This window comes from Thioclava sp. (assembly GCF_048263065.1).
Classification (GTDB): domain Bacteria; phylum Pseudomonadota; class Alphaproteobacteria; order Rhodobacterales; family Rhodobacteraceae; genus Thioclava.
Map to the genome: position 1 here is coordinate 223,657 of NZ_JBLXEM010000001.1, position 53,817 is coordinate 277,473.

General features: G+C 59.5%; 61 protein-coding genes and 1 tRNA gene (2 of these 62 cut by a window edge). 21 read left to right on the plus strand and 41 right to left on the minus strand.

Annotated features, from left to right (window positions below):
* The 3 genes in view from ACN0SD_RS01145 to ACN0SD_RS01155 are tightly spaced (each overlapping or abutting the next) and all read right to left on the minus strand, a layout consistent with a single transcriptional unit that may run on beyond the window.
* Positions 1-1,093, minus strand: partial view of a class I SAM-dependent methyltransferase gene (locus tag ACN0SD_RS01145; RefSeq protein WP_417806749.1) — the 5' portion only. It extends 71 nt beyond the left edge of the window; 1,093 of the gene's 1,164 nt are visible here — the first part of the coding sequence; it begins with the start codon at positions 1,091-1,093; the stop codon falls past the left edge of the window.
* A complete protein-coding gene (locus ACN0SD_RS01150) occupies positions 1,093-1,845 on the minus strand; it encodes a DUF1365 domain-containing protein (protein WP_417806379.1) in 753 nt (250 codons plus the stop codon). The genes ACN0SD_RS01145 and ACN0SD_RS01150 overlap by 1 nt, the downstream gene beginning before the upstream one ends.
* A complete protein-coding gene (locus tag ACN0SD_RS01155) occupies positions 1,842-3,152 on the minus strand; it encodes an NAD(P)/FAD-dependent oxidoreductase (protein WP_417806380.1) in 1,311 nt (436 codons plus the stop codon). Before ACN0SD_RS01155 ends, ACN0SD_RS01150 begins: the two co-directional genes overlap by 4 nt.
* A 189-nt stretch (positions 3,153-3,341) precedes the next feature.
* Here ACN0SD_RS01155 and ACN0SD_RS01160 point away from each other — a divergent pair, with 189 nt between their 5' ends.
* The 9 genes from ACN0SD_RS01160 to ACN0SD_RS01200 all read left to right on the plus strand — a co-directional run bounded on the left by ACN0SD_RS01160 (position 3,342) and on the right by ACN0SD_RS01200 (position 9,518).
* Entirely contained in the window at positions 3,342-3,929 is a 588-nt protein-coding gene (locus ACN0SD_RS01160; RefSeq protein WP_417806381.1) for a sigma-70 family RNA polymerase sigma factor, read from the plus strand.
* Positions 3,926-4,564 (plus strand): ChrR family anti-sigma-E factor, encoded by a 639-nt coding sequence (locus tag ACN0SD_RS01165; protein ID WP_417806382.1) that lies wholly within the window; start codon positions 3,926-3,928, stop codon positions 4,562-4,564. The genes ACN0SD_RS01160 and ACN0SD_RS01165 overlap by 4 nt, the downstream gene beginning before the upstream one ends.
* A 183-nt stretch (positions 4,565-4,747) precedes the next feature.
* Complete coding sequence (locus ACN0SD_RS01170) at positions 4,748-5,362, plus strand: ribonuclease D (RefSeq protein ID WP_417806383.1); 615 nt, start codon at positions 4,748-4,750, stop codon at positions 5,360-5,362.
* A complete protein-coding gene (locus ACN0SD_RS01175) occupies positions 5,343-6,299 on the plus strand; it encodes a KpsF/GutQ family sugar-phosphate isomerase (protein WP_417806384.1) in 957 nt (318 codons plus the stop codon). The genes ACN0SD_RS01170 and ACN0SD_RS01175 overlap by 20 nt, the downstream gene beginning before the upstream one ends.
* Positions 6,299-6,901, plus strand: coding sequence for a hypothetical protein (locus ACN0SD_RS01180; protein WP_417806385.1), 603 nt, complete (start codon positions 6,299-6,301; stop codon positions 6,899-6,901). The genes ACN0SD_RS01175 and ACN0SD_RS01180 overlap by 1 nt, the downstream gene beginning before the upstream one ends.
* Before the next feature lie 7 nt (positions 6,902-6,908).
* A complete protein-coding gene (lptA, locus tag ACN0SD_RS01185) occupies positions 6,909-7,397 on the plus strand; it encodes a lipopolysaccharide transport periplasmic protein LptA (protein WP_417806386.1) in 489 nt (162 codons plus the stop codon).
* Positions 7,397-8,173: an LPS export ABC transporter ATP-binding protein gene (gene lptB, locus ACN0SD_RS01190; protein ID WP_417806387.1), complete on the plus strand. Its 777-nt coding sequence runs from the start codon at positions 7,397-7,399 to the stop codon at positions 8,171-8,173. The genes lptA and lptB overlap by 1 nt, the downstream gene beginning before the upstream one ends.
* A gap of 266 nt (positions 8,174-8,439) precedes the next feature.
* Positions 8,440-9,015, plus strand: a complete 576-nt coding sequence (gene hpf, locus ACN0SD_RS01195; protein WP_417806388.1) for a ribosome hibernation-promoting factor, HPF/YfiA family — start codon at positions 8,440-8,442, stop codon at positions 9,013-9,015.
* A gap of 38 nt (positions 9,016-9,053) precedes the next feature.
* Complete coding sequence (locus ACN0SD_RS01200) at positions 9,054-9,518, plus strand: PTS sugar transporter subunit IIA (RefSeq protein ID WP_417806750.1); 465 nt, start codon at positions 9,054-9,056, stop codon at positions 9,516-9,518.
* A 48-nt stretch (positions 9,519-9,566) separates the two neighbouring features.
* Here ACN0SD_RS01200 and ACN0SD_RS01205 read toward each other — a convergent pair whose 3' ends face one another.
* From ACN0SD_RS01205 to cysQ, 8 genes are all read right to left on the minus strand, one after another.
* Positions 9,567-10,967 (minus strand): nodulation protein NodH, encoded by a 1,401-nt coding sequence (locus ACN0SD_RS01205; protein ID WP_417806389.1) that lies wholly within the window; start codon positions 10,965-10,967, stop codon positions 9,567-9,569.
* Positions 10,968-10,971: 4 nt separating this feature from the next.
* Positions 10,972-12,669 (minus strand): beta-1,6-N-acetylglucosaminyltransferase, encoded by a 1,698-nt coding sequence (locus ACN0SD_RS01210; protein WP_417806390.1) that lies wholly within the window; start codon positions 12,667-12,669, stop codon positions 10,972-10,974.
* 12 nt (positions 12,670-12,681) lie between these two features.
* Positions 12,682-13,659, minus strand: a complete 978-nt coding sequence (locus ACN0SD_RS01215) for a glycosyltransferase family 2 protein (protein ID WP_417806751.1) — start codon at positions 13,657-13,659, stop codon at positions 12,682-12,684.
* A gap of 174 nt (positions 13,660-13,833) precedes the next feature.
* Positions 13,834-14,853 carry a glycosyltransferase family 2 protein gene (locus ACN0SD_RS01220; RefSeq protein ID WP_417806391.1) on the minus strand — a complete coding sequence of 340 codons (1,020 nt, stop codon included), beginning with the start codon at positions 14,851-14,853 and terminating at the stop codon, positions 13,834-13,836.
* A gap of 19 nt (positions 14,854-14,872) precedes the next feature.
* Positions 14,873-15,859, minus strand: a complete 987-nt coding sequence (galE, locus tag ACN0SD_RS01225; protein WP_417806392.1) for a UDP-glucose 4-epimerase GalE — start codon at positions 15,857-15,859, stop codon at positions 14,873-14,875.
* A 2-nt stretch (positions 15,860-15,861) separates the two neighbouring features.
* Positions 15,862-16,755, minus strand: coding sequence for a UTP--glucose-1-phosphate uridylyltransferase GalU (gene galU, locus ACN0SD_RS01230; RefSeq protein ID WP_417806393.1), 894 nt, complete (start codon positions 16,753-16,755; stop codon positions 15,862-15,864).
* Positions 16,756-16,948: 193 nt separating this feature from the next.
* Positions 16,949-17,749 (minus strand): 3-deoxy-manno-octulosonate cytidylyltransferase family protein, encoded by an 801-nt coding sequence (locus ACN0SD_RS01235; RefSeq protein WP_417806394.1) that lies wholly within the window; start codon positions 17,747-17,749, stop codon positions 16,949-16,951.
* A complete protein-coding gene (cysQ, locus tag ACN0SD_RS01240) occupies positions 17,749-18,546 on the minus strand; it encodes a 3'(2'),5'-bisphosphate nucleotidase CysQ (RefSeq protein WP_417806395.1) in 798 nt (265 codons plus the stop codon). The genes ACN0SD_RS01235 and cysQ overlap by 1 nt, the downstream gene beginning before the upstream one ends.
* 128 nt (positions 18,547-18,674) lie before the next feature.
* Here cysQ and ACN0SD_RS01245 point away from each other — a divergent pair, with 128 nt between their 5' ends.
* Positions 18,675-19,496, plus strand: a complete 822-nt coding sequence (locus ACN0SD_RS01245; RefSeq protein WP_417806396.1) for an ABC transporter permease — start codon at positions 18,675-18,677, stop codon at positions 19,494-19,496.
* Between the two features lie 37 nt (positions 19,497-19,533).
* On the opposite strand, the gene ACN0SD_RS01250 is transcribed toward ACN0SD_RS01245, so the two are convergent.
* Complete coding sequence (locus tag ACN0SD_RS01250; RefSeq protein ID WP_417806397.1) at positions 19,534-20,562, minus strand: LacI family DNA-binding transcriptional regulator; 1,029 nt, start codon at positions 20,560-20,562, stop codon at positions 19,534-19,536.
* A gap of 261 nt (positions 20,563-20,823) precedes the next feature.
* Here ACN0SD_RS01250 and ACN0SD_RS01255 point away from each other — a divergent pair.
* Positions 20,824-20,900 (plus strand) — tRNA-Arg (locus tag ACN0SD_RS01255).
* A 58-nt stretch (positions 20,901-20,958) separates the two neighbouring features.
* On the opposite strand, the gene ACN0SD_RS01260 is transcribed toward ACN0SD_RS01255, so the two are convergent.
* The 4 genes from ACN0SD_RS01260 to ACN0SD_RS01275 form a co-directional block, all read right to left on the minus strand.
* The gene (locus ACN0SD_RS01260; protein ID WP_417806398.1) at positions 20,959-22,206 is read right to left on the minus strand and encodes a saccharopine dehydrogenase family protein; all 1,248 of its coding nucleotides are present in this window, start codon (positions 22,204-22,206) and stop codon (positions 20,959-20,961) included.
* 48 nt (positions 22,207-22,254) lie between these two features.
* On the minus strand, positions 22,255-23,349 hold the full coding sequence (nspC, locus tag ACN0SD_RS01265) for a carboxynorspermidine decarboxylase (RefSeq protein WP_417806399.1): 1,095 nt from the start codon (positions 23,347-23,349) through the stop codon (positions 22,255-22,257).
* A gap of 63 nt (positions 23,350-23,412) precedes the next feature.
* Positions 23,413-24,117, minus strand: a complete 705-nt coding sequence (locus ACN0SD_RS01270; protein ID WP_417806400.1) for a hypothetical protein — start codon at positions 24,115-24,117, stop codon at positions 23,413-23,415.
* Entirely contained in the window at positions 24,089-24,370 is a 282-nt protein-coding gene (locus tag ACN0SD_RS01275) for a hypothetical protein (protein WP_417806401.1), read from the minus strand. The genes ACN0SD_RS01270 and ACN0SD_RS01275 overlap by 29 nt, the downstream gene beginning before the upstream one ends.
* On the opposite strand from ACN0SD_RS01275, the gene ACN0SD_RS01280 reads away from it, so the two are divergent.
* The 4 genes from ACN0SD_RS01280 (at position 24,369) to ACN0SD_RS01295 (ending at position 26,864) form a co-directional block, all read left to right on the plus strand.
* Positions 24,369-24,512 (plus strand): hypothetical protein, encoded by a 144-nt coding sequence (locus ACN0SD_RS01280; protein WP_417806402.1) that lies wholly within the window; start codon positions 24,369-24,371, stop codon positions 24,510-24,512. The genes ACN0SD_RS01275 and ACN0SD_RS01280 overlap by 2 nt on opposite strands.
* 28 nt (positions 24,513-24,540) lie before the next feature.
* Positions 24,541-24,918 carry a hypothetical protein gene (locus ACN0SD_RS01285; protein ID WP_417806403.1) on the plus strand — a complete coding sequence of 126 codons (378 nt, stop codon included), beginning with the start codon at positions 24,541-24,543 and terminating at the stop codon, positions 24,916-24,918.
* Positions 24,919-25,024: 106 nt separating this feature from the next.
* Positions 25,025-25,660: a ribonuclease HII gene (locus ACN0SD_RS01290; protein ID WP_417806752.1), complete on the plus strand. Its 636-nt coding sequence runs from the start codon at positions 25,025-25,027 to the stop codon at positions 25,658-25,660.
* A 100-nt stretch (positions 25,661-25,760) separates the two neighbouring features.
* Positions 25,761-26,864 (plus strand): site-specific DNA-methyltransferase, encoded by a 1,104-nt coding sequence (locus ACN0SD_RS01295; protein ID WP_417806404.1) that lies wholly within the window; start codon positions 25,761-25,763, stop codon positions 26,862-26,864.
* 355 nt (positions 26,865-27,219) lie between these two features.
* Here ACN0SD_RS01295 and ACN0SD_RS01300 read toward each other — a convergent pair whose 3' ends face one another.
* From ACN0SD_RS01300 to ACN0SD_RS01315, 4 genes are read right to left on the minus strand one after another with little or no spacing between them, the layout of a single operon-like run.
* On the minus strand, positions 27,220-27,660 hold the full coding sequence (locus tag ACN0SD_RS01300) for a MarR family winged helix-turn-helix transcriptional regulator (RefSeq protein WP_417806405.1): 441 nt from the start codon (positions 27,658-27,660) through the stop codon (positions 27,220-27,222).
* The gene (locus ACN0SD_RS01305) at positions 27,657-28,487 is read right to left on the minus strand and encodes a carbon-nitrogen hydrolase family protein (RefSeq protein ID WP_417806406.1); all 831 of its coding nucleotides are present in this window, start codon (positions 28,485-28,487) and stop codon (positions 27,657-27,659) included. Before ACN0SD_RS01305 ends, ACN0SD_RS01300 begins: the two co-directional genes overlap by 4 nt.
* A 4-nt stretch (positions 28,488-28,491) precedes the next feature.
* On the minus strand, positions 28,492-28,749 hold the full coding sequence (grxC, locus tag ACN0SD_RS01310) for a glutaredoxin 3 (RefSeq protein ID WP_417806407.1): 258 nt from the start codon (positions 28,747-28,749) through the stop codon (positions 28,492-28,494).
* A 37-nt stretch (positions 28,750-28,786) separates the two neighbouring features.
* Entirely contained in the window at positions 28,787-29,551 is a 765-nt protein-coding gene (locus ACN0SD_RS01315) for a ComF family protein (RefSeq protein WP_417806408.1), read from the minus strand.
* Between ACN0SD_RS01315 and ACN0SD_RS01320 the strand changes: the two genes are divergently transcribed.
* A complete protein-coding gene (locus tag ACN0SD_RS01320) occupies positions 29,550-30,383 on the plus strand; it encodes an SAM-dependent methyltransferase (protein ID WP_417806409.1) in 834 nt (277 codons plus the stop codon). The genes ACN0SD_RS01315 and ACN0SD_RS01320 overlap by 2 nt on opposite strands.
* Before the next feature lie 15 nt (positions 30,384-30,398).
* Here the strand turns inward: ACN0SD_RS01320 and ACN0SD_RS01325 are convergent, their stop codons facing one another.
* Positions 30,399-31,745: an alpha,alpha-trehalose-phosphate synthase (UDP-forming) gene (locus ACN0SD_RS01325; protein WP_417806410.1), complete on the minus strand. Its 1,347-nt coding sequence runs from the start codon at positions 31,743-31,745 to the stop codon at positions 30,399-30,401.
* 2 nt (positions 31,746-31,747) lie between these two features.
* Positions 31,748-32,494 (minus strand): trehalose-phosphatase, encoded by a 747-nt coding sequence (otsB, locus tag ACN0SD_RS01330; RefSeq protein ID WP_417806411.1) that lies wholly within the window; start codon positions 32,492-32,494, stop codon positions 31,748-31,750.
* Between the two features lie 110 nt (positions 32,495-32,604).
* On the opposite strand from otsB, the gene hemH reads away from it, so the two are divergent.
* Complete coding sequence (gene hemH, locus ACN0SD_RS01335; protein WP_417806412.1) at positions 32,605-33,660, plus strand: ferrochelatase; 1,056 nt, start codon at positions 32,605-32,607, stop codon at positions 33,658-33,660.
* Between the two features lie 18 nt (positions 33,661-33,678).
* Here the strand turns inward: hemH and ACN0SD_RS01340 are convergent, their stop codons facing one another.
* From ACN0SD_RS01340 to ACN0SD_RS01350, 3 genes are read right to left on the minus strand one after another with little or no spacing between them, the layout of a single operon-like run.
* Positions 33,679-34,329 (minus strand): HAD family hydrolase, encoded by a 651-nt coding sequence (locus ACN0SD_RS01340; RefSeq protein WP_417806413.1) that lies wholly within the window; start codon positions 34,327-34,329, stop codon positions 33,679-33,681.
* The gene (rsmD, locus tag ACN0SD_RS01345) at positions 34,326-34,889 is read right to left on the minus strand and encodes a 16S rRNA (guanine(966)-N(2))-methyltransferase RsmD (protein ID WP_417806414.1); all 564 of its coding nucleotides are present in this window, start codon (positions 34,887-34,889) and stop codon (positions 34,326-34,328) included. Before rsmD ends, ACN0SD_RS01340 begins: the two co-directional genes overlap by 4 nt.
* Positions 34,886-36,088, minus strand: a complete 1,203-nt coding sequence (locus ACN0SD_RS01350; protein WP_417806415.1) for an NAD(P)/FAD-dependent oxidoreductase — start codon at positions 36,086-36,088, stop codon at positions 34,886-34,888. The genes rsmD and ACN0SD_RS01350 overlap by 4 nt, the downstream gene beginning before the upstream one ends.
* An 82-nt stretch (positions 36,089-36,170) precedes the next feature.
* Here ACN0SD_RS01350 and ACN0SD_RS01355 point away from each other — a divergent pair, with 82 nt between their 5' ends.
* Entirely contained in the window at positions 36,171-36,659 is a 489-nt protein-coding gene (locus ACN0SD_RS01355; RefSeq protein ID WP_417806416.1) for a peroxiredoxin, read from the plus strand.
* Between the two features lie 41 nt (positions 36,660-36,700).
* On the opposite strand, the gene ACN0SD_RS01360 is transcribed toward ACN0SD_RS01355, so the two are convergent.
* From ACN0SD_RS01360 to ACN0SD_RS01420, 13 genes are all read right to left on the minus strand, one after another.
* Complete coding sequence (locus ACN0SD_RS01360) at positions 36,701-37,063, minus strand: 4a-hydroxytetrahydrobiopterin dehydratase (RefSeq protein WP_417806417.1); 363 nt, start codon at positions 37,061-37,063, stop codon at positions 36,701-36,703.
* A gap of 56 nt (positions 37,064-37,119) precedes the next feature.
* Positions 37,120-38,001: a mechanosensitive ion channel family protein gene (locus tag ACN0SD_RS01365; RefSeq protein WP_417806418.1), complete on the minus strand. Its 882-nt coding sequence runs from the start codon at positions 37,999-38,001 to the stop codon at positions 37,120-37,122.
* Positions 38,002-38,044: 43 nt separating this feature from the next.
* Positions 38,045-39,217 (minus strand): GNAT family N-acetyltransferase, encoded by a 1,173-nt coding sequence (locus ACN0SD_RS01370; RefSeq protein ID WP_417806419.1) that lies wholly within the window; start codon positions 39,215-39,217, stop codon positions 38,045-38,047.
* Between the two features lie 57 nt (positions 39,218-39,274).
* The gene (locus ACN0SD_RS01375) at positions 39,275-40,042 is read right to left on the minus strand and encodes a glycerophosphodiester phosphodiesterase family protein (RefSeq protein WP_417806420.1); all 768 of its coding nucleotides are present in this window, start codon (positions 40,040-40,042) and stop codon (positions 39,275-39,277) included.
* Positions 40,039-40,497, minus strand: a complete 459-nt coding sequence (locus ACN0SD_RS01380; RefSeq protein ID WP_417806421.1) for a RidA family protein — start codon at positions 40,495-40,497, stop codon at positions 40,039-40,041. The genes ACN0SD_RS01375 and ACN0SD_RS01380 overlap by 4 nt, the downstream gene beginning before the upstream one ends.
* A 76-nt stretch (positions 40,498-40,573) precedes the next feature.
* Positions 40,574-40,924 carry a hypothetical protein gene (locus tag ACN0SD_RS01385; RefSeq protein ID WP_417806422.1) on the minus strand — a complete coding sequence of 117 codons (351 nt, stop codon included), beginning with the start codon at positions 40,922-40,924 and terminating at the stop codon, positions 40,574-40,576.
* Positions 40,925-40,934: 10 nt separating this feature from the next.
* Positions 40,935-41,711, minus strand: a complete 777-nt coding sequence (locus tag ACN0SD_RS01390) for a DUF6478 family protein (RefSeq protein WP_417806423.1) — start codon at positions 41,709-41,711, stop codon at positions 40,935-40,937.
* 147 nt (positions 41,712-41,858) lie between these two features.
* Positions 41,859-42,518 (minus strand): hypothetical protein, encoded by a 660-nt coding sequence (locus tag ACN0SD_RS01395; RefSeq protein ID WP_417806424.1) that lies wholly within the window; start codon positions 42,516-42,518, stop codon positions 41,859-41,861.
* Between the two features lie 50 nt (positions 42,519-42,568).
* Positions 42,569-43,207 (minus strand): ATP-binding cassette domain-containing protein, encoded by a 639-nt coding sequence (locus tag ACN0SD_RS01400; protein ID WP_417806425.1) that lies wholly within the window; start codon positions 43,205-43,207, stop codon positions 42,569-42,571.
* A complete protein-coding gene (locus ACN0SD_RS01405) occupies positions 43,204-44,859 on the minus strand; it encodes an ABC transporter permease (protein WP_417806426.1) in 1,656 nt (551 codons plus the stop codon). The genes ACN0SD_RS01400 and ACN0SD_RS01405 overlap by 4 nt, the downstream gene beginning before the upstream one ends.
* Entirely contained in the window at positions 44,856-46,049 is a 1,194-nt protein-coding gene (locus ACN0SD_RS01410) for an ABC transporter substrate-binding protein (protein WP_417806427.1), read from the minus strand. Before ACN0SD_RS01410 ends, ACN0SD_RS01405 begins: the two co-directional genes overlap by 4 nt.
* A gap of 2 nt (positions 46,050-46,051) precedes the next feature.
* Positions 46,052-46,666 (minus strand): CDP-alcohol phosphatidyltransferase family protein, encoded by a 615-nt coding sequence (locus ACN0SD_RS01415; protein WP_417806428.1) that lies wholly within the window; start codon positions 46,664-46,666, stop codon positions 46,052-46,054.
* Entirely contained in the window at positions 46,663-48,777 is a 2,115-nt protein-coding gene (locus tag ACN0SD_RS01420) for an FAD-dependent oxidoreductase (protein WP_417806429.1), read from the minus strand. The genes ACN0SD_RS01415 and ACN0SD_RS01420 overlap by 4 nt, the downstream gene beginning before the upstream one ends.
* 133 nt (positions 48,778-48,910) lie before the next feature.
* Between ACN0SD_RS01420 and ACN0SD_RS01425 the strand changes: the two genes are divergently transcribed.
* Positions 48,911-49,723 carry a BadF/BadG/BcrA/BcrD ATPase family protein gene (locus tag ACN0SD_RS01425; protein ID WP_417806430.1) on the plus strand — a complete coding sequence of 271 codons (813 nt, stop codon included), beginning with the start codon at positions 48,911-48,913 and terminating at the stop codon, positions 49,721-49,723.
* Positions 49,720-50,862: an N-acetylglucosamine-6-phosphate deacetylase gene (nagA, locus tag ACN0SD_RS01430; protein WP_417806431.1), complete on the plus strand. Its 1,143-nt coding sequence runs from the start codon at positions 49,720-49,722 to the stop codon at positions 50,860-50,862. The genes ACN0SD_RS01425 and nagA overlap by 4 nt, the downstream gene beginning before the upstream one ends.
* Here the strand turns inward: nagA and serB are convergent.
* The 3 genes from serB to ACN0SD_RS01445 form a co-directional block, all read right to left on the minus strand.
* Entirely contained in the window at positions 50,838-51,710 is an 873-nt protein-coding gene (gene serB, locus ACN0SD_RS01435) for a phosphoserine phosphatase SerB (protein WP_417806432.1), read from the minus strand. The two genes, nagA and serB, sit on opposite strands and share 25 nt — an antisense overlap.
* Positions 51,711-51,812: 102 nt before the next feature.
* Positions 51,813-52,556, minus strand: coding sequence for a hypothetical protein (locus ACN0SD_RS01440; RefSeq protein ID WP_417806433.1), 744 nt, complete (start codon positions 52,554-52,556; stop codon positions 51,813-51,815).
* 27 nt (positions 52,557-52,583) lie between these two features.
* Positions 52,584-52,766 (minus strand): hypothetical protein, encoded by a 183-nt coding sequence (locus ACN0SD_RS01445; protein ID WP_417806434.1) that lies wholly within the window; start codon positions 52,764-52,766, stop codon positions 52,584-52,586.
* A 435-nt stretch (positions 52,767-53,201) separates the two neighbouring features.
* Here ACN0SD_RS01445 and ACN0SD_RS01450 point away from each other — a divergent pair, with 435 nt between their 5' ends.
* Positions 53,202-53,817, plus strand: partial view of a phosphoserine transaminase gene (locus ACN0SD_RS01450; RefSeq protein WP_417806435.1) — the 5' portion only. It continues 530 nt past the right edge of the window; 616 of the gene's 1,146 nt are visible here — the first part of the coding sequence; its start codon is at positions 53,202-53,204; its stop codon lies beyond the right edge, outside the window.

Genomic DNA, 53,817 nt, shown 5'->3' on the forward strand with positions numbered 1-53,817 from the left:
CCTCGAGATAGTAAAGCCAGCCGCGCAGAAAATCGGGACCATAGCCCATCTGCGCGGCCCGTCCGGCGCGCTCTTTCAAACGGGTCGCCCATTGGCGGCAGGTTTCGGCGTAATCCTGACCAAAGCCGAAGCTTTCTTTCACCATAAGACCTGCCCGCGCCGCCTGATCGCGGATCACCTCATCTGACAGCAACATGCCGCCGGGGAAGGTGTATTGGCGGATAAAGTCAGAGGTCTCGCGATAGGTCGGAAAGTAAGAATCAGACACTGTTATGGCCTGAATCACCGCAGATCCGCCTTCGGAGAGGCGGTCTTTAAGGGTTGCGAAATAGGTCGGCCAATAGCGCTCACCGACCGCTTCGATCATCTCGATCGACACGATATGGTCAAATTTTCCGGGCGTGCGGCGATAATCTTGCAGCCGGATATCCGCACGGCCATCAAGGCGCGCATCGGCATAGCCCTTTTGGCTGGGCGAGATCGTGATTCCGGTGACATCGCGCCCCTGCTCGGCGGCGCGCTCGGCAAAATGGCCCCAGCCGCAGCCGATTTCCAGCACACGTTCGCCATCGCCCAGCGAGTCGAGAATACGGTCTAACTTGCGGTTTTGCGCCCTGTGCAAATCTTGATCGCCCGGTGCAAACAGGGCGGAAGAATAACTCATCCCCTCATCAAGCCAGATCTGGTAAAACTCATTTCCAACGTCGTAATGCGCGCGGATGTTGCGCGATGAGCCGCGCAGAGAATTCGCGCGCATCAACCGGTCAACGATTTTGAAACGCAGGTTCGACCAGAACCCCGCATAGGCGTAACTGTCTGCGATGGATAGGTTTTTCAGTGCAATCGTTAGTAATCCCTCAATCGAGGGCGTGTCCCACATTCCGGCAACATAGGCCTCGCCCAGACCGACATCACCGCGCGCAGCCATCATCACGACCGCTTGCCAGTCGCGAATGACCATTTCAGCATGCGGTGCGCCGCGACCGAAATGACGGATCTCGCCATCGGGCAGATGCAAGCTGAGCGTCCCGTGCTCGATCTTCTCGCAGGTATCCAGAAACTCTTTGCGAATCCGGTTGGTGAAAAAGGGCATCATCGCGAGATCTCCTCGTGCGGTGGGGCGGGGTGCGGACGGTAAGCGGCCCCTTTGAGTTTCAGTCGAAGCGCTTGCCAATAGATCAGCAAAATCGTGCGGATCGGGGTGAGCGGACGGCGCAAGGCCACGGTGATCAAATCGCGCGAGCGTAACGGACGGCGCGTTGTGACGAGCGTCGCAGTTACCCCTTCCTCGCCGTTTTCATGCGCGATACGGATGGCGATTTTCGTGTCTGTAATCGCAAAGCGGAACTGATAGTCGCCTGCGATATCCTGAAACGGCGAGACGTGAAAGATTTTCCGACTTTGAGTTACTGTTTGCGCCGTAATAGGGTCGAAATTTGTGGTTGCGCATAAGTAGGAATGTCGATCGCCAAAAGTGTTGTTTACCTCGGCAATCACAGCGCGCAGATTGCTTTCCGCGTCAAAAGACAGCCAGAAATTCACCGGATTAAACCCCCCACCTAAGATGCGCGGTTGGGTGAGCAGGCGCAGCGAATGGGGGAGCGGCGCTCCAGCCTCGACGAGCTTACATCGCGCCCATTTCGCGCCATCGCCCTGCCCACACACGCCACCGTAATCGCGATCCCGCAGCACGGCCAGATTTCGACCCTTGCGCGAAAACAAGCGCGGCCAAGGCCCCTTGGATTCAGGGTCAATCAGCACATAGTCGACATGGTATCGGAACCCGTGGGTAATCGCGCCGCGCCGCGCGTGACCAGTGGTTCCGGGGCAAAACTCGGCGTTCATGCGGACACCAGATCAAGAATGGGTTGGATTTGGGCGTTTTGGTTGATCGCACGCGCCACCCGTATTGCCGAGGCAAACCCGTCTTCGTGAAAGCCATGCCGCAACCACGCGCCGGCATACCACGTACGATTTAGACCCTGAATCGCCGCGATATCGCCCTGCGCCTGCAAAGCGGCACGATCAAAAACCGGATGCCAGAACTCCTCATGATCGTAGATCGACTCTTGCGCGATCTCGGCCTTGGGGTTGAGCGTGACAAAAAGCGGGTCGTTTTGCGGGATGTTTTGCAGCTTGTTCATCCAATAGGTCACCCCCAAACGGGTCTCGTTCTGGCTTTGCGAGGCCTGATAGGTCCAGCTTGACCAACAGGCGCGCCGGTGCGGCATCTGCTTGTCGTCTCGGTGCAGATAAACATCGTTGGGCTGGTAGCGGATCGCCCCAAGCGCGGCCGTTTCCCGCGAAGTTGGCTGGGCCAGCAGGCGCAGCGCTTGATCGGAATGGGTCGCGATGATCACCTGATCAAACGTGTCGGGAAGTGCATTTTTGGCCGAAATAGTGACGTTTCGAGCGCCGCGCCGCACTGAAGTAACCGGCGTGCCAACGCGGAATTCAACGCCGCGCAGACGCAGAGCAGCTTCCAACCGTTTGACGTATTCGATCGAACCGCCCGAGACGGTCCACCATTGATGCTGTCCGGTAGCGGACAGCAGCGCGTGGTTTTCAAAGAACCGCATCAAGCTGCGGGCCGGAAACGCGCCGATCTCTGCCGCTGGAGTCGACCAAATCGCCCCGCAGATCGGCAGAAGATAGTAGCGGCGAAACCAATCGCCCATTTGGAGTGCGTCCATCAACGCGTCGATGGTCATGTCATCGTTTTGCGCCATCTCTACGGCGCGCGCATTGAATTTCGCGATATCGGCGACCATCCGGTAGAAACCGGGTCGCGCGAAGTTGCGCTTTTGCGCCACCAGTCCGCGTAGGTCGCGCAGCGCATACTCGATCCGACCCTGATCAATGCTGACGCCAAAGCTCATGTCCGACCTTTCGACTGGCACGTCAAGCTCGGCAAACATCCGCGTCAGATGCGGGTAGTTGGCGTAGTTGAACACGATAAAGCCCGTATCAACAGGTTGATCGCCTTGGCGTCCGGCGAGGATCGTGCGGGAATGACCGCCCAATCGGCTTTCCGCCTCATAGATCGTGACGCGGTTATGCGGTGCAAGCTGCCAAGCCGCGGCCAGCCCGGAAATGCCCGACCCGATGATGGCAATGCGTTGCGCGCTCGGATGCGGTGCGTCGAAGGACATAACATTACTCCCAATCACTTGAACCGATAACGCTGGGTGCTAAGGTTTGGATCAGAAGTTTTTTCACTGCCGGGTGATCCGGGTGATAAGACGACGCGTAATCTGGTTATGTTGAGCACCATGACCAGAGCACTCGAAACAAAAACGCCACTGCCGCGAGGTCTGCGGTTGGGCAATTCTGGAACTCAGATGAACGGTAATGGCGCACCAACGGATCAGCCTAATCAAGGTTGCGAACAGACCGTCTGGTTGGTGGCCGTGCGCGATCATCGCGACAAGGCGGCTTTCGGGCGGCTTTACGACCACTTCACCCCGCGCCTCAAAGGTATGTTGATTCGATCTGGCATGTCGGGTGCTGCGGCAGAAGACGTGGTGCAGGACGTGATGCTGACGATTTGGCGCAAGGCGGATCTGTATGACGAGGGACGCGCGCGGGCCTCGGCATGGATCTACCGGATCGCGCGCAATCGCCAGATTGATGTGATTCGCCGCCGTCCGCGCCCTGTGCCCGATGAGATGATTGCCGAGGCCGAAAGCCGCGAGGCCCGTGATGCGGATGCGACCGTCAGCCTAGCGCAAGAAGCCGTGCAACTGCACGAAGCCCTAGCGATGCTGCCAGAATCGCAGCGGGAGATTATCGAGCGCGCCTATGTCGGCGAGTTGACGCAGGCAGAAATACGAGAGGCCACGGGCCTTGCCTTGGGAACGATTAAGTCGCGAATTCGGCTGGCTTTGGAGAAGTTACGGCACGAATTGAAAGATCTGAGGAACGAATGAAAGAGATTACGCATCATCTGCCAGAGTGGTTGATCCGGTCTTATGCCGCCGGAAGCCTTGGTCATGCGTTTTCGCTGGTTGTGGCGGCGCATGTCACCCAATGCGACGAATGCCGCGCGCGGCTTGAAGCCGAGGAGGCAGCGGGTGGCGTCGTTCTGGAGGGGCTTGAGGCCGTGGACACGTCTGACGATCTGCGCGCGCGGGTGTTTGCCGGGCTTGATGAAGACGTCGCCCCCGAAGCCCCTGCGCCTAAGCAAACTGGCATTTACCCCGGTGCTTTGATTGCCGAGATGGGTGCAGATCAGCCGCGTTGGCGGTCTTTGGGTGGCGGCATTCGCCAAGCCATCTTGAGCGAGGACAAACAGGGTTCGGCGCGGTTGCTGTATATCCCGCCGGGAATGGCCGTGCCCGATCACACGCATGGCGGCTTGGAGTTGACCTTGGTGTTGCAAGGCTCGTTCCATGACGAGACGGGCGAATTTGGCGTCGGCGATGTCGAGGTGGCCGAGGACGATCTGGATCACACCCCGACTGCGGGCATGGGAGAGGCCTGTATTTGTCTTGCTGCGACCGACGCGCCGCTGAAATTCAAGGGAATGCTGCCGCGACTGTTGCAGCCGATCTTCCGCATCTAGCGCGGCTGCGCAAACCTGCAGTTTTCAAGGCCTGCCGTGCGTGACAGTTATGGCGGGTCTTTGCATTTTCTCCCTCGTTTTCCCGCTCAGACAAAGGGTGCGCCTACGCAGATCATCTCGCGCGTTGGCAAGGGGGACACAAAGCGCTTATATGCCTGTCAGGACGACCAAAAAGGACACGCCGTGGCGATCCATCTGCATGAGAACGACTTGCCGGACGGGCTTAATCTGGGGCCGGTCGTGGCTATTGATACCGAAACGATGGGTCTTGATCCGCGCCGTGACCGGTTGTGTCTGGTGCAGCTATCCTCGGGTGATGGCAATGCCCATCTGATCAAGATCGCCAAGGGGCAGACCGAGGCACCGCGCCTGTGTGCGATGCTGGCCGATCCCCACACGGAAAAGCTGTTTCATTTCGCGCGCTTTGATCTGGCCGCGCTATACAATGCGTTTGGCGTTGTAACGCAGCCGGTGTTTTGCACCAAGATCGCCTCGAAAATGGTGCGCACGTTCACGGATCGTCATGGTCTAAAAGTGCTACTGCAAGAAATCGTGGGAGTTGATATTTCTAAGCAGCAACAAAGCTCGGATTGGGGGGCGGCCAAGTTGAGCGCCGCGCAAAAAGACTACGCAGCAAGCGATGTGCTGTATCTTCATAAGTTGCGCGATGAGCTGGAGCGCCGCCTTATCCGCGAAGACCGCCGTGCTTTGGCGCAGTCTTGTTTCGATTTTCTGCCCGCGCGTGCGCAGCTTGATTTACTAGGATGGGGAGAGCCCAATGACATCTTCCACCACTGATTACAGCGCAACGGCGCGCCGCGTGATCGCGATTGAAATTGCGGGCATGAGTGCGTTGGCCGACAGTCTGAATGGCGAGTTTTCCCGCGCGGTCGAGATGATCTTGGCCACCAAGGGCCGGGTGATCGTCTCGGGTATGGGGAAGTCGGGCCATATCGGGCGCAAGATTGCTGCGACCTTGGCCTCGACCGGGACGCCCGCGCATTTCGTCCATCCTGCTGAGGCAAGCCATGGCGATCTGGGCATGATCACGCAGACCGATTTGGCGCTGGTGTTGTCCAATTCCGGCGAAACGCCCGAACTGGCCGATCTGATCGCGCACACGCGGCGGTTTTCGATCCCGATGATTGGCGTGGCAAGCCGGCCAGAGTCGACGCTGCTGAAACAGGCCGATCTGGCGCTGGTGCTGCCGCAAGCCGAGGAAGCCTGCGGAACGGGTGTAGTGCCCACGACCTCGACGACGATGACGCTGGCGCTGGGCGATGCGCTGGCCGTGGCGCTGATGGAGCACCGCCACTTCACCGCCGAGCATTTCCGCACCTTCCACCCCGGTGGCAAGCTGGGGGCGCGTCTGGCCAAGGTCTCGGATCTGATGCATACTGATCTGCCGCTGGTGCCCGAACCGACACCGATGTCCGAAGCCTTGCTGGTGATGAGCCAAAAGGGCTTTGGCGTGATCGGCGCGATGGATGCGCGGGGCCACCTGACCGGCATCGTCACCGATGGCGATTTGCGCCGCCATATGAACGGGCTGCTCGAACACACCGTCGCCGAGGTGATGACCGCCGCGCCGCGCACAATCACCCCCGATCAACTGGCCGAAGCCGCCGTGGCGCAGATGAACGAACGCAAGATCACTAGTCTTTTCGTCGTCGAAAACGCGCGCCCCGTGGGCTTTATCCAGATTCACGATTGCCTGCGCGCCGGGATCGTTTAATGGACTATGACAACAGCCATTCGCAACTGGTGAGCTGGGCGAAAATTGCCCTGCCGCTGAGCGCGCTTGTGCTGTTATCGACGTTGTTTTTGTTTTCCAACCGGATCGACCCAAGCGCGGCCATTCCCTATGCGCAAGTCGATGTCGAAAAGCTGGCGCGTGAATCGGCGCTGACCCGACCCGAATTTTCCAGCATAACGCAGGATGGCGGGACGCTGACGGTAACGGCCGAGCAGGCACGTCCCGAACCTGACAACGGCGGCGGCGCATCGGCGGAGCAGTTGATTGCCAAGCTGACCGCCAAAGATGGGCTGGTCACCGATCTAAGCGCGAAGCAGGGTCGCTTTGACACAGCTGCGGGTCAAATCATTTTGCAAGGGTCGGTCGCGATGCAGACCTCGCAGGGCTATCATATGACGTCGGATTTGATCGAAATGCAGACGGATCGCAGCAAGATCGTCTCTCCCGGTCCGATCCAAGGGGACGCGCCGTTTGGCAGGCTTGAGGCGGGTTCGATGACGATGACGGCCGCCAAAACGAGTGGCGATGACGATCTGGTTTTCAACAAGGGTGTGAAGCTGATATATCAGCCAAAGCAATGAGGGTGTGATGCGAAGCCTTGCGAGTGTTCTGAGCTTGAGTGCGATCCTGCTGATCCCCGTGATCGCGCAGGCCCAACAGGTCACGTTTGGCGGCATGCGCGCCGATACCAAAGCCCCGGTTGAGGTCACGGCCGATCAACTCAACGTCAACCAACAAAGCGGTAAGGCCGTGTTCAGCGGCAATGTGCTGGTGGGTCAAGGCACGATGCGGCTCAAGGCGGCGCAGGTCGAGGTGCAATATGCCAAAGACGACCGCACGAAAATCTCGCAGCTTGTGGCAACGGGGGACGTCACGCTGGTATCTGAGACCGAGGCCGCAGAGGCCCAGCAAGCCGTCTATGACGTGCCCGCCGGAACCGTAGTGCTTAGCGGGAACGTGCTGCTGACCCAAGGCGACAACGTGATGTCTGGCAATCGACTGAATGTTGATCTAAGCACCGGGACAGGGCAGATGGACGGTCGCGTGCGCACGATCCTCAAGCCCGGAACGAAATAATGAACGTTCAGACTGAGAATCGCGGCGGGCCGACCTCGGTGATGCAAGACACTGACGGCTTGCATGTGCGCGGCTTGCGCAAAAGCTATCGCCGTCGTCCTGTGATTCGCGATGTGTCGCTGGACGTTTCGCGCGGCGAGGTGGTGGCGCTGCTGGGGCCGAACGGCTCGGGTAAGACGACGTGTTTCTACAACATCGCGGGATTGATCCGCCCTGATGCCGGGCAGGTCATGCTCGACGGGCGCGATGTGACGGGCCTGCCGATGTATCGCCGCGCCCGGCTGGGTATTGGCTATCTGCCTCAAGAAGCCTCGATTTTTCGCGGCCTCACGGTGGAACAGAATATTATGGCGGTGCTGGAAATTGCGGTCCCCGACCCCCACGGAAGGCGCGAACGACTTGAGGAGCTGCTTGGCGATTTCTCAATCGGGCATCTGCGTCAAGCGCCCGCGATGGCGCTGTCGGGGGGGGAGCGGCGACGCTGTGAAATCGCGCGCTGTCTGGCGGCCGATCCGAAATATCTGCTGCTGGATGAACCCTTCGCGGGCGTCGATCCGATTGCGGTCTCAGAGATTCGCGCGCTAGTGTCGCAACTAAAAGATCGTGGCATCGGCGTGCTGATCACCGATCATAACGTGCGCGAAACGCTCGAAATTGTCGAGCGCGCCTATATTTTGCATGATGGCAAGGTGCTGATGTCGGGCACGACCGAGGAAGTCGTGCAGGACGAAAATGTGCGTCGGGTCTATCTTGGCCAGAATTTCCGCATTCTTTGATAGCCGTGTGAGCAAACTGGTCAGTTTCAACGCAGGTCAACCGTTGACACCCCGACCGTTCCGTCCCCAAATATACTTACATGCGTGATTGTCGCCCCCACCTCCAGCGCACGTCCGCCGAGCCCAACTCGGTTAACGTCAGCCTTTGGCCAAATCGCAAAGCCGGTGGTGCTATGATCCGCATCTTCCTTAGGGAAATTAACCGGCTCGCAACCTGTCCGTGTCACGGTCAGGCGGCGTGGCCCAATGCGTGAAGGAGAAACTCCATGCGGTACCAGATCACTGGCAAGCAAATCGATATTGGCGAGGCGCTGCAATCCCATGTCAAATCCGAACTGGGTGAAACGATCGACAAATATATGCAGCGACCCACGGATGCGGCGATCACCTTCTCAAAGAACGCACATGAATTCATCTGCGAGGCCTCGGTTCATCTCTCCACTGGGCTGACCGCATCGGCCAAAGGTCATGCGACCGAGATTTACGCAGCCTTCGATAGCTGCCGTGAGAAAATGGGCAAACAGTTGCGCCGCCATAAGCGCCGCCTCAAGGATCACCATCGCGATCGGGTGGAACCGGTTGAATTTGAGTCTGCGGGGATGTATGTGCTCGCCGCAGAGCAGGAGGACGAGTCAGGCGAGGCGGCCAATGTCGCGCCGGTGATCGTGGCAGAGATGGAGACCAAGGTGCCCACTCTGTCGGTTGGTGAGGCGGTGATGCAGATGGAACTTTCCGATGCGCCGTTGCTTGTCTTCCGGAATGAGAAACATGGCGGGGTCAATGTCGTGCATCGTCGCGACGACGGCAATGTTGGCTGGATTGACCCGCGCAACAGCAAATGAGCGCTTCCCGAAAGGGCAGCGCGGAAAAGACGGGTTATATGGATCTATCGAGGTTGCTCAAACCTGGAGCTGTTAAGGTGCTGTCCACTGTGACGAGCAAGAAGCGCCTTTTTCAGGATCTTGGCGATATCGCGGCGACGAGCTATGGGCTGGACGCCGCGCAGACGGTGGATGCGTTGCAGGAACGTGAAAGCCTTGGGCCGACCGGTGTCGGTCACGGGGTGGCGCTTCCGCATGCCCGTCTTAACGCTCTGGATGAGGTAGTAGGCGTGTTTCTACGGCTCGAAAAACCGCTCGATTTCGACGCGGTAGATCGGCTGCCGGTGGATTTGGTCTTTGCGTTGTTTGCGCCCAAGGATTCGGGTGTGGAACATCTCAAGGCGCTGGCTTTGGTATCGCGCACGATGCGCGATGCTGAAACTTGCGAAAAGCTGCGCGCCAATTCCGATCCTTCAGCGCTGCATGCTGTCCTGACCGAGGCGCAGGGCCGTCGAGCCGCCTGACGCTTGTTGGCTAGCAAAAGAAAAGCGCGCCTTTCGGGGCGCGCTTTTTCAGTTCCGTTTCCAGTCGTCAAAACCGAATTGCATGAAGTCGCGCGGATAGCATTCACGCGCTGCCGCCTCAAGATCGGGCGTCCAATATTCGGCGAGCTTGAGGGCGGCGACATCTACCTCTGCGGCGTCAAATTCGGGCGCATGTTCAATCCCGACGCTCTGCGCCAAATAGTCCAGATCCAGCGCGATACGATCTTCGCGCACCAAAAGATCGGGCAGCGCGAATTGCGCGATGCCTTGCAGCAGCGCCGATTGCGTCGCCCAAAGCGCATTCACTGGCAGGCTTGTTTGATTGGCGATATTGGCCTTGAGCCAGCCCATGAACCCGATCAGTGCCTCGGCGTGGCGATCAGCCGCCAGCGTTTGCTCTTCATCTGGAATCGCCAGCTTGTAGCTTTTGCGCAGAACCGCGCGGGTCTCAAACATATTGTCCCACTCCAGCACGGCGGCAAAGGCCAGATGAGCGCGCATCAACGGGTGCCGCAGCACGCAAAAACTGCGATGGCCGGTGTGGCGCCGCTTCCATTGGCGTAGCGTCTTTTGTGAAAACCCCTCTTCCAGCCCGCCGATCTTGCCGAGCCATGCCCGGATTGGAGCATCCATCGCGGGGCGTATCGGCATATACAACAGCCCCGCCTCTTTGCAGGCGATGAAACCGGGCACGCCGGGGCCGCGACGCGGTTCGAAATTGGGCGTGCGTGACAGGTTGAACCGGTCGAGCCGCGCCAGAGACGCCTCCATCCCCGGAAAATTCGATACCTTCGCCTCAAGCGGCTCGGGGTTTTGCACCTTGAGACTGTCGGGCATCGCCTCAAGCCGCCCATCCACACCCAGCCAATGTGCCAGCCCGTTAATCACCTCAACCGATTGCGCGTCCTCATAGTCGATATAAAATGCGGTCTGTCCCGATTTTTGCAGCGCGTTCATCAGCGTGATCTGAAAGTTCTGAAATTCCTCGAGGTGTGTCTCGAACTCGGCTGCTTCAAAACGCGCCTTGCCCGGTTTGCGATGCTTGGCATCGCCCAGTTTCCACTGCCCCGTTGCCTGCGCAATCTTGAGGCTAACATAGCTTTCGATGGGATTGCGGGTCAGCACGATCTTGGCACATTTCGGGTCTTCCAGAAAGGTCGACAGCATGCGGGGATCGTGATCGTGGAAATAGCGACACCCGTTCAGCCCCTCGCTTTGCTTGATGGCTTTCCACAGCACCATCGGGTCGCTGTCGCGCAGGCTTTGGCTGACGCCCAGCAAATCCTTACGATTGGGATAACCGATCAGCACGGGATTAAATGCCTCGCCGTGGCACGTTGCGCCCGGTAGCGCGTTGAGCGCGGCTTCCAGCAGGTTTGACCCGGTGCGCATTTCTGCAAAAACGACAAATGTTTCGAATTTTGCCATCGGCTCACTTCACCAGATAGGGACGGCCACGCCGTGTCGTGGATTGGCGCGCGCCCTCATCCAAGGGGAAATCACCCATCACAAGCGGCTGCATCCCTTGGTTTTTAAGGTTTTGCAGAAACTGGCCAAAGCCCGTCAGGTCCACCATCTGCGGTGCCTCGGTCAAGCGGCGGGTGCTGCGAGGGGAGATTTCGTCAATGATGGTTTGCAAGGGCTCCATCGGGTTTTCAATGAACTCCGCAATCGACCAGATCCGCACGCGCGCCTTCACATACATTGAGCGCAGGATATCCAGATGCTCCAACTCGCGCTTTTGCAACCGCGCAGCCTCGCGTCGGATCGTTGCAAAATTCTCGTTTACCCGCGACAAGGGCAGCGCCCAAGCGCCGGAAATAACGGAAATCTGCGCATTCGGATCGGTTGCGGTGAACCAGTTATTGTCCTGATTGTCGCGCGGGCTGAACATGAAACACTGACGTTCGCCGCGCGAATTCCAGATCACGTTTGTCAGGAAGGCGCGCGGGTTGTAGTCACGCATCACCGCGCTGTCGGTCAGGCAGCCGCTAAACATCTCTTCGCCGCTGGCAAATTCGGCACGTTCGGGCGCGAACAGATGGCCATGCACCCGCGCCCCGACATATTTCGCGAGCCAGCCATCGAAATTCTCAAACAGATCGGAAAACCCGTGGAAGATTGAGTAAGGCGCCGAAGTCTTGCCGTTCTCATGGTCCTTTTTCGGAAACCGGCTTTGCATGTATAGGCCTGGTCGCCCTTTGGTGCGCCGCTCGATGGATTTTGAGAAGAGCCGGTCTATCTTGGCTGGATTGGGTTCGGCCATCACCGAGCTGCCATTTCCAGGTGCAAGGAAGGTTGAGTAAAGCCGATCCGCCTTGGGCCAGACCTTGCGCGCGACAAAGCAATCCGAGCGGCGCAAAAGCTGTAAGTGATCGTCGTAAAAGATATGCGGTTTACCCTGAAAGTCGAACTTGGTCAGTGTCAGCGAGCGGCTTTCGACCGAGGTCGCATAAAGTCGCGTCAGCGTTTGAAAATAGCTCTCATCGGGAATCCAGACGCGCTTGAAGTAGCGGTCATACATGTCGCGATCGGGATCTTGCAGTATCGCGCTTAGCGTCTGGCGCGTCAGGCACCACCATTGGCTGCCAAGATGGGGCACCATGCCATCGGGGATACGTCGCTTGAACTTGACGCGACGCTGCAATTCGACATAGCGGTCAAACAAGCGGCGCTGCTTTTTCCACGAGAACGGAAAGCGCAGAGTGAAGCGCTCCATATCAATTCCACCGACGGTCCAACCGACCTCAGTCGTGGTCACACTTTCGATGAAATCGGTATAGGGGCGCGCGGCAAGATAGTCGGTCAGCTCGCTGAGCGGGCGCAACGGCAAGCATGAACCGGACGCCAGATAGACATGGCGCACCTCGCGGTGGCGTTCCAACATTTGCTCGGACGCGGCTTGGGCGGCAGCCACCAAAGACCAGGTTCCCCACTCGCATTTGTAGCGGCGCGAGAACGAGATATCCTCGAGATCGGCAAGGCTACGCCCCAACGCGGAATAGTCATGTTCACTGACGCGGGCATCGACGTGAATCACCACCGGCGCACCACTGGTCGCCCAGTAGCGCGCAACTTGCGCCGCGCGATCCAGCGCCGTGTGGCACATCATGATGAAACCGACCGTCACTTGCGTCGTCCCCTAAGCCCAATTGCCCTTTGACATTAGCCCAAGAATTTCGAGCTGGCGCCAATTGATATACTTTTCCGACCATTTGCACCACAAATCGGGTTGTTTGCCTATGGTTTGAGCGTAGGCGCGATATTCCCGCGAACCTGCGTAATGCTGGCCGCGATCCAATTCTTCCTCAACCTTCTCGGTCAGGGGCGACAGGAACTTCGCGTGCATCAAGCAGCCTGACACCATCTCGCCGCCACCGGTGTCGTAGGTGTGGTTCAGCCCGCGCGGCAAAAGCGTATGGGTCGATGAGGTATAAACAAACCCACGCTCCCATTTCACAAGCGGAATTTTGTTCAGCGACGGGGCAGCTAGCGGTTCTTCTGCAAAGATAACGCGCGCGCGCGGGCCGCCTTGAATCCACAAATTGTGCATCATTGGATTGCGCGAGATCATGTAATTCCCGGCGTCGAACCAGCAGGCGCGATCAAACGGGTTTTGCCCCTCGACATAAGGCACCGCATCAATCGGGCCTTTGGGATACATATCCAGCAGCATAGCGGGAAAGGACCGGATGCTGTAAGTATCGAGCCAGTCGGTCAACGCGTCGATCGGGCGGGTATCGCTGAACGGGTAGACGAAGAACTCGTCAGGGTCGATAGTCAGGGTCCAATGCCCGGTGCCATATTTGCGCAGCAGGTGGTTCAGCCAATCCATTCCGAAATTGGCTGCCTTGTAGGATGCCCCGGTGACCCAGACTGAGCAATCCTCTTGCTCGGTCAGATATTCGCGCGTCCCATCATCCGAGTCATTGTCCACGAACAGGAAGTGACGAATCCCCATGTTACGGTAGTAGCGCAGGAAATAGGGCAGGCGGATGCGTTCGTTGCGCAGCGTGACAAAGACCAAAATATCTTCGGGAGCGATCTTGCCAGTGCGATCCGCAATACCGGCGATTTCACGTCGTTTGCGAAAGGCGCGTATCTGGCGAAACCTGCGCATTCGACGCAGTTGTATCAGCTCCCTCGATCCCAAAGCCCGTTCCTTCTGCCGCACTTACGTCTTTTAGCCGAAATTGGTTACCGGTCTGTTATTTTTTTCCCATTTGGCGCGTTAGCCACAAGAAATCACCTTGAGAATACGCATAAGTTCCGCATGCGTAAACTGCTGACGGCACTAGGTCCAGTCGCCTGTGCGCGTCAAGCCATAGCGGATCAGACAGTCCGGCCCCGTATAGCGCGCCGAGTGATCACAAGACAGGTCCGGATCGCCGCTAATCGCGTCATAATAGGCGTTGTAGCGGTCACGATGGGTGAAATGCTCGCCTCGCTCTTTTTCCTCGCGTGCGCGTTGCAAAGCGCCGTCGAGAAACTTGGAATGTAGCAAAGCTCCGGTGGGCAAGCCGCCGCGTGGATCAAAGCCGCGGTTGAGCATGCGCGGCAGCGCCACATGGGTCGAGCTGACATAGGCATAGCGCCAATCCCATTTGATCAGCGGCACCTTATGCAGATGCGGGGCGTGATCAGGCTGGCTTGCAAAAAACGCCCGTTTGCGCGGCCCGCCCCGGATCGAGATATTGCCAAAACGCGGCTGGCTTTCCCAAGTGTAGCCTTGGGTATCAAACAGCGGCAAAGCCTGCGTCGGATCATCGCCCGTCGTGGAGCGCGCGCTGGATAGCGGCCCGTCTGGATACATATCCAGCATCATCGCCGCCATCGCGGGCGCACCACGTGCCGTCAGCCAATCGGTCAAGGCAGGCAGTGGTCGCGTCTCGCAATCGGGATAAACCAGCAACTCATCGGCATCGACAGTGGCGCACCAGTGACCCCGCCCGTAGCGCATCAGTAGCCAGTTCAGCCAATCCATCCCAAAGCGCGAATCGCGGTAACTGCGCTGCGTGCTCCAGAGCGAAACATCAGGCTGGGCGCGCAAGATTTCGACGGTCTCATCGGTGCTGTCATTCTCGACAATCAGGAAATGGCGCACGCCCAATTGCCGGTAATGGCGCAGGAAATAGGGCAGGCGCTGCGCTTCGTTGCGCATCGTCGCGAATAACAGGATATCGCCGCGCGCAATCTGGCGGGTCTGGTCAAGTCGCGTGCGCAATGCGTGACGACTGCGCAGCGCGCGCCACAGCAATTGTCGTCGCTTGAGGCGCAGCCGATAGGCCGCGCGCCAACCTGTGTCTTCGCTCATACCAGACCCTTTCAGGGGGTCAGTATTCATACTCTGGCGCTTGATGCCAGCGCCACGCATCGGCGATCATCGTCGCCATGTCCGAGCGTTGCGGTGCCCACCCCAAATCGGACAGCGCGCGTCGCGAACCCGATACCAGCGAGGCCGCATCACCGGCACGGCGCTCACCCTCGACAATCGGCACATCGCGATTGGTCACGCTGCGCGAGGCGTCGATCACTTCGCGCACCGAAAACCCTTTGCCAGAGCCAAGACAGAACACCGCATCGCCCTTATCCTGTTCCAGCCAGCGCAGCCCCAAAACATGCGCATCCACCAGATCGCAGACATGCACATAGTCACGCACGCAGGTGCCATCGGGCGTCGGGTAATCTGACCCAAACACCGTCAAAGCCGCGCGCTTTCCATCAATCGCGTCTAGCATTAGCGGGATCAGATGGGTTTCGGGCACATGCTGCTCGCCAACTTCGCCATCGGGATCAGCGCCCGCGACGTTGAAATACCGAAAGATCACCGAATGAAGCCCATGGCTCGCCCCGAAATCGCGCAGCATATCCTCGATTGCGCGTTTCGAGCCGCCATAGGCGTTGATCGGGCGTTGCGGCGTGTCCTCGTTCAAAACAACGCCATCCTGATCGCCATAGGTCGCGCAAGTCGAGGAAAAGACAAAGTTTTCACAGTCTGCCGCAATCGTCGCCTCGATCAAGTTGAGGGCGTTATTGACGTTCTCAGACCAGTATTTCGCCGGGTTCGACATCGATTCACTCACGAGGCTGAGTGCGGCGAAATGCATCACCGCGATCGGCTGATACTGCTGGAAAACCTCATCAAGGCGCGCGCGATCCGCCAGATCTCCCTCTTCGAGCGGTCCGTATTTGACCGCCTGTTTCCAGCCGGTAGAAAAATTGTCAAAACAGACAGGGATGTAGCCCGCTTTGCGCAAGGCCTTGCAGGCATGCGCGCCGATATAGCCCGCACCCCCGGTGACCAAAACATGCTTGGACATCGTTACTCGGCCGCCTGACGCATCGACATGAGATCGGTCAGATAGTCACCGAATTCGTCTTTCAGATCAGGGCGCTGCAGACCGAAGGCGACCGTCGCTTGCAAAAAGCCCGCCTTGGTGCCGCAATCATAGCGTTGCCCGCGGAAGCGATACCCGTAGACCGGATTGCCCTCATCGATTTCCTGCGCAATCGCATCGGTGAGCTGAATCTCACCCCCCGCGCCGGATTTCATCTTGTTGAGGTTCTGCATGACCTTCGGCGTCAGAATATAGCGCCCAATCACAGCGAGGTTCGAGGGCGCATCCTCGGGAGCGGGTTTTTCGACCATACCCTTAACCTTAACAGTCGCGCCGGTTTCGCTGTCGCAATCCAGCACGCCGTAGGATGAGGTTTTCTCGCGCGGCACTTCCATCGCGGCGACGATATTTCCGCCAGTCTCGTCATAAGCCTCCATCATTTGCTGAAGGCAGGGTTTTTCGGCGGCAATCACGTCGTCCGTGAGGATGACGGCAAAGGGCTCGTTGTGCACAAGTCGGCGCGCACACCAAACAGCGTGACCCAAACCGAGCGGCTTGTTTTGGCGCACATAGGCGATGGCGCCGGATTCCATATTCGTGGCCTTCAACTCTTGCAGCAAATCGTCTTTGTTTTTCTTGCGAAGAGCGGTTTCCAACTCTGGCGCGTCATCAAAGTAATCCTCAAGCGCGGATTTCCCGCGCGAGGTCACGAAGATGAACTCTTTGATGCCCGCCGCGCGTGCCTCATCAATCGCGTATTGGATGAGCGGTCGATCCACCAGCGTCAAAATCTCTTTTGGGATCGATTTGGTCGCGGGCAAGAAGCGCGTTCCAAGGCCGGCAACCGGAAAAATTGCCTTTGTAACCTTGTTTTTCATACTGCACCTATAAGTTGATTCCAAGTGGCCGAAGCCAATTTTCAACGCATTGTGGCTGTAATTGCGGCGGGTAACAAGGTTGCAGCACGGGGCCGCGCGGCACGCTTGCCGTTTATCGCCTATCTATATGTCAGATGCGCGAATTTCGGTCATTTCCCGTGAAAGGAGCCCGAGCGTTGCAGGTTCGACGCGATCAGGGCAGCTTCATTTCGGCCATCATCGCCTGAAGGCGCGGCACGTCGGAGGGGTTGTTCAGCTCCCAGAACTGCCGCCCACGCGCCTCGACCTCAACACATAAAACTGCGCGCCCATTTTCCAGAAAACGTAGCTGTTCCAGTCCTTCCAGCTCTTCAAGGGGCCCAACGTGCCATTCGGGATACTGCGCGAGAATATCGGGGCGATAGGCGTAGACGCCAACGTGATGAAACACCGGCGTCGGGTCGTGGGGCAGGTAGCTTCCAGCGGTGTAGGGAATCACCTCCTTGGAGAAATACAGACCCCGATTGCCCGCACCAAATACCGCCGCGGTGCCGCCGACGCGACCGTGATGGCGATCTTCGCGCAGACTGGCCAGCATCTCGCCCTCACAGCGCAACACCGGGGTGGCCAATTCGGCCCACGCATTTGCGCGCAGCCCAGCCACCAGATCTTCGATGAACCAAGCGGGGGTGAGCGGTGCATCGCCCTGCAAATTGACGACGATCTCGTAAGCGTCGCCCAGTTTTGCCGCCGCTTCGGCGCAGCGCTCGGTTCCATTGCGGCAGCTTTCCGAGGTCATCACTACCTCGGCCCCAAACGCCTCGGCGGCGTCGCGAATGCGCGCATCATCTGTCGCCACGACGACGCGTTCCACGCCAGTCACCGTCATTGCGGCTTCCCAGCTGCGCTGGATCAGGGTCTTGGCAACGCCCGTCGCGCCAGTCAATTCGACCAATGGTTTGCCGGGATAGCGGCTTGACGCATAGCGCGCCGGAATAACGATGAGAACGGACATTATTTTACCAGTAAAACGCCAGGAGCATAGGCGATGAAGAACGGGTTTTCGAAGCCGGGTTTGCCATATGTGAAGGGGGTATGATCGTCAAAGCGCACCACTTGCCCTCCCGCGCCGCGCAACACCGCATCACCCGCTGCGGTGTCCCATTCCATCGTGCGACCAAGGCGCGGATAAAGATCTGCCTCACCGGTGGCGACCAAACAAAACTTCAGCGACGAACCCGCCGATTTCAGGTCTGCCACCGCATATTGGCCGATATAGTCATCGGTAGCCTGATCGCGATGTGATTTTGACGCGACAACCATCAGCGCGCGATTGTCAGGCACCGAAACCGAGATCGGCTCTTGCTTGCCCGGAGTTGCCTTGTCGAAATTCGGTCCGATTTCCTCAATCGAGCGGCCATCGGGGAGCGTGTAAAACAGCCGCCCCTTCACGGGAGCGTAGACGACGCCGCGCAACGGCTTGCCGTCCTCGACATAGGCAATATTGACGGTGAAATCACCACGGCGCTTGACGAATTCCTTCGTGCCATCAAGGGGATCAACGATCAGGAACGTCGAAACCGTCTGACCGTGCGAAGCCGCCTGTTCTTCGGTGACCAACGCCATGTCGGGAAATTCCGCGCGCAACCCGGCTGCAATCAACGCATCGGCAGCCTCATCTGCCTCGGTGACCGGCGAGTTGTCAGATTTAGATTTCACCTCGAATTCGGGCGCGTTGTAGATTTCCATGATCTTGCCGCCCGCTTCGAGGGCCAAGCGGCGCATCACGCGTGTCAGATGTTCGAAATCCATCACATCTCCATTTCGGCCCAATTCTGGCCTAATTGCTATGGTTACCCACCTCCCTTATGATGCGCCGTCAAGGGAACGACAAGGTTTCTAGCTTAGAGTGTCGGCGCAGGCAGCCAGGATGGCAGAACATGTTCAAGGCAGGACGTAGTAATTCCACGATTGGATCAACCTTCAGCCTGCTGGAGCTGATTTATCATGCGACCGTGCGGCACCTGCGCAAGTCGCATGGCAACGCGCTGCTTGGGCTGCTCATGAATATGTTCCAGACCGTGCTTTTGGTCGCGACATTTTACATCATGTTTGGCGTTTTGGGTCTGCGGGGCAACGCGATTCGCGGGGATTTCCTGCTCTATGTCATGAGCGGGATTTTCTTGTTTTTGACGCATACCAAGGCGATGGGCGCCGTGTTCGGGGCCGAAGGGCCGACCTCGGCGATGATGAAGCACGCGCCTATGACGACCGCGATCTCAATTTCATCGGCGGCGCTCAGCTCGCTTTATATCCAGTTACTGTCGATGTTCGTGGTGCTGTTCATCTACCATGTCGCCTTCCAACCGATTGAGATTTACAATTGGGTTGGCGCGATGGCGATGGTGTTGTTGTCGTGGTTCACGGGCGCGGCCATCGGATTGGTGTTGCTCGCGGCAAAGCCATGGGCGCCCGACGTGGTTGGCATTATCCAACAGGTCTATTCGCGCGCAAATATGATCGCCTCTGGCAAGATGTTTCTTGCCAATAATCTACCTCATAAGATGTTGGTATTGTTTGACTGGAACCCGTTATTTCATACGATTGATCAGGCGCGGGGCTATGTTTTCATTAACTACAACCCGCATTTCTCGAACTGGGAATACCCGCTATATGTGGGCTTGGCCTTGCTGATGATCGGCTTGATGGGTGAATTCTACACGCGCCAATATGCTTCGCTAAGCTGGGGTGCGAAACGCTAAGCCTGATCTCAGAGTGCCTTGAGCTATCCGTGGTTTCTTAGAGTTTTCGGATCGTGTCGCCCAGTTGCAGCACGGGCTCCATTTCAATCACCTCGCCAGTGGCTTGACCGCCTTGCGAGCGCGCGGCCACGATCTGGGCCGCTTTGCGCCCAATTTTGCCGCGACACGCGTCCATCGTGGCAAGCCGTTGCGAGAACCCGTCCAACAAATCAAGTCCATTAAACCCTGCAAGCCCGATCCGATTGGGCACGTCCAGCCCCTGATCGCGGCAATATAACAGCCCGCCAGCGCCGACCATATCATTGGAATAATAGATGAAATCCAAGTTCGGGTTGCGTTTCAACAGGGCGTCGGTCATCTCGCGACCCTTTGCCAAGGCAGAGCCGCCCGAGTAAAATTCGGCATCGGCCAAGGCGACCCCGGCTTTTGCCAAACCCTCTTTAAACCCTTCGAACCGTTTGCGCGCGCGGTGATCCTCGGGCATTTTCGTGCCGATAAACCCGATCCGGCGATAGCCTGCCGCAATGATCGCCTCGGCCATATGCAGCCCGGCGCGGCGATGCGAAATACCGACAACGCTATCAATGCCCTCGCCATCGACATCCATAATCTCGACCACCGGAATGTCAGTGTTTCGCAACATCGCGCGCGCGGCATCGGTATGTTCCAGCCCGGCAATGATCACCCCGGACGGGCGCCATGACAGCATCTCATACAGCACCTGTTCCTCTTTCTCAGGAGAGTAATTGGTGACGCCGACAACAGGTTGCAGCCCGGTATCTTCCAACTCATCCGATATGTTTGACAGCACTTTCGGAAAAACAAGGTTGGACAGCGACGGGATAATCACGGCCACCAAATTGACCCGCTGCGAGGCCAGCGCGCCCGCGATTTTGTTGGGCACATAGCCCAGCGTTTTTGCGGCCTTCAATACCTTTTCTCGGGTCGCATCTGACACATCGCCGCGATTGCGCAAAACCCGGCTGACCGTCATCTCCGAGACCCCCGAGGCTTCGGACACATCGCGCAAAGTTAGGGGGCGGCGGAGATCATGAGGGCGGGTCACGCAAACATCCTTTGATGGTGTTATTCTTGTTAGCGCCAAACATTTCCCTTGCGCAAGCGAATGATGCGCGTCATGTTAGCGGTAACAGAAGCCGGGAGCTTCGGCCAATCCGACTTCTGACATCACCTAGCTCACGCGCATGTAACGCACGCGGGACAGGTACCAAAAGGGGGAGCGGTGGGCCAATACGCTTCCCCTTTTCGTTTTCAATCCCCTCACGCACTTGCACGATTGCTGCTTTGACGCCATCAAGGGCCGCGTGGTCCCGTGGCTCAACTGGATAGAGCAGCCCCCTCCTAAGGGGCAGGTTGTTGGTTCGAATCCAACCGGGATCACCAATCACTACACAAAAAAAGGCCCACACTGGGCGGGCCTTTCGATGTAATTTTGGGTGGATCAGATTTCGGTCCAAGCCTTGTCTTCGCCGCCCAGACCACCGATCTGCACGCGGGTTGTCAGGCCGATGCGTGCAAGCACGGTAAAGAACGGCTTCGGGTCCAGCTCTTCGACGTTCTTCATCGTCTTGGCCTCCCAATCGCCCTGCGCAACTAAAATTGCGGCGGCGACTGCGGGCACACCTGCCGTGTAGGAAATGCCCTGCGAGCCGACTTCGTTATAGGCCTCTTTGTGATCGGCCACGTTATAGACGAACAACTCAATCTCTGCGCCTTCTTTCACGCCTTTCACAAGATCGCCGATGCAGGTCTTGCCAGTGTAGTTGGGCGCCAGCGAAGACGGATCGGGCAAACAGGCCTTAACCACCTTGAGCGGGATGACCTCTTGCCCCTCGGCAGTGGTAACGGGAAGCTCCGACAGTAGGCCGATATTCTTCAGCACCGTGAACACGTTGATGTAGTGATCGCCAAAGCCCATCCAGAAGCGCACGTCGGCATCGGGGTAATTCGCGGCTAGCGAATGCACCTCGTCATGACCCGACATATAGGCTTTTTGCTTGCCCACCACCGGCAGATCCCACTCGCGGCCGACCTCGAACATCGCGTTTTCCTGCCACGCGCCTTGCTGCCAAGAATAGACGGTGCCGGTGAACTCGCGGAAGTTGATCTCGGGGTCGAAGTTGGTCGCGAAATACTTGCCGTGCGAGCCTGCGTTGATATCCACGATATCGATGGATTTGACCGTATCCATCTGATCGGCGGCAAAGCGGGCATAGGCGTTGACCACGCCCGGATCGAACCCAGCCCCCAAGATCGCCGTCACGCCCTTTTGTGCGCAGAGATCGCGCTTTTTCCACTCATAGTTGGCATACCACGGCGGGGTCTCGCAGATCTTGTCTGGCTCTTCGTGAATCGCCGTGTCGATATAGGCCGCGCCGGTCTCGATACAGGCATCCAGCACGTATTTGTTCACGAAAGGCGAGCCGACATTGATCACGATCTGCGCGCCCGTCTTACGGATCAGATCGGCGGTTGCGGCCACATCCATCGCATCAAGCGCATGGGCCTCAAACGTGCCCTCGACCTTCATTGCGCCCTTTTCGCGCACGCTATCAAGAATCGCGTCGCATTTCGCCATGGTGCGCGAGGCGATGTGAAGATCTCCGAGAATATCGTTATTCTGCGCGCATTTATGGGCCACGACTTGTGCGACACCGCCCGCTCCGATGATGAGAACGTTCTTTTTCACTTCGGCTGTCTCCTTTTGATTGGACAGGGGAAGGGGGCGCAAGCGCCCTCAGGACAATGAGGACAGGTAGTCCTCATAGGTGAAGTCTTTGATCCGCTCAATCGTGCCATCAGCACGGCGAATCGCAATTGCCGGCATGGTCACGCCGTTGAACCAGTTCTTTTTGACCATCGTATAGCCGGCCGCATCGGCAATCGAAATCCGGTCGCCGATCTGCAAGGGCGCGTCGAATTTGCCATCGCCAAAGATATCGCCCGCCAGACAGGTTTTGCCCGCGATCTGATACTCATGCGTGCCGTTTTGCGGCAGTTTCGCCGTCTCGCGATAGATCAGCAGATCGAGCATATGCGCCTCAATCGAGCTGTCCACGATGGCGATTTTTTTGCCATTATCGAGAATATCCAGCACCGACACTTCAAGGCTGGCGGTTTGCGTGATCGCCGCCTCGCCGGGTTCCAGATAAACTTGCACGCCGAAATCGTCGGAAAACCGTTTCAGCCGATCTGCAAGATCATCCAGCGGATAGTCCTCGCCGGTAAAATGAATACCGCCGCCCAGACTGACCCAATCGAGCCGCTTGAGGATATCGCCAAACTCCGCCTCGATCCGGCCAAGCTGATGATCGAACAGCGCAAAGTCACTATTCTCGCAGTTATAATGGATCATCACGCCCGAGATCCGCCCCATCGCGACCTCAAGCCGTTCGGTATCCCATTCACCCAACCGCGAGAACGGCCGTGCCGGGTCGGCCAGATCGAAACCGCTGGTCGAAAACCGCGGGTTGAGCCGCAGACCACGTTCGATATGCGCAGCCTTGTCGCCGAAACGGTCCAACTGGCTGAGCGAATTGAAGATAATCTTGTCGGCGTAACCGATCGCCTCGTCGATTTCGCCATCCGTCCACGCCACGGAATAGGCGTGGGTTTCCTTGCCGAATTTCTCACGCCCCAAATGTAGCTCGAACAAAGAACTCGAGGTCGTGCCATCCAGATAGGGGCGCATGATGTCAAACGCCGACCATGTGGCAAAGCATTTCAGCGCCAGCAGTGCCTTCGCCCCCGAGCGGTCGCGCAGGCGTTCGATCTTGCGCATATTCGCAAGCAGGCGCGTCTCGTCGATAAGGTAGAAGGGCGTGTCGGACATGGCGTTTCCCTCGGCAGAACAGGCACGGGATATAGGACGCATGTGACAGCGGTGCAACCGGACTCAATCGACGCGGATCGCCTCTTTCGCGACGCTCAGCGCATAGCCCTTACGCGCGATATTGCGCACCAGCAGCTCTGTCACCAGCTGATTTCCCAACGCATCGCGCAGCCGTTTGATCCGCGTCGCGCCCGCCGCCTCTTCGCAATCAGCCGCATCGCGCCCCGAGATCATCGCCTCAATCTGCACGCCCGTGAGAATATCGTCATCCATCCGCGCTTCGGCCAGAACCGAGAGCGTCTCAATCGCGGCGGGCGTCAGAGAAAACGCCATATCGTTCAGCATCACGGCGTTCTCGCTGCGCAGGATGCGCAAGGATTGCACCTCGATTCCGGCACGACGAATCTCGATCATGCGCCGATTCAGCCCGATCAGCAGCAGTAAGAAGATTAGCGTGACGATCAAAAGCGCCGCCGCAAAGATCAGCAGGATGAAAATGATCACCCGGTAGCTCGACAGCACATCGGAAAACGCCGTGCCCGATTGCGCCAACACCTCGAGCAATTTGATCTCAGCCTGCGAGGTCAGATTGTTGTTCTGCACGAAAATCTGTTCAACCCGCGCGTTGAACGCGTTTGCATCGGGGAGTGCCGCAAACAGCAAGCCCGCCGCCACGGCGAGAATCGCGACCACCGCCGCAATCCCGCCGATGACCGCGCGCGAACCCAGCCGCAAGCTGTCAGTAACGGAGGAAAAATGGTCCGGCACTGGCCTTCCTTTGCGCTAAGCCTTCGGGGCCGAATGTGGAGACAACCGTAAGCAAGGTCCAGCCCGCAGCCCGCAGCCTCGGCGCTAATTCGCGCGCGGCCTTCTGTTTCGAGCACGCCCCGTCCGAGACTTTCGCAACGCCATATTGCAACTGCAACGGGTTGTCGCGCTTGGCTTTGTAATCGGCATAACACTCGGCCTGAGCCGTGCCTGCGATGGCGATAAAGGCGCATATGAGGATGAGCTGTTTCATGCCGATCACGTTGCGCAAAGTGGCGCTGTTATTCAATAGCGAAAGGGGGTTGGCGTGGTTGATATCTGATAACAAGGCGGCGTTATTGCCTGTCGATGGCGGTTGGGGCGAGGGTTGGGGCATCGCAACCGATGCGGCCTGAACGGGTCGCTGCACCGAAAGGACCGATCATGTCGCTCAAAACCAAAATCACCGCATTGTTCACGGCTTCTGCACTGGCCTTGGGCACGTTTGGAATCTCGGCCAGCCCCGCTGCCGCGCTGGGCAAAAAGGATCGTCAGGCACTGACGGTTATCCTTGGGGTCGGAGCGGCTGCGCTGCTCCTTGATTCGGCGAATAACAATCAACGCCATGTGCGCCATGCGCCGCCGCCCCCTCCGCGTGTGGTGTATCGCGAAGTGCGTCGCGATGATCGCCATGATGCGCGTCGCATCGACCGTCGTATTGACCGCCGTATCGATCGCCGCGTTGACCGCCGCATCGACGCCCACAATCGCAACCGCTGGGATCAACACAACCAGCGCGGCACGCGTTACGAGCGGCGCTGATCCAGTTGGCAGGTGCCACTTAAGAGCACCAATCGAGCAGGGGCGGGGGCACATGGCCCCCGCTTTTTTCGTTGAACGCCCGCGCGATCCGGGGCATTCCGGCACCATGACACAGAGTCCAGATTACGCCTTCGAAAGCGCCGCCCTTGCGCGCGGCTTCACCCTGATCGCTGGCGTCGATGAGGTCGGGCGTGGCCCACTATGCGGCCCCGTCACCGCCGCCGCCGTGGTGCTGGACCCTGCCAGCATTCCCGCAGGCCTGAATGATTCCAAGAAACTCAGCGCGACAAAACGCGCCAAGCTTGCCGCCGAGATCATGCAAACCGCGCAGTTCTGCGTCGCCCATGCCAGCGTTGAGGAAATCGACGAGATCAACATCCTGCAAGCCTCGCATCTGGCGATGTGCCGCGCGGTTGCGGGACTGCCCAAGCGCCCCGATCACGTCTTGGTCGATGGAAACCGCCTTCCGCGCGACCTTGACCTCTCAGCCGAAGCCGTGGTGAAAGGCGATGGCCGTTCTGTATCGATTGCGGCGGCCTCAATTCTTGCCAAAGAAGCACGCGATTTGCTGATGGTGGATTTGGCGCAACAGTATCCGGGCTATGGCTGGGAACGCAACGCGGGCTACCCGACCAAGGACCATCTGCAAGCGCTCCTAGATTTGGGGGTAACCCCCGTTCATAGACGTTCGTTCAAGCCCGTCCACAATATCTTGTGCCAAGTGAAATCTATAACCCCTTGATTCAAAAAAGAAATTGACTGCGAATCGCCTTTGACTCATCTTGGACTGCATAGATCGGCGCAAAAGCCGACACCCGATAGGCGGGCAGAAAGAGGCGAGTATGACCAAAATCAAGACCCCGGCGGCGCGCAATGCGCTGCCCCTGAACCAGATTCTTGCAGGTGACTGCATCGAGGTAATGAACAGCCTGCCCGAGGGTAGCGTTGACCTGATTTTTGCCGATCCACCATACAACCTGCAATTGCGCGGCGATCTGCATCGGCCCGACAATTCCAAGGTCGACGCGGTGGATGACGCGTGGGATCAATTCGGCTCGTTCGCGCATTACGACCAGTTTACCCGCGACTGGCTGGCCGCCGCGCGTCGTATCCTGAAACCCAATGGTGCGATCTGGGTCATCGGCTCGTATCACAACGTGTTCCGAATGGGCGCCGAGTTGCAAAACCAAGGGTTTTGGATTCTCAATGATGTGGTCTGGCGCAAATCGAACCCGATGCCGAATTTCCGCGGCAAACGCCTGACCAACGCGCATGAAACGCTGATCTGGGCCTCAAAGGCCGAGGGCGCGAAATACACCTTCAACTACGAGGCGCTGAAATCGCTGAACGAGGGTATTCAGATGCGTTCGGATTGGGTGATCCCGATCTGCAATGGCGGTGAGCGTCTCAAGGATGAAAACGGCGACAAAGCCCATCCCACGCAAAAACCCGAAGCCCTGCTGCATCGCCTTATCGTAGGCACTACTAACCCCGGCGATGTTGTGCTGGATCCGTTCTTTGGCACCGGCACTTCGGGGGCCGTGGCGAAAATGTTGGGCCGTGATTTTATCGGCATCGAGCGCGAGGAAAGCTACCGCGAAGTCGCGCAGAAACGTCTGTCAAAAATCCGCAAATTCGACCGCGAGGCGCTAGAGGTCTCGACCTCGAAGCGCTCTGAACCACGTGTACCCTTCGGTCAACTGGTAGAACGCGGCATGCTGCGCCCGGGCGAAGAGTTGTTTTCGATGAACGGGCGTCACAAGGTCAAGGTGCGCGCCGATGGCACGCTGATAGGCGATGATGTCAAAGGCTCGATCCACCAAGTGGGTGCCCATCTCGAAGGTGCGCCCAGTTGCAATGGCTGGACCTACTGGACGTTTAAGCGCGATGGCAAACAGGTTCCCATCGACCTTCTGCGCCAACAGATCCGCGCCGAAATGAACTGAGCTTCATACTAACCACAAAGTTTACCGCCAGTGCCTGAGGGTCGCCCTCAGGCACAGCCTTGCCCCGTCGTGTCAAAGCGACGGGGCCTTTTGCGTTTGAAGGAAAACGGGGGCGCTGCCCCCTCTGGCTGCGCCATTCACCCCCGGGATATTTCGATCAAGAGGAAGTTAGGGCTTTCTTTACCAGAATCAGGCGAGCTTGGCCCTACGGAACAGGCGGGGACGCCGATGGCCGTTCAAGGGGAAGCGCCCGGCCTTGCTACCCAAAGACGGGCCCGAGCCGGGCGTTTTTTCTTCCTCTTGATTAAAATATCCCGGGGGAGGCCGCAGGCCGGGGGCAGCGCCCCCAATCCGGTCAGCTTTCTTCCAGCCGCGCGCGCAATTCGCGTAAGACCGGCAAGGTTGCGCGCACTTTATCGGGGCCCAGATCGCGCACGATCCCGCCAATGATCGGCATTAACGACGCCAGCGCGCTATCGCGGGCCCGCCGACCCGAGGGCGACAGCGACACCCATTTGCGCCGCGCATCATCCCAATCGGGGCGGACATGCACATGTCCCGCCCATTCCAGCTTGGCAAGCGTATTGGTCATTGCGCCGCGCGTGACATGCAGCGCCTCGGCCAACTGTGCGGGCGTGCGTTCTTCATTGATGTGGCTGAGCAGGTTGAGCACCGAAAAATGTGAGATTTCCATCCCTTTGGGCAGCGCGCGGCTGACCACATTGCGCGCCAACTGGTCGGCCATGAAGACCTCGGCGAACAGGGCTGCGGCAAGGGGATCGGGATCTTGGCTCACGGTGCCTCATAGCTCCGGTCGTGAAACAGCGAGCGCAGGCGCTCGCGTGTCGTTTCGACCTCATCCAGATTGATATCAACAAGGCTCACTCCCGGCTCAGTGCCGCCATCGGCCAACACATCGCCCCAAGGGTTCACTGCCAGCGAATGTCCCCAGGTTTTGCGTGGGCGCCCCTCGTGCGCGCCATGCGTGCCACATTGCGCCGGCGCGAGGACGAAGCACGAGTTTTCAATCGCGCGCGCCCGCACCAGCACTTCCCAATGGGCACGCCCGGTGCCCGCAGTAAAAGCCGCCGGAATCGTCAGCATCTTTGCTCCGGCCTGTGCGAGTTGGCGATACAGATGGGGAAAGCGCAAATCGTAGCATATTGACATCCCGATTAGACCGTATTTCGAGGGTGCAAGCACCGCCTGTTTGCCGGGGCGATAGCCCTCTGATTCGCGGTAACGCTCGGTTTCAGACACATCGAGATCAAACATGTGAATCTTGTCATAACTCGCCCTGATGGCCCCTTTGCGTCCGATCAGAAAAGATCGGTTGGCGAAGCGTCCGTCATCATCCTCTGTTTTCAGACACAGCGAGCCAATCAGGACATAGACGCCCAGCCGTTCCGCCTCTTGCCGCATCGCAGCCAGCGTGGGGTCATTATGTTCGTGATGCAGCACCTCGCGCTGGTAGGCGCGATCTGAGGAAATTAGGTTGGTGCATTCGGGCGTGGCGATCATCTGCGCGCCTCCGGCCGCAGCTTCACGGATGAACTCTAGCGTGACCGGCAGGTTCTTGACCGGGTCATCGGTGACAGAAAGCTGAACCAGAGCGGCCTTCATCGCGTCACCCCGCCAACAACGAATCAAGCTTGCCCGAATGGTCAAGCGCGTGCAGTTCGTCGCAGCCGCCAATCGGCTGATCATCGATGAAAATCTGGGGGACCGTGCGCCCACCCTTGGCGCGCTGCATCATCTGCGCGCGCAGATGCGGGTCGCGGCCCACATCGGTTTCTTCATAGGCAACACCTTTTTGATCCAGCAGGCGCTTGGCCATGATGCAAAACGGGCAGGTTCGGGTCGTATAGATCTCGACGCGCTTCATGCGAAAGTCCCTTTCAAGTCGGCTCGACTATAGGGATTTAGGGCGCCTTCGCAACGCGCGCCAGTGTCACAACGTCAACTCGGGCAGCACCAGCTTGCATGGCCGCCTGTGTCGCCGCCCCCAGCGTCGCCCCCGAGGTCATCACATCGTCCACAATCAGCACGTTGCGTCCCGCGATCTGATCGGCGCGTGCCGGGTTTACAGTGATCGCATCGGCGAGATTGGCAAGCCGTGCGTTGCGGTCGTGACCCTTTTGGCTGGGGGTGTTTCGAGTGCGCAGCAACAAGTCGACGCAGCCCTCGCGCCCGGTGATCCGCGCTATCGTCTGTGCCAGTAGCGCGGATTGGTTGTAGCGCCGTTTCAGCAATCGCCAGCGATGCAGGGGGATCGCCGTAATCAGCGTTTCGGGGGTGATCAAGGGGCGCGCTGCCTGCGCCATCCACCCTGCCATTGGGCGTACCAGATCAAGCCGGTCCGCATGTTTGAATGCCAGCACCAGATCGCGCCCGACTCCGGAATACATCATCGCGGTGCGCCCGCGTGTCCAAGGTCGCGAGTGGGTCAGGCAGTCATCACAGAATACCGCCTCGGTCGGATCATCACCGGGCAGCGGCACCCCGCAAGCGTCGCACGCCGTTCCACTGGCGAAACTCGTCTGCTCCCAGCAGGTCAGGCACAATCCGAAATCAGACCCGACCTCTTCGCCGCAGGCAATGCAGCGCGGCGGGAAAACGGCGTGCAGCGCATGCATCCCTCCCGCTAGCATCCGTGCGCGAAGCACGCTAAGACCTGTCTCAGCCATGAACATACCGCCCCTCTTGACCGACCGCGCCGCCTTGATGCGCCAACGCGCCCGCGCCGCGCGCGCCCCCGAGCTGTTCTTGCATGAGGATGCGGCCGATGAGCTGTATGAAAGGCTCCAAGAGGTTAACAGAACCTTTACAGCACCCGCCGTAATCACCGCTTTTCCCGAGCCGTGGCAAAATATCCTGCCCGACGCCAAGATTGTGGCCGATAGCGACCTGCTTGATTTGCAGGCAGGCGCGCATGATCTGGTCGTGAACGCGATGTGCTTGCATTGGGCGAATGATCCGGTCGGTCAGATGGTGCAGGCCGCCCATGCGCTAGAACCCGACGGACTGTTTTTGGCGGTGATGTTTGGCGGCCAGACCCTGAACGAGCTGCGCGCGGCGCTGGCGCAGGCCGAGGCAGAGATCACCGGCGGCCTTAGCCCGCGCGTTCTGCCAATGGGCGAAATTCGCGACCTTGGGGCTTTGCTCGGGCGGGCTGGGTTCGCGTTGCCGGTGGCGGATGCGGTGACGCGTAAGGTGACTTACGAGACGCCGCTACGCCTGCTTAGCGATCTGCGCGCCATGGGCGAGACCAACGCGCTTGCCGCCCGCAGCCGCCATTTCACCCGCCGCGACGTGATGGCTGAGGCGCTGCGGATCTATTCCGATACCTATCGCGAGCCCGATGGCCGCGTGCGCGCCACGTTTGAGATGGTCTGGCTGACGGGCTGGAAACCCCATCCCAAACAGCAAAAACCACTGCGCCCCGGATCAGCCGCGAAACGTTTGGCCGACGCGCTGGGCACGATGGAAATTCCAACGGGTGACAAGCCGGGCCATTGATTGGCCCACCGCCGTCTACCCCAGCGCGGTTAAGAACGCTTTTGACCACCAGTGAACATCGTATGTGGTCAGCCCCCTCATCAGTGCGTGATACCGCTCACGCCGTTCAGACAGCGACATCAGCAAAGCGGTGAGCATCGAGGTCGCCATCTGCTCGGTGTCATGGGGATTGACGATCAGCGCCTCCTCCATCTGTTCGGCCGCGCCAGCAAATTGCGACAAGATCAGCACGCCGGGATTTTCGGGGTTTTGCGCCGCGATATATTCCTTGGCCACCAGATTCATCCCATCCATCAGCGGCGTCACCAACCCTACTTGCGAGGCCCGATACAGCCCCGCTAGAACCGCGCGCGGCACGGGACGGTTGATAAAGCGGATCGGTGCCCATTGGATATCGGCGAATTGCCCGTTGATGCGGCCCGAAAGATGCTCGGTCTCTTCGCGAATGTCGTCATAGGCGGGCACGCCTTCGCGTGTGGGCGGGGAAATCTGGATCAGCGAGACATGACGGTGCCAATCCTCGTGGCGTTCCAGAAACTCGCCAAAAGCGCGAAACCTTTGCGGCACGCCCTTTGAATAATCCAGCCGATCCACCCCGATCATCAGGCTGCGATTGGCTTTGATGATGCCTGCGGGCAGCTTTTCGATCTCGCGCTCGGCAAGCGTTTTGAATTCGCCCGCGTCGATGGAAATCGGAAACGCCTCGATGCGGCACTGACGCGGCGACAGGTGCACAAAGCCGTTGCCCAAATCCGAACCACCACCGATCTCGACCATTGAGGCCAGACAGGCGCGCACATCGCGCTCGGCCTGCAATCCCACCAAATCAAAATTCGACAACCACTGGCAAATCTCACGCCCGTTGGGCAGGGCCTGCATTGAGATCGGGCCGGGAAACGGCGTGTGCAGGAAGAACCCCATAGGGCTTTGCACGCCCAGTGCGCGCAGTTCATAGGCCAATGGCAGAAAATGGAAATCATGTACCCAGATCCGGTCATCGGGCTGGATGATCGGCGCAAGCATCTTGGCCAGCCGCCGATTCACCTGCTTGTAAGAGTTCAGATATTCGTGCTGAATCTGCATCAGATCGGTGCGGCCGTGAAACAGGGGCCACAGCACCGAATTGGAATAACCGTCGTAATACAGCGCGTGCTCTTCTTCGGTCAGATCAAAGCACAGCCGCTTGAACGGCCCGCCCTTGATCTCGCGCAGCGCGGTGCCGGGCTGTTCGGCAATCTCGCCCGACGTGCCGATCCATAATCCGCCGTTTTCGGTGAGAACATCGCCCAGCGCCACGACCAGCCCGCCCGAGGGGTTCGCCCCGGTGGGAATGCGGTTTGATAGGCATATCAATCGTCCCACGCTCAGCCCTCCAACGCCGCAGACAGCCACACGCGCAACTGATTTGGCGCATCCAGTCGAAACCGCGCAACACTGTCGCCCGCGCCTATCTTGATCCCGAAACCACCATGTTCTTCAGCCCAAGCCAGCGCGGGCTCGTCGGTGGTATCATCGCCCGCATAGACCGGGCGGCGGGCGCCAAAGACGGGCAGGCCGGACAAAAGCGCCAGCGCGCCGTCCTTAGAAAACCCCGCAGGACGCAGTTCTACTGCCATCTTCGCAGGCTGCACGGAAAATTCGTGATAGCGATCGGCCAGCTCTTGGGCAAAGGTTTCAACGTCTGTTTGCCGATGCGGATTTGCACGAAAATGCACCGCGCCGCCATGGCTTTTGTGTTCATACAGCAGGCCCAGATTGCTTGCGAAATCCACCATCTCTTTTTGCAACTCCAACAGGCCCTCAGGCTGATGCGCCATCGGCGCGGTCATGCCGCGTGCCTCGGCCCCATGAGAGCCCACCATAGGCCCGTCAAACCCTCGCAAAAACGTCTCTAACTCGTGCAAAGAACGCCCTGACACGATGGCAAGCGCCCCGTTGAGATGCGCGGACAACTCCTGCAAAACGTCGGGCAAATCATCGGGCACTTTGATGGCATTGGGGGTGGGCGCAATCTCGACAAGACAGCCGTCGAAATCCAGAAAAAGAGCATCCCCCGCAGCGTTCAGGGCGGGCGGTTCCGGTTTGGCGGGGGTTTTGTCATCCAAAGTCATGGTGCGAACGTAAGTGATCCTGTCCCGGTTGGATAGGCCGCATTGACCTGACCGGGAAACCCGTTAAGCCGGGATCAGGTTCCAGAAGACTAAAGACAGGACAGTGACAGATGACGAATGACGCCGCCACGCGCCTTGCCCATGCGCCAGCCGACCATCCGCCCGTGAAAGCCGCCAAAATCGGCTTGCTTGTGGCCAATCTTGGAACGCCGGACGGCACGGATTACTGGTCGATGCGTCGATATCTGAGCGAGTTTTTGTCCGACCACCGGGTCGTCGATATCGCTCGCTGGAAATGGCAGCCGCTTTTGCAGTTAATCATCCTAACCAAGCGGCCCTTTACCAGCGGCGCGAATTATAAAACGATCTGGAACAACGAAGCCGATGAAAGCCCGCTGATGACGATCACCAAGCAGCAGGTTGCCAAGCTGCGCGCGGCGGCTTCGCAGCACTACGGGGCTGAGGTGGTGGTCGATTACTGCATGCGCTACGGCAACCCCTCGACGCAATCGGTGGTGGACCGCATGGTCGAGCAGGGCTGTGAAAAGATACTGTTTGTGCCGCTTTATCCGCAATATGCCGGCCCGACCTCGGCCACGGCCAATGATGAATTCTTCCGCGCCTTGATGAAGCAGAAACGCCAGCCTGCCGCGCGTGTCGCCCCCGAATATTTCGATCGCCCCAGCTATATCGAGGCGCTCGCAAGCTCGGTTGAGCGCGTATATGCCACGCTGGATACCAAACCCGATGTGCTGGTGGCCTCGTATCACGGGATGCCGCAGCGCTATCTGATGGAGGGCGATCCCTACCATTGCCAATGCCAGAAAACCTCGCGCCTGCTGCGCGAGCGGCTGGGCTGGGACAAGGACAGCATCGACACGACCTTCCAGTCGGTCTTTGGCCGTGAGGTTTGGCTCAAGCCCTACACGGTCGAACATGTTGCCGAACTCGCCAAGGCTGGCAAAAAGAATATCGCGGTGATTTCGCCCGCCTTTTCCGCCGATTGCATCGAGACGCTCGAAGAGATCAACGGCGAGATCTGCGAAGCGTTCAAACATGCGGGCGGCGAGACGTTCACCTATATTCCCTGCCTGAATGACGACGATCTGCATATCGCGGCGCTGATGGATCTGGTGCAGGAAAATCTGGCGGGCTGGATCGAATAGACCCTATTCCCACTTAAATCAGCCCAAACCGATCAATTTTGGCACCTGCGCCATATCGGTAAACAACTCCGCGCCTTCTGCGGCTAGGTGCGGATTCGGCCCCTGCGGTGCATAGCCCAAACAGCGCATTCCCGCGGCTTTCGCAGCCCCCGCGCCTGTCGGGCTGTCCTCAATCACCACGCATGCGCCCGGATCGGCCCCAACGGCGCGTGCCGCATGCAGATACAGATCCGGCGCGGGTTTCGGGCAGCCCATATCCTGACCCGAGAACAGTCGTCCGTCGAGACGCGCCTTGATGTCGGGATACTGGCTTAGCGTGGCTTCCATTTTAGCCATGCGCCCGTTCGAGCCCACCGCATAGGCGATGCCCGCTGCATCGAGCCGATCGAGCAGTTCCGCAATCCCCGGCATCAGCGCGACCCCCTCGCGCAGCCGTGCATAGAGCCGGGTGTAATAGCTCTCGACCCAATCGGCGGGCAGGGTAGCGCCCATCTCGCGCGCCTGACGTGCGACGCCTTCGATGGTGCCGCCAATAAACATGTGTTCCATCGCCTTATGCGACATCATCAGGCCATGCGCAGAGAGTTCCTCGCCCAGAAGATCAAAGGTCGCGGGCTCGCTATCCACCAGCACCCCGTCGCAATCAAACAGCACGGCTTGCACGTTCATTCGGGGTTCCTCGCCAACGTGACCAGCGTGTCGCCATAGCGGCGCTGGTCAATTTGCAGCAATGGGGCGGGAACGATTGGCGCGGCGCTTTCCTCCCAGACGATCATCGCGCCGGGAGCGATCCAACCGCCTTCAAGACATGAGGCAATCGCGCGCTCACCCAGACCCATCCCATAAGGCGGATCAAGGAAGATCAGGTCATAGCCCGGGCCCCGGCACTGCCCCATCTTGGTCGCATCGCGCCGCCAGACATCCGTGACGCCCATCGCGCGCATCGCGTCGATGTTTTGGCGTATCAGCGCGCGCGCCACCGTGCCGTCATCAACAAAAGCGACCCGTGCCGCACCGCGCGATAAGGCCTCAAGCCCGAGCGCACCAGTGCCAGCAAACAAATCAAGCACCCGCGCGCCTTCCAGCGGGTTTCCATGCCCGCCATTGATCAATAGGTTAAAGATGCTTTCGCGCACCCGGTCGGTCGTCGGGCGCAGATGCGCCTGCGCATCGCCCGCCCCCACATCAGCCAGCTTCAATCCGCGCCGCGCGCCGCCGATAATTCTCATTTCAGCAAGGCTTTCAGGTCGGTGTCTGGATCGGCCACCTGCGCGGGGGTGACGGGCTTACCCCCCTCGATCAGCCGCTTGCCGATCATGTAGGCGCGCGCATCGCTAAGCGCATCGACGGCGATCAACTGCCCCGCGCGGAAATACCAAAAGCTTTGGCCCTCGCCGTTGCGCGCGATCACCTCATCATATCCTGCATTGAGCCCCGCGATCTGCAGCTTGGCATCGAACTGATCGGACCAGAACCACGGCTTGGGGCTGTAATCGCACCCCGCGCTCAGCATGTTCTGCGCAACCAACTCACCCATATCAATCGCATTGCCGACGCTTTCCAGCCGCAGCCTGCCATCCGCCATCGGGAAGGACGCGCAATCGCCCGCCGCCCAGATATGCGGGTCAGATGTGCGCCCTTGCAAATCCACTGCGATGCCATTTTCACAATCGAGGCCAGCCGCGCGCGCAATCTCGTCATCCGGGGTCACCCCAATGCCGACAACCACGAAATCCGCAGCGATTTTGCGGCCATCTTGCAGCTCCGCCCCGGTGACCTGCGCATCCCCCGTCAACTGTGTCAGGCCCACTCCTTCGATGATCTCGACCCCATGTGCGCGATGCAGCGCGCGGATCGCATCGGCGGTTTGCGCACAAGCGACGCGGCCCAGAATACGCGGAGCGGCCTCAATCAGCGTGACCTCAAGGCCCAGTTTGCGCGCCACCGCTGCCGCCTCAAGACCGATATAGCCGCCGCCGATCACCACCAACCGCTTGCCTGCCACAAATAGCGCGCGCATCGCATCGACATCGGCCAGATTGCGCACTGTAAACACGTTGCCCAACGCCCCGCCGATTGCGGCTGGCAAGCGTTTGGGCGTGGCCCCCGTGCAAAGCGCCAACTCGATATAATCAAGGCTATCGCCATCCGATAAAGTGACCACTCGCGCACTTGGATCAATCGCCGTCACCGTCGTGTTCAGATGCAGGCTCACATCGTTTTCCGCCCACCAGGTATCGGCGCGCAGCGTCAGTCGCTCAACCGCCATTTCCCCCAGCAGATAAGCCTTGGACAGGGGCGGGCGCTGGTAAGGGGGCACGGGTTCCGCACCAAGAACGCTGATCGCGCCATCATAACCGAGGCCACGCAATTTCGCCGCCATTGAGGCTGCTGCCTGACCCGCTCCGACAATAACGATCCCGCTCATGCAACTCTCCACTGGCCTGATCCGCGCCTGACCCTATATCGTTGCGGGCGATAAACGCAACGCGACAACAACGGAGCTTTCGATGACCATTACAACCGGAGACGTCCTTCCCGGCGCCACCTTCCTCGCGATGGGTGCCGAGGGCCCGCAAGATGTCAGTCTTGGGGATAAGATGAAAGGCCGCAAGATTGTAATCTTTGCCGTGCCGGGCGCTTATACAGGGGTTTGCACGACCGCGCATGTTCCCAGCTTTATGCGCACCAAAGATGCGTTTGTAGCTAAGGGCGTGGATGAGATCATATGCATTGCCGTCAACGACCCTTTTGTGATGCAGGCTTGGGGTGAGTCGACGGGGGCCACCGAGGCTGGGTTGACGATGCTCGCCGATGCCGAAGGCGCGTTCACCCAAGCCATCGGCATGGATTTCAGCGCCCCCCCGGCGGGTCTTATCAATCGCTCACGCCGCTATGCGATGCTGGTCGAGGATGGCGTCGTGAAAGTGCTGCATCTTGAGGAAAGCCCCGGCACCTGCGAGGCATCAGCGGGCGAAAGCTTGCTGGCTGCAATCTGAGTGCGACAGGCGGAGCGCATCAGCCCTCCGCCTGCCCAACCCTATTCGGGGATCCCATCCGCGAGCCGCATGATCGGACGCCCGATATCGCGATCGACTTCACCCTGATCGCCAACCAAGGCGTCAAGCGCGCGCGCCAATTCAATATCTAGAACGCTCAAACCCCCGCAATCATGCGTCATCAGCGTGATTTCGACCTTATTGTAAACGTTGCGCCAATCGGGATGGTGATCCATTTTCTCGGCGCAAAGCGCGGCCTGCGACATGAATCCCCACGCGGTCGAGAAATCTTTAAAGATCAGCCGCTTGATCAGCGCATCCGCGCTATCTGCTGCGCGCCATCCGGTATCTTCCAGCCCGCGCAACAGTGCTTTGCGTTCCTCGGAGTCTAGCTTTGTGGTCATATCGTTCTCCCATACCGCATCTGACGAAACGTAGCACCCCCGCGCCTGCCTGCAACTCAGGCCGCACCGCTTTGCACAGGCTTCTGTGCAGTTTCGATGCGCGGCACCTGCACGACTTCAAGCGTGCGCGTCGGGAAGGGAATGCCGATATCATTGGCGTCGAACTCTTCTTTGATCTTGCGCAGCAACTCGGATTGCAAACCCCAGTAATCGCTTGAATTGGCCCAGACCCGGAAGGTGAAATCAACCGAGCTATCCCCCAGCGCCTTCACCCGTATCGTCGGCGCAGGGTCAGACAAAGCGCGCGAGTCCGAAGTTGCAAGGTCTTCCAAAATAGACTGGGTCTTTTTCAGATCGGCATCGTAGGCAACACCGATCGTCAAATCCATCATCCGCGTCGCATTGGCCGAGTAGTTTATGATCGAGCTCGACCAGATATCGCTGTTGGGAACGATGATCTGCAACCCGTCATAGGTCGTTAAAACCGTGTAAAACAGCTGGATTTCACTTACCGTGCCGCTTTCACTGCCCGCCTCGATGAAATCTCCCTGCCGGAACGGGCGAAACATGATGATCATAACCCCGGCGGCCAAGTTCTTCAGCGCCCCTTGCAGCGCCAGACCCACGGCGAGACCTGCGGCACCGATCAAGGCGGCCAGCGATGTCGTCTGAATACCAAAGCGATTGAGAATGAAGATAATCCCGAGCCCGAGGATCAGGTATTTCGCTAGATTTCCCAGAAAACCGAACAGGGTGTCATCAAGCTTTTGATGATTGTTCGACAGCCCTACGATCCTCCGCTTCGCCCAAGCCGAGATCGACATAGAGACCAGCAGGATTACCAGCGCAGCCAGAACATTTATCGCCACAAGGATTGCCGCGTCGATACGCGACTGTGTCAGCCACCCGCTAACATTGGTAAGATCGTCCAAAGTCATAAAAGTCCCCTTGATATGTCCTGTGACAAACGCCCTATGCCCGTCACGGTTCCCTGTGGGTCCGAAACGGCCCCATCTCGGTCAATATTTCGATGTCTTCGCCGACAGCGGCACGCTCGGCCTCTAGATAGTCGGCGATGGCGCGGCGCAGCCCCTCATGACCGATCCAATGCGCTGAATAGGTCGGCACAGGCAGATAGCCGCGCGCGAGCTTGTGTTCGCCCTGCGCCCCGGCCTCAACCCGCTGTAACCCATGCGCAATCGCCCAATCGACGGCCTGATGATAACACAGTTCAAAATGCAAAAAGGGGTGATCTTCGACGCAGCCCCAATAGCGCCCGAACAGCGCGTCGCGCCCGATGATATTAAGCGCCCCTGCAATCGGCTGCCCATCACGCAGCGCCAGCACCAACAGCACATCCTCACGCATCTCGTGCAGCGCATCGAAAAAAGCCCGCGTCAGATAGGGGCGCCCCCATTTTCGACTGCCGGTATCTTGATAAAACGTCCAGAACGCATCCCAATGCTCGGGGAGAATATCATCTCCCGTAAGCTGGACAATCTGTCCGCCGAAGGCCTGCGCTCGCGCGCGCTCCTTGCGCAGCGCCTTGCGTTTGCGCGAGGAAAGCTCGGCGAGAAAATCGTCAAAACTGGTATAGTTGCGATTGATCCAGTGAAACTGCTGGCCGATCCGCGCAAGCCAGCCAGCATCTTGCGCGGCGGTCATCTCGGGTTGCGTGCAAAATGTCATATGCACCGATGACACACCCGCGTCCTCGGCAATCTGCGCCATGCCTGTCAGTAGCGCACTGCGCCCCATCTCTTCCAGATCCGGCAGCACCAACAGCCGACGCCCCGCCACTGGCGTAAACGGCACTGCGCATTGCAGCTTGGGGTAATAGCGCCCGCCGGCGCGCTCGAACGCATCCGCCCAGCCGTGATCGAACACATATTCGCCCTGAGAATGGCTTTTGATATAAAGCGGCGCGACACCAATCACTCGGCCCTCGACTTTCGCCACCAAATGGCGCGCGTCCCAGCCGGTCCCCGGCCCAACCGATCCAGATATCTCCAAAGCGGCTAAAAACCGATGTGTTGTGAACGGATCATAGGCCCGCGCGCCCAGCGCAACCTCTGCGCAGGCGCAGGCATTCCAATCAGTTTCGCTTATTTCGGAAATATCCGAATGAAGCGTGATTTCGACGCTTTGGTCCATGACACCTGCCGGGATTTGTGGGGTCTTTCGCTGAACTTGGGGCGAGCCGTCTTTTGGTCAAGCGGGCAGTGGCGAAAGATAGCCCTCAAAGGTGACGTTATCGGCCACGCGGCGCGCCTGCGTTTCGGCTTCAAGCGAGCGGATCGTCCAGCACAACACCGGCACATTGCGCGCCTTCAGCTCTGCCACGCGTTGTGACTCCAAATCCTTTGCCTCATGCGAAATGAACTGCGCGCCCAGCGCGTCGAAATCGGGGATCGCACGCAATGCCTCGCGCCGTGCGGCTGGCAGCAATTTCCAGTCCTGCGCGTGATAAGCTGATGTTGTCAGCCCAACGCAAATCTCCGGCGCAGCTTTGGAAAACGCCGCGATCGAATGCGGATTGAACGACATCACCGCCAGCGGCCCGGCGTAATCGCGCAGCAACTTTGCCGCCGCCGCCTCGAGCGGGCCGACATCGGGGCCCATCGCGCCGTCCTGATCCTTGATCTCGATCAACAGCGGCGTGCGTCCGTTCACCAACGCCAGCACTTCGGCGAGCGTTGGGATGCCCGTATCCCCGCCACTCAGCACGATTTTCGACAGCTCCGCCGCGCTGCGCCCCTTCACGGGGCCGGTTTCCCCGGTCAGCCGTTGCAGGCTGTAATCGTGAAACACCATCACCACGCCATCCACCGAGGGCTGCAGATCAAGTTCAATCCCGTAGCCCGCCGCAATCGCCGCGCGCATCGCCGCGAGGCTGTTTTCAGGGCGACCCGCCGCCTTATCGTGCAGCGCGCGATGTGCCAGCGGTTGGGTCAGGAATGCAGGATGCAGCGCCATCATTCGACCTCGAAAATCGCCTCGATTTCAACGCCAACGCCGAGCGGCAGGCTTGGCGCTCCGACGGCGGCGCGCGCATGACGGCCCGCATCACCAAACACCTCGACCATCAAATCGGAACAGCCGTTCACGACCTTGGGTTGCTCGGTAAAATCGGGCGTGCAATTCACAAAACCAGTCAGCTTGACCACCCGCGTCACGCGGTCCAGATCGCCCAACGCCGCCTTGGCCTGCGCGATCAGTGCCAATCCGCAAAACCGCGCGGCCAATGCGCCCTCAGTGGCGTCCATACTTGCACCAAGACGCCCCAAGATCAGCCCGTCCGGCCCGTTCGAAATTTGTCCCGAGACATACAGCAAGTTCCCGCTGCGCACGAATGGCACATAGTTTGCCGCAGGCGCTGGGGCCGCAGGCAAGCTGATCCCGAGTTCTTCCAGTCGCGCTTCGATTTTCGCCATTTTCGCCTCCATGAATTTGCGCCGGAGGCTAGGCGCGCGAAACGCCGCTCGCAAGGACAAAACCATGCCGCGCGATTTAGCCCTCGCTCTCGGCGCAATGGCGGCGGAACGCTTGTTTCAACAGATCCAACTCGGCGCGCAGCAATTCGATCTCGGCGCGCAGATCATCGGCCAGCGGTTCGCCTGCCACAATTGTGAAATGCGCAACCTCGCCGCCACTGGCGCAATCGCGGACAACGAAACTTAGCACGCCATCTGACAGCAGCTCTGCGGGGATCGGTTGTGAGACCTGCCATTCACCTGCCTTGCCGCTAACCGTCAGCCCGTCCAACACCTGACCCAGATGCAGCACTTCCAAATCCGGTGCGGCCTCCTGATGACAGATCGCCTCCCAGTGACCAGCTCGTAAGCGCGTCATTTCCAGCATGGCAACCCCCTCATATATCGGCCCGTGCGTAGCGCGAGAACGTCATGTCGCGCAGCACAATCTGGTTCATCGCGGGGCGTTCAAAAATGATGTCGACCCAAGCTTTTTCCAGCCGCTTTTCGTTCATCCGCGTGTAGGCCAGATCAAATTCCACAAAGCTATCGCCCTGCGACAAGGGCATCTCACGCACCAGTTGTTCGTTATTCGGCCCATGCTTGACGTTGAGCCTACAGAAAATCTCAAGCGGGCGCTCGAGTTCCAGCTTTAAATCCAGTCGCACAAGATGGTTCAGATGCAGCCCGCGCAACGCGGTCTCGGGCAGATCCAGTGCGAAGGACAAAAACGAGCCGCCAAAGCGAAACACATCCATGCGCAGCGCAAACGGTGCGAGGTCGGTCTCGTGGCGGTTGCGAATCTGGCGCAGCGTGATCTCGGATTCGGGGCAATCGTGAAACAGCGTCAACTCACGGCCCAGTTGCGCGCGGTTTTGCGCCCCCGCCACGCCAAAAGGCGAAACGGGACCGCGCCACAATTCGGGTCGCCATGTCCAGTCACTTGTGGGCGGTGCAGGAACCGAATCGGCCCCAATCCGGGGAAGTTGCAGTCGCCCTTCAACTTGATGCAACACAACGTCGATTTCACGACGCAGCGCACGCGCATCCGAACGCAAAAGCGGCAGTTGCGCCAAATCCAGACTGCCCGCAGCCCGCGCAGCCTCGCGCCACCGGGCCAAAGCGCGCCGCTGAACCACACGGTCAAGAAAGGAACTTCGCGGTGTCTTTGCCATCCAAATCCAAGTTTCATCGCCCGCAGGCGCGTCAATTTCCAATATCGAAACAGTTATTTCTTATCGTTTCTTTACGCGAAAGGGCATTTCGAAAAATATCGCGCAAAATTCTTCAACTGTCTTCCTGATAAACGGCCCGAACCACTCTTAATTCGCGCTCCGAATAGCCTCGGCAAAGCGCGTAATCAGCACCTTCTGCGCCTGGGCGCTCATCTCTCCATCTTTCAGCGGCATAACGGAAAGCGCTGTAATGCGCCCACCCAAGTCAGCGATTGCGCGCAAGTAAATCTGTGCCACTGGCGGCCCGCCACTTTGCGAGCGATCCTGAATGCGCAACAATAGCATGTCTTGCGATATCTCGGAGTGCAGGATTTTCACGTCAGAGCTTTCGCCAGACCGCGACAGCGCCGCGCGCCCGATATCCGAACGAAAAAATGTCTCCATTCGCTTCAGCCGATCATGGCTAAGCTTGCCGTTTTCGTCCTTAACGGTGGGCGGACCCACGGTCGCACTTAGCAAGGCAGGCTCGGTCGCGCGCGCATCGTCGGGATTGCCCGAAATCGCGGCGCAATTGCCAAACAAGACGAACCCGCCATTGCGCTGATCGCTCAGCGTTTTGGGATCAACGCACCAGCCTTTGGGGGCAGCGATGGTCAACGCACCATCCGCTAATGTCGTGCGCGCCTGACCCACTTGCGTGCTGCCCATTCCAGTGGGCACGCAACCTGCCAGCATCAACGCAAGCGAGGCCGCGATTATGGGCTTGAACGGGGAGGGGCGATTGACGGGCATGAAACTGACTAACATGGCAAAACAGATAGATTGTTGCCGCGCGGCTCGCAAGCCTGACAGCCGGTTTATCGACCCAAATGCACCACACGATCGGCTGCCAGTGCGTCTTGTTCATCATGGCTGACCATCAGTGCCGGTATTGCAGATGCGGCGATATGGCCCAGAACAAAGGTGCGGATGTCTTCTCGCAGCCCCGTATCAAGACGCGCAAACGCCTCATCAATCAGAATGGCGCGCGGCTGTGCCAGTAATGCACGCATCAGCGCCACCCGCATCCGCTGCCCGCCCGAAAGCGTTGCTGGATCGCGGATCGCAAACCCTGCCAGACCGGCTTGCTCCAGCGCCGCTGCCACAGCCTCATGCCGCGCTTCGCGCCCGCGCACCTTTGCGCGCAACCCGAAGGCCAGATTGTCGCCCACCGACAGATGCGGAAAAAGCTGCGCGTCTTGAAATAAGACCCCAACATCGCGTTTTTCCGCCGGTAGCACCCCCAGATCGCTGCCGTTGAGCGTGATTGCCCCTGTGGAGCGAAACCCGCGTGGCAGATGCCCGCCGATATGCGCGATCAGGCTGGATTTCCCGACGCCGGACGGCCCCATCACGCAGACCGTTTCGCCGGGCGCGACTGACAGCGAGAGCGGCGCGAACAACGCAGCCTCTGCTCCCGGCGCGATCAGGCTCACATTGCTTAGAACCAAACTCATAGCGTTCCCCCGCGCAGCCCGCGCCGATTACGATGCAACCAAAGCGGCAGCGCCAAGGCCAAAAGATAGCCCATTAGCGGCAGCGCCGCCTGCATTAGCGCCATGATCGCCGCCAAACGTCGATCCGCACCCGATGCCAGCGCCACAGCCTCAGTCGCAAGCACCTGCACCCGCCCCGCACCGGGCAGCAGCACGGCAAGATATTGCGCCACCGATACCGCAACCCCAATCGCCACCGCCATCATAATCGGCGCGAGCAGCATCGGCAGCTTCACCGCCAAGAGCCGCCGCAACGGCCCCGCACCAAGGCTCGCCGCGCTCGCCATCAAGGCGGGGTCAAGCGCCCGCCACGGACCCGCCAGAGCGATCATCACATAGGGAAACACGAACAATAATTCAGCCCAAGTCACGGCCACCGCGCTGGGCGGTAGGCCCAGCCACAGGAACCCGGTCGTCAACCCTTGCAAAAACCCGATCTGGGGCAGCAACAGGGGCATCGCGATCATCCATCCCAGATGCAACCTCCGCTGCGTGCGATCCTCGATCTCAAGCCAAAATAGAGCCAAACATAGCGCAATCGTGGTGCTCGCCACAGCCAGAGCCAGCGTGTTTAATGTCGGCCCGACCCAATCAGCAGCCCGCCAAAGCCGCGTTGAGAACCCGCTCGGCCACGCATCGGGAAAGCGCCAGAACGTCGCCATGCTCCACAGCACCAACGCCCCCAGCGCGCCAATCCCCAAGCCCATCCCGATGATCGCCATAAACGGCCCGACCATCTGCGCGCCGCGATGCCCCCGCCCCCCCCGGCGCAGCCAAGCACGACCAAGCACCACCACCAACCGCTCACCCGCCAACCACGTCAGCAGACTAGCCGCCATCACCCCCAGCAAAATCACCTCCATCGCCGAGGCAGGCTGCGCCATCGCCGGATCGGGCGCGCCGAACAGCCGCAAAATCTGCACCGCCATCACCGGCGGATTCGACGGCCCCAGCACCAACGCCATGTCCACCACCGACAGCGAAAACCCCAACACGATCAGCACGGGTAGGCGCAGCGCCGGATAAAGCTGTGGCCAGATCATCAGCCGCCAAACCTGCCCGCGCGGATACCCAAGCGCACGCCCCGCCGCCATCTGCCCAGAAATATCGCGTGGCCCAGCGGCCACCAACGTCGCCAGCACCAGAAACGGCACCTCTTTTAGCATCAGCCCTAGGATCAGCGTCATGCCCCAAGGATCGCCGACCGTAACCAGCGCAGGCGGCAGATCCCAACCCGTTGCCCAAGGCGAGATCAGCCGCGCCGCCCAGCCCGAAGGCGATAGCAAAAACGCCAATCCAATCGCCAGCGCGGCATGGGGAACCGCCAAAATAGGCGTCAGAAACCGCACCGCGCCCGCTTTTCTGACAAGCCACAAGCCCAGCGGAACAGAGACAAAAAGCGACCCTAACGTTGCCCCAATCCCCGTGATTAGCGTCAGTCGCAAGCTGCTGGTAAAACCGGGTAGGGCGAGCGCCTGCGCAAAGCCCTGCCCGCCCAGATCAAACCGCCCGATCCCCGGCTGCCAGCCCAGCGCCGTGCCAAGCGTCAGCCCCACGCCAATCAAAACCGGCGCGCCAAACAGCAACAGGAACAGGGCTCGGGCGGCGATCATTTCGTGTAGCGCTTGGCCCAATCCTCGGTCAGTCGGGTCATCCAACTGGGATGCGGTTCGGGCAAGGTTGGCCCCAGATCCGCGAGGCTCGGCAGCGCTGGCGCTGTCGGCAAGGTCGTGAAATCTGCCTTGGCCGCATCATCCAGCTTGGCCGGATCGAGCACCGAATAGCTGCCCAAAACGTCGATATTCTGCATGTGCGCCTGCGTTGCCGGATCTAGCAGGAAATTCGCCACCAATTCGGCCCCCGCCCGGTGCGCCGCGTTATAGGGAATCGCGACGAATGACATATTTCCGATGGTCCCATCTTTAGGCACCCAAACGCGCACGCTGGGCGGCAAAATCTGTTGTTGGATCAATGCGGCAGGAGCCGCCGGATCAAAGAACATCGCGAAATCAGTCTCTCCATCCGCCAAAAGCTGAGCCTGCGCACTTTCGTTTTCGGGGAAATCGCGACCCTCGCGCCAAAGGTTGGGACGCAATGCGTCATACCACACCCAAAGCGGCGCGGTTTCTTCGATATAAGCCGCATCCGTGACGGGGCTGGCCAAAGCCGCCGGATCTGGCGCCATCTCGACCAAAGCCTGCTTAAGGAACGTCGCGCCCATGAAATTCGCCGGATTCGGGTGGGTAAACCGCCCCGGATGCGCTGCCGCCCATGCGTCAAGCCCCGCCATATCTTCGGGCAGGTCGCTCACCCGATCCGCATCATAGGCGAAGACAAACTTCGCAAGCCGCCACGGGCTTTCATACCCTTCAGTCGGCACGGTGAAATCGGTCGTGGCCGCTGATCCCGCCGCAAGATCAAGATATTTTGCGTTCGGCAGATCGGCCAGAAATGGCCCCGCCAACAGCCCCGCCTGTTTCATCGCCAGAAAATTCGGCCCGTTGATCCACATCAGATCCACCGCGCCGCCCGTGTCTTTACCAGCCGCTTTCTCGGCCTGCACGCGCGACACCGCCTCGGACGTATCACTTAGCTTGACCTGCTCCACCGTGACGCCATAGCGCACCTGCATCCGCTCTGACACCCAGTCGATAAACGCATTGGTGCGCGGATCGCCGCCCCAAGCGTTGAAATACACCGTCTGACCCCTGCCCTCGGCCTGCGTTCGTGCCCAATCCGCCAATGCCGGAGTGCCCAGCGCAAAAGACGCCGCAAGACTCAATGCGATAACAAGTTTCTTCATGCTTACTCCGTGTCGGAAAACGCCCGCCAGCCCATCAGCCAGCGGGTTAGCGTGGTCAGGCCACACGCCAAAGCGAACAGATAGGCGAGTAGGGGAAAGGCTGCGGGAAACAGGCAGATCGCGGCAAAGAACAAGATCGTCTCGGCCCCCTCAGTCAGCCCGCCCAGATAGTAGATGCCTTTGCTCGGGTAGCTTTCGGCGCTCATGTCGCGCTTCGCGGCAATTGAGGCAAACGCCAGAAAGCTTGACCCGCTACCCACGAATGCCGCGATCAACACGCTGGCAGCCAGTGCATTTCGCGTCGGATCGGCGAGTGCAAACCCTACCGGTACCAGCGCGTAAAACACAAAATCGAGTGCGATATCCAGGAAAGCCCCGCGATCCGTCGGCCCGTTGATCCGCGCGATGGCCCCGTCGAGCCCATCAGCCAGTCGGTTGAGCAATATCAACACCAGCGCCAGCCAAAAGGCGTGCATCATTAGCGCCGGGATCGCCAGCACCCCGATCGCAAACCCCGTCACAGTCACCTGATCGGCGCGCACGCCGCGCGCGGCCAAGGCGGTTGCGGGTGAGCGCAACATCGCGCGTTGAAGCGGTAAAAGCGTTGCGTCAATCATCCGCGCCTCCATTCCATGAACCGGCTCGCAAGCGCCAACATGCGCGGATTCACATGCCTCTGACGCCAGCGCCCGGCCGCGTTTTTCGCAGCTTCCGACCAGCTTGGATAGATATGGGGCGTGGACAGGATCTTACCTAGCCCCAGCTTGTGGCGCATCGCCAGCGTGATCTCCGCCAGAATTTCGCCCGCGTGATCGCCCAACACGGTCGCGCCCAAAATCTTGTCCGAGCCTTTCGCCGTAATGATCTGCACGAACCCCTCGCGCGCGCCCTCAGTAATGGCACGATCCAGATCGCCAAGTGGATAGCGCACCACCTCATGCGCGGTCTCTTGAGCGTCGGCCTCGGCCACAGTTAACCCGACTCGCGCGACCTCGGGTGCCGTGAACACCGCCGCCGGAATTGGCGTGCCATGCGCTTTGAACCGCCAGAACGGGGCCGCAAGCGCATTGGCCGCCGCAATCCAGCCTTGATGACCGGCCGCATTGGTCAGTTGCAACGGTCCTGCGACGTCACCTGCAGCAAGGATATTGGGTAGCAGCGTTTCAAGATACGCATTGGTTTCGATCACCCGATCGGTGCGAATACCCAGCGCTTCCAGCCCATACCCCTCAAGCCGCGCACGCCGACCCACGGCGACCAGCAGCATGTCAAACGCGATCCGCGTGCCATCGTCCAACTCGACCCATTTGCCATCATCCGCGCCGAATTGCACCGCTTTCGCGCCGATTTTCACATCGACACCATCCGCCCGCAGCGCCGCTTCCAGCGCTTGTGACACCTCGGGCTCCTCGCGCAAAACCAAGCGATCTGCCGCCTCGACCAGCGTCACGCCACCGCCAAGCCGTGCAATCGCTTGCGCCAACTCGCAGCCTATTGGTCCACCACCCAGAATGACCATTCGCTCGGGCGGGGCAGGGCGCGCAGCCAGCGCCGCCCACAGTGTTTCCGAGGTTAGTGGTTCGACCTGATCCAGCCCCGGCAAGGGCGGGATCACCGGTGCGGCCCCTGTCGCCAGAACAATCGCGCGGCTAGTCCAGCGCTGGCCGTCAACTTCCACGGTCCACGGGTCGATCAGCGTGGCATGACCGTGTTTCACCTCAACGCCCAAGCTTTCGTAGCGCTCAGGCGAATCATTAGGGGCAATCGTCGCGATCACCTCGGAAATCCGCGCTGTCACCCGCGACCAATCCACATGCGGCGCGCTGCTGACGCCCAACGCGGCCCCTGCGCGCGCATTCGCCGCCGCACGCCCCGATGCAATCAGCGCCTTGGACGGAACACAGCCGGAATTGAGACAATCGCCGCCCATCTGCGCCTGCTCCACCAAGGTCACCTTAGCCTTGGCTTGCGCCGCGACATAGGACGCCACCAAGCCCGCCGCCCCCGCGCCGATCACGGTCAAGTTGCGATCAAACGACTTCGGGCGCGTAAAGCTGCGATAAACACGCTGACGCGCCACAATTCGCAGCCCTGCCCGCGCGATCCACGGGAAAATCGCCAACAACACAAACGCGCCAAGCAATCCGGGCGACAGAATACCCGACAAGCTGTCAAGCTGCCCAAGCTGCGCGCCGGCGGCCACATACACCACCGTCCCCGGCAACATCCCAAGCTGCGAAATAATGTAAAACCGCAGCGCCTTCATCTGCGTCAAACCGAACGCCAGATTGATCACGAAGAACGGCACGACCGGGATCAACCGCAGCGAAAACAAATAAAACGCCCCGTCGCGCGCCACGCCCTTTTCAATCGCGCCCAACCGGTTTCCCAGCTTACCCCGCACCCAGTCGCGCATCAGGTAACGGCCCACCAAAAACGCCAGAAGCGCCCCGATAGACGAGGCAAACGAGATCAACACCAAGCCTTGCCAGAACCCGAACAACGCCGCGCCCAGCAGCGTCATCCATAGCGCAAACGGCAAGGACAGAGCCGCAATCGTCACATAAAGAACGAAAAACCCGATCGGAAGCGCCAGCGGATAGCTGGCTTGCCAACCATGCAAACCGTCGCGCAGATTGCGCAACGAGTCCGGGCTCGGATCGGACACGATAAAGGTCGCTATGACAGCCACCACGATCAGTGCCGTGAATATAAATGGTTTGCGCATCGGTCCCCGCATGTGTCGTTTTAGTGATAAAGCCCGCAGGCTACTTTCCCAAGACGTTTCAGTGGTGCATTTCGTTACACTCTTTCGCTCATCGCGTGGCTTTGGCAGTGTTACGTCGCAAATGGAGGCAGGGATGCATTTTCTTGGACTCGACGGGGGCGGCAGTGGATGCCGCGCGGTTCTGGCCGACGAAACAGGCCAAATTATCGGGCGCGGATCAGCGGGCCCGGCCAATATCGCAAGCGATTTCGAAAGCGCTGCGCAAAACATCCGCGCGGCTTGCAATGAGGCGATGGCGGGCGTCGAGATAGCCGATCTGCGCGCTGTTCTCGGGCTCGCAGGCGCGAATCTCGGCGACGCCGCCGAGGCGCTTGCTGCGCAACTCCCGTTTGAGACGCGCGTGGTGCAAGACGTAACCACCTCAGTACGTGGCGCGCTGGGCACGGGCGACGGGATCGTGGCGGCCATCGGCACCGGCTCGGTTTTTGCGCGCCAGATGGGCGGTGTGATCCATTCCATTGGCGGCTGGGGGCTGCGTCTAGGCGATGAAGGCTCGGGGGCTTGGATAGGTCGCGCGCTTGGCAGGACGGCCGCGCGAGCCTCTGATGGGTTTCGCGAGGTCACGCCGCTTTTGCGCGATGCACTAAGCGAATGGGACGGTCGCGCGGGTCTGATCGCCTTTAGCTTACGCGCCACACCGGCCGATTGGGCCGCATATGCGCCGCGTGTGCTCAATAGCGATGATACCGCAGCCTATGAGATCCGTGATCAGGCCAAGGCCGAAATCCGCGCCGCGATCACTTTGCTGCAACCCGAGTCCCCGCTGCCGGTCACTTGGATCGGAGGGTTGGGCAAACTGCTTGCGCTCTCGGATTGGCCCGCGCAGGACGCGTTAGGAAACTCGCTTGACGGGGCATTGGCGATGGCGATGGAGGGTCGAACATGAGTCAACTTATAATCGAAGCCGCGCGGATCTTTGACGGGTCCAAGATACTTGAAAACCGTGCAATTGTGCTGGAACAGGGTCGAATTTCGGCGATTTTGCCACTGGCCGAGGCTCCCTCGGGCGACATCATCGCGCTGCCCGATGGCGTGCTCGCCCCCGGTCTGGTTGATCTGCAAGTCAATGGCGGTGGCGGGGTGATGCTGGACGGGGACGTGACCCAAGACTACCTTGCCACGATCTGCTCCGCCCACGCAGCCCTTGGCGCGACCGCAATCCTACCGACACTGATTACCGACAGCTTTGCCGCCACGCAAACCGTGCTGGCGGCTGGCGTGACGGCCGTTGGGCGCGTGCCGGGCTTTGCCGGTCTGCATCTGGAAGGCCCTCATCTTGACCCCAAGCGCCCCGGCTGCCATCCGCCCGGCCTGATCCGCCCGATGGATGAGGGCGATATCGAGCTGCTTCTCGAGGCGAAAACTGGGCTGCCAGCGCTGATCGTGACGCTCTCGCCCGCCTCGGCCACGCCAAAGCAGATCGCGCGGCTCTCGGATGGCGGAATTATCGTCAGTCTCGGCCATTCCGAGTGCAGTTTTGAGCAGGCCCAGACCGCAGTGCAGGCCGGAGCGCGCATGGTCACCCATCTGTTTAACGCGATGAGCCAGCTTGGCAGCCGCGAGCCCGGTCTGGTGGGCGCTGCGCTCGCCTTGCCAGTGTCGGCGGGGCTGATCGCCGATGGCATTCACGTGCATCCCGAAACGATTCGCCTCGCGCTGGCAGCCAAGCAATCTGGCGATCTGTTTCTGGTGAGCGATGCGATGGCCTGTTCAGGCACTAATATGGCGGAATTCGACCTCGCAGGGCGCAAAATACTGCGCCAAGACGGGGCGCTTCGGCTGGAAGATGGCACGCTGGCTGGGGCCGATCTGTCACTGCCCCAGGCGATCCGCCTGATGATTGAGACGGTCGGCGTCGCGCCTGAGCGCGCTCTCGCCATGGCCACCCGCGTTCCGGCACAAGCGATCGGCGCGCCATTGGGTCAGATCGCGCCTGGCCTGCCTGCCGATCTGGTGCATTTCGATGAAAACTGGGCGCTTACTCGTGTCTGGCAGGGCGGTCAGGCGAAATCTGTCACCGCATAGCCCTGAATATACAGCAATGCGCTGAGATCGCCGTGGTTGATGCGAATATCGCATTGGGCCGCGACCGAGGGCTTGGCGTGCAGCGCCACTCCGGCCCCAGCCAGCCCCAGCATCCCAAGATCATTCGCGCCATCGCCCACCGCCATGACCTCGCCATGGGCAATTCCCAGCTTTTCGGAAATCTCAAGCAAGGCCTGCACCTTCGCCTCGCGCCCGAGGATCGGGCGGGCCACATCGCCGGTCAAATGCCCATCCGCAACCAGCAGCGTATTTGCGCGGTTCTCGTCAAAGCCCAAGGTCTTGGCGACATGCCCAGTAAAGGCGGTAAATCCCCCCGACACCAGCGCGCAGTAGGCCCCGTTTGCCTTCATTGTGGCCAGCAAATCATGCCCACCCGGCATGAAACTGATCCGCGTTTCGATGACCTCGTCGATCACGCTATCGGGTAAGCCTTTGAGCAAGCCGACTCGTTCCGTCAACGCTCCTTCAAAATCCAGCTCGCCATTCATTGCCCGCGCGGTGATATCCTTGACCCGCGCCCCCACACCGGCCACATCGGCCAGCTCGTCGATGCATTCCTGCTGGATCATCGTGCTGTCCATATCGGCCAGCAGCATCTTCTTGCGCCGTCCCGAGCTAGGCTGCACCACCAGATCAACACCTAAGCCCTGCAGGCCTTCCCAAGCCTCGGCGGCATTGCGCGGCACGGTGTCGCAGGAAAATTCGGCGGCCACATTCGGGTTCAGCCACCGCGCCGCCCCACCCCCCCAAGCCCCGCACAGCGCATCCAGCGTGGCCTGATCCAGATTGGCCTGTGACGGGTCGGCAATCAGCGTGACGATGAACATGCGCGCTCCTTCGGGACGTAGCGGATCAATTGGCAAAGGGCGCTTAGCGCAATTTTACCGCGCAGGCCATAGCTCGCCGCTGTTCCGTGCGGCAAAGAGATGTCAGTTTGACGCGCCTTCCTGTTCAAGCGATTGGCGCAAGGCTATTTCTTCCTCGCAAACGGCGCGAATGGTTGCCCAGTTCTCTTGGAGTTTCGGGTCGTATTTTAGTGCGTCGATTCGCGCGCGATGCGCTGCGATGGCAGCATGATGAAGGTTGCGCAAAATCTTATCTTCAAGCAGATGCGCCATCTCGGCCCGGATCGCATCGCCATAGCGCAGCATAGTTTCATTGACTTCACGCGCAGAACTACGCTTGCGGGCGTAATGGGGCCGCAAGCGTTGCTGACGCACGGCATCGCCGCGATCGAATTTCAACAGCATGCTCTCGCACGAGCGCACCGAATAATGAGCCAGCCACGCATCGCTATAGCGGCCACGCACGTCATATCCGCGATCAACCCCGACGCGGAATTTTCGTGGCACGCCTTTACCCGAACCATCCATCCAACGGATCCCCTGACGACGCTCCATTTGTGGGCGGTGGTTGTTCCATTCCAGGATCGTCGGGGTGACCTTGGCGATGGTCTTGACGCCACGCCGCGCGCGCCGCTGCCGTGGGGCCATTTCCGCCGCCCAGGTAAAGCGCTCAGTCACCAAGCCTTCCTCAAAGCTGTCCCGCCCGCCAAAGCCAAACAGCAGATCTCCAAATGCGACCGCATCGGGGAAATCATACATTGCCAAAAGGCCGGGCAGGGTGCCGTCCGCAGCCTCGATGTGAAAAAACTCGGCGATATCGCAGATCATCGTGTAATCAGCCGCGCGATGACGCCGCTATTGCGCACCATAGGCCAGCGCCTTGCGGTAAAACTGGCTGGATTCCATCAGCGTCGCGGGGTTTGGCAGGTGCTGCACAACTCCCATCGCATCGAGTCGATCCAGAATCTTGTCCGTGCCGTCAAAGCAATCATTGGAAAAGACGATGAAATCAGCCGCACCAATGGGCCAACCATTCAAGTATGAACGGTCCCTCATTTTTCATCGGTGTGATCAGGCAGACGCGCATATTCTTTGGGTCGATGATTTGGGTCACGAGGTTAAACTGTCCTGATCAAATACGTTTAGCCAGCTCGGCATCGGTCGGTTTCATAGCATGAGCTGGCGTTTTTCCGTTCATGCAGTCGCGGAGCCGTGCGTAAGAAGCAAAGCGCGTTCAGAGTACATGATCGCTCTGCGACAGCGAATGCTTTCGCGGCTTTTCCGCCCAAGCCGCTTCGATCCGTCCCAGCTATACAACGTTTCGGCGGGTTGCCGCGCCGCGATCGATCGGCTTGGGCGCAAATGAAGAGGATCGTTCCATTTTCTCTCTTGCGTGCTTGTCTGGCTCGGCGTATCTCCAGCAGCGGGACACCCTTCCCCAACGAAGGGCACATATCTGAAAGGATACCAGCAATGGCTATTCAAGCTCCGGCAGCGCGCCCGGCCAATCCGCGTTTCTCTTCGGGCCCTTGCACGAAGATCCCCGGTTTCTCCCTCGACATGCTGTCCGACGCGCCCTTGGGTCGCTCGCACCGTGCCGTTATCGGCAAAGCCAAGCTGAAAGAGGCGATCGAAACCACCCGCGAAATTCTAGGCATCCCGGCGGATTACCGCATCGGCATCGTGCCTGCCTCTGATACCGGCGCTGTCGAAATGGCGATGTGGTCGCTGCTTGGCGAACGCAAAGCGACGATGTGCGCTTGGGAAAGCTTTGGTGCTGGCTGGGTGACCGATGTGGTCAAACAGCTCAAGATCGACGCGGAAACCAAGACCGCCGACTATGGCGATATCGTCGATTTCGGCACGCTCGATTTCAACACCGATGTCGTGTTCACTTGGAACGGCACCACCTCGGGCGTGCGTCTGCCGAATGGCGACGCGATCCCGGCAAACCGTGAAGGTCTGACGATTTGCGATGCGACCTCGGCAGCGTTTGCGATGGATCTGCCTTGGGACAAGCTCGACGTCACCACCTTCTCTTGGCAGAAAGTGCTGGGCGGCGAAGGCGGCCACGGCGTTCTGGTCCTGT

What these genes read in the sequence shown, in the direction of transcription:
- ACN0SD_RS01200 (WP_417806750.1), top strand. Translation starts at nt 9,054, where the DNA reads ATGGATCTATCGAGGTTGCTCAAACCTGGAGCTGTTAAGGTGCTGTCC.
- ACN0SD_RS01380 (WP_417806421.1), bottom strand. Translation starts at nt 40,497, where the DNA reads ATGGCGAAAATCGAAGCGCGACTGGAAGAACTCGGGATCAGCTTGCCT.
- ACN0SD_RS01395 (WP_417806424.1), bottom strand. Translation starts at nt 42,518, where the DNA reads ATGTTAGTCAGTTTCATGCCCGTCAATCGCCCCTCCCCGTTCAAGCCC.
- ACN0SD_RS01290 (WP_417806752.1), top strand. Translation starts at nt 25,025, where the DNA reads ATGACACAGAGTCCAGATTACGCCTTCGAAAGCGCCGCCCTTGCGCGC.
- galU (WP_417806393.1), bottom strand. Translation starts at nt 16,755, where the DNA reads ATGAAAAACAAGGTTACAAAGGCAATTTTTCCGGTTGCCGGCCTTGGA.
- ACN0SD_RS01440 (WP_417806433.1), bottom strand. Translation starts at nt 52,556, where the DNA reads ATGATCTGCGATATCGCCGAGTTTTTTCACATCGAGGCTGCGGACGGC.
- lptB (WP_417806387.1), top strand. Translation starts at nt 7,397, where the DNA reads ATGAACGTTCAGACTGAGAATCGCGGCGGGCCGACCTCGGTGATGCAA.
- cysQ (WP_417806395.1), bottom strand. Translation starts at nt 18,546, where the DNA reads ATGGATTTCGAACATCTGACACGCGTGATGCGCCGCTTGGCCCTCGAA.
- ACN0SD_RS01320 (WP_417806409.1), top strand. Translation starts at nt 29,550, where the DNA reads ATGAACATACCGCCCCTCTTGACCGACCGCGCCGCCTTGATGCGCCAA.
- ACN0SD_RS01425 (WP_417806430.1), top strand. Translation starts at nt 48,911, where the DNA reads ATGCATTTTCTTGGACTCGACGGGGGCGGCAGTGGATGCCGCGCGGTT.
- ACN0SD_RS01410 (WP_417806427.1), bottom strand. Translation starts at nt 46,049, where the DNA reads ATGAAGAAACTTGTTATCGCATTGAGTCTTGCGGCGTCTTTTGCGCTG.
- lptA (WP_417806386.1), top strand. Translation starts at nt 6,909, where the DNA reads ATGCGAAGCCTTGCGAGTGTTCTGAGCTTGAGTGCGATCCTGCTGATC.
- ACN0SD_RS01315 (WP_417806408.1), bottom strand. Translation starts at nt 29,551, where the DNA reads ATGGCTGAGACAGGTCTTAGCGTGCTTCGCGCACGGATGCTAGCGGGA.
- ACN0SD_RS01235 (WP_417806394.1), bottom strand. Translation starts at nt 17,749, where the DNA reads ATGTCCGTTCTCATCGTTATTCCGGCGCGCTATGCGTCAAGCCGCTAT.
- ACN0SD_RS01280 (WP_417806402.1), top strand. Translation starts at nt 24,369, where the DNA reads ATGCCGATCACGTTGCGCAAAGTGGCGCTGTTATTCAATAGCGAAAGG.
- ACN0SD_RS01275 (WP_417806401.1), bottom strand. Translation starts at nt 24,370, where the DNA reads ATGAAACAGCTCATCCTCATATGCGCCTTTATCGCCATCGCAGGCACG.
- ACN0SD_RS01385 (WP_417806422.1), bottom strand. Translation starts at nt 40,924, where the DNA reads ATGCTGGAAATGACGCGCTTACGAGCTGGTCACTGGGAGGCGATCTGT.
- hemH (WP_417806412.1), top strand. Translation starts at nt 32,605, where the DNA reads ATGACGAATGACGCCGCCACGCGCCTTGCCCATGCGCCAGCCGACCAT.
- ACN0SD_RS01415 (WP_417806428.1), bottom strand. Translation starts at nt 46,666, where the DNA reads ATGATTGACGCAACGCTTTTACCGCTTCAACGCGCGATGTTGCGCTCA.
- ACN0SD_RS01375 (WP_417806420.1), bottom strand. Translation starts at nt 40,042, where the DNA reads ATGATGGCGCTGCATCCTGCATTCCTGACCCAACCGCTGGCACATCGC.
- ACN0SD_RS01205 (WP_417806389.1), bottom strand. Translation starts at nt 10,967, where the DNA reads ATGGCAAAATTCGAAACATTTGTCGTTTTTGCAGAAATGCGCACCGGG.
- ACN0SD_RS01365 (WP_417806418.1), bottom strand. Translation starts at nt 38,001, where the DNA reads ATGACTTTGGACGATCTTACCAATGTTAGCGGGTGGCTGACACAGTCG.
- rsmD (WP_417806414.1), bottom strand. Translation starts at nt 34,889, where the DNA reads ATGAGAATTATCGGCGGCGCGCGGCGCGGATTGAAGCTGGCTGATGTG.
- ACN0SD_RS01360 (WP_417806417.1), bottom strand. Translation starts at nt 37,063, where the DNA reads ATGACCACAAAGCTAGACTCCGAGGAACGCAAAGCACTGTTGCGCGGG.
- galE (WP_417806392.1), bottom strand. Translation starts at nt 15,859, where the DNA reads ATGTCCAAGCATGTTTTGGTCACCGGGGGTGCGGGCTATATCGGCGCG.
- ACN0SD_RS01350 (WP_417806415.1), bottom strand. Translation starts at nt 36,088, where the DNA reads ATGAGCGGGATCGTTATTGTCGGAGCGGGTCAGGCAGCAGCCTCAATG.
- ACN0SD_RS01295 (WP_417806404.1), top strand. Translation starts at nt 25,761, where the DNA reads ATGACCAAAATCAAGACCCCGGCGGCGCGCAATGCGCTGCCCCTGAAC.
- ACN0SD_RS01175 (WP_417806384.1), top strand. Translation starts at nt 5,343, where the DNA reads ATGACATCTTCCACCACTGATTACAGCGCAACGGCGCGCCGCGTGATC.
- otsB (WP_417806411.1), bottom strand. Translation starts at nt 32,494, where the DNA reads ATGACTTTGGATGACAAAACCCCCGCCAAACCGGAACCGCCCGCCCTG.
- ACN0SD_RS01220 (WP_417806391.1), bottom strand. Translation starts at nt 14,853, where the DNA reads ATGAGCGAAGACACAGGTTGGCGCGCGGCCTATCGGCTGCGCCTCAAG.
- ACN0SD_RS01305 (WP_417806406.1), bottom strand. Translation starts at nt 28,487, where the DNA reads ATGAAGGCCGCTCTGGTTCAGCTTTCTGTCACCGATGACCCGGTCAAG.
- ACN0SD_RS01150 (WP_417806379.1), bottom strand. Translation starts at nt 1,845, where the DNA reads ATGAACGCCGAGTTTTGCCCCGGAACCACTGGTCACGCGCGGCGCGGC.
- ACN0SD_RS01355 (WP_417806416.1), top strand. Translation starts at nt 36,171, where the DNA reads ATGACCATTACAACCGGAGACGTCCTTCCCGGCGCCACCTTCCTCGCG.
- ACN0SD_RS01370 (WP_417806419.1), bottom strand. Translation starts at nt 39,217, where the DNA reads ATGGACCAAAGCGTCGAAATCACGCTTCATTCGGATATTTCCGAAATA.
- ACN0SD_RS01400 (WP_417806425.1), bottom strand. Translation starts at nt 43,207, where the DNA reads ATGAGTTTGGTTCTAAGCAATGTGAGCCTGATCGCGCCGGGAGCAGAG.
- ACN0SD_RS01155 (WP_417806380.1), bottom strand. Translation starts at nt 3,152, where the DNA reads ATGTCCTTCGACGCACCGCATCCGAGCGCGCAACGCATTGCCATCATC.
- ACN0SD_RS01420 (WP_417806429.1), bottom strand. Translation starts at nt 48,777, where the DNA reads ATGCGCAAACCATTTATATTCACGGCACTGATCGTGGTGGCTGTCATA.
- nspC (WP_417806399.1), bottom strand. Translation starts at nt 23,349, where the DNA reads ATGTCCGACACGCCCTTCTACCTTATCGACGAGACGCGCCTGCTTGCG.
- nagA (WP_417806431.1), top strand. Translation starts at nt 49,720, where the DNA reads ATGAGTCAACTTATAATCGAAGCCGCGCGGATCTTTGACGGGTCCAAG.
- serB (WP_417806432.1), bottom strand. Translation starts at nt 51,710, where the DNA reads ATGTTCATCGTCACGCTGATTGCCGACCCGTCACAGGCCAATCTGGAT.
- ACN0SD_RS01165 (WP_417806382.1), top strand. Translation starts at nt 3,926, where the DNA reads ATGAAAGAGATTACGCATCATCTGCCAGAGTGGTTGATCCGGTCTTAT.
- ACN0SD_RS01245 (WP_417806396.1), top strand. Translation starts at nt 18,675, where the DNA reads ATGTTCAAGGCAGGACGTAGTAATTCCACGATTGGATCAACCTTCAGC.
- hpf (WP_417806388.1), top strand. Translation starts at nt 8,440, where the DNA reads ATGCGGTACCAGATCACTGGCAAGCAAATCGATATTGGCGAGGCGCTG.
- ACN0SD_RS01160 (WP_417806381.1), top strand. Translation starts at nt 3,342, where the DNA reads ATGAACGGTAATGGCGCACCAACGGATCAGCCTAATCAAGGTTGCGAA.
- ACN0SD_RS01180 (WP_417806385.1), top strand. Translation starts at nt 6,299, where the DNA reads ATGGACTATGACAACAGCCATTCGCAACTGGTGAGCTGGGCGAAAATT.
- ACN0SD_RS01390 (WP_417806423.1), bottom strand. Translation starts at nt 41,711, where the DNA reads ATGGCAAAGACACCGCGAAGTTCCTTTCTTGACCGTGTGGTTCAGCGG.
- ACN0SD_RS01215 (WP_417806751.1), bottom strand. Translation starts at nt 13,659, where the DNA reads ATGCGCAGGTTTCGCCAGATACGCGCCTTTCGCAAACGACGTGAAATC.
- ACN0SD_RS01405 (WP_417806426.1), bottom strand. Translation starts at nt 44,859, where the DNA reads ATGATCGCCGCCCGAGCCCTGTTCCTGTTGCTGTTTGGCGCGCCGGTT.
- ACN0SD_RS01340 (WP_417806413.1), bottom strand. Translation starts at nt 34,329, where the DNA reads ATGAACGTGCAAGCCGTGCTGTTTGATTGCGACGGGGTGCTGGTGGAT.
- ACN0SD_RS01285 (WP_417806403.1), top strand. Translation starts at nt 24,541, where the DNA reads ATGTCGCTCAAAACCAAAATCACCGCATTGTTCACGGCTTCTGCACTG.
- grxC (WP_417806407.1), bottom strand. Translation starts at nt 28,749, where the DNA reads ATGAAGCGCGTCGAGATCTATACGACCCGAACCTGCCCGTTTTGCATC.